49 protein-coding genes and 1 other RNA gene (2 of these 50 cut by a window edge) are annotated in these 57,111 nt (G+C 65.9%); 36 read left to right on the top strand and 14 right to left on the bottom strand.

Annotated features, from left to right (window positions below; all coding sequences use genetic code 11):
• From GGD65_RS09350 to GGD65_RS09360, 3 genes are all read right to left on the bottom strand, one after another.
• Positions 1-1,510, bottom strand: the 5' portion of a protein-coding gene (locus GGD65_RS09350; RefSeq protein WP_183235093.1) for a DUF4403 family protein. Its footprint begins 56 nt before the window's first position; only the first 1,510 of its 1,566 coding nucleotides appear in the window; it begins with the start codon at positions 1,508-1,510; its stop codon lies off the left edge, out of view.
• A 141-nt stretch (positions 1,511-1,651) separates the two neighbouring features.
• A complete protein-coding gene (locus GGD65_RS09355) occupies positions 1,652-2,290 on the bottom strand; it encodes a PQQ-binding-like beta-propeller repeat protein (RefSeq protein ID WP_018318637.1) in 639 nt (212 codons plus the stop codon).
• Between the two features lie 28 nt (positions 2,291-2,318).
• A complete protein-coding gene (locus GGD65_RS09360; RefSeq protein ID WP_183235094.1) occupies positions 2,319-3,539 on the bottom strand; it encodes a helix-turn-helix domain-containing protein in 1,221 nt (406 codons plus the stop codon).
• Positions 3,540-3,692: 153 nt separating this feature from the next.
• On the opposite strand from GGD65_RS09360, the gene GGD65_RS09365 reads away from it, so the two are divergent.
• Entirely contained in the window at positions 3,693-4,484 is a 792-nt protein-coding gene (locus GGD65_RS09365) for a DUF899 domain-containing protein (protein WP_409362735.1), read from the top strand.
• On the top strand, positions 4,477-4,743 hold the full coding sequence (locus tag GGD65_RS09370) for a hypothetical protein (protein WP_183235096.1): 267 nt from the start codon (positions 4,477-4,479) through the stop codon (positions 4,741-4,743). The genes GGD65_RS09365 and GGD65_RS09370 overlap by 8 nt, the downstream gene beginning before the upstream one ends.
• Here the strand turns inward: GGD65_RS09370 and GGD65_RS09375 are convergent.
• Complete coding sequence (locus GGD65_RS09375; RefSeq protein ID WP_049814899.1) at positions 4,740-5,156, bottom strand: cytochrome c family protein; 417 nt, start codon at positions 5,154-5,156, stop codon at positions 4,740-4,742. The two genes, GGD65_RS09370 and GGD65_RS09375, sit on opposite strands and share 4 nt — an antisense overlap.
• Before the next feature lie 114 nt (positions 5,157-5,270).
• Entirely contained in the window at positions 5,271-5,987 is a 717-nt protein-coding gene (locus tag GGD65_RS09380) for a L,D-transpeptidase (RefSeq protein ID WP_183235097.1), read from the bottom strand.
• A gap of 275 nt (positions 5,988-6,262) precedes the next feature.
• Between GGD65_RS09380 and GGD65_RS09385 the strand changes: the two genes are divergently transcribed.
• The 3 genes from GGD65_RS09385 (at position 6,263) to GGD65_RS09395 (ending at position 8,822) form a co-directional block, all read left to right on the top strand.
• A complete protein-coding gene (locus tag GGD65_RS09385; RefSeq protein WP_183235098.1) occupies positions 6,263-7,315 on the top strand; it encodes a glycosyltransferase family 1 protein in 1,053 nt (350 codons plus the stop codon).
• 32 nt (positions 7,316-7,347) lie between these two features.
• Complete coding sequence (locus GGD65_RS09390) at positions 7,348-8,037, top strand: methyltransferase domain-containing protein (RefSeq protein ID WP_095426049.1); 690 nt, start codon at positions 7,348-7,350, stop codon at positions 8,035-8,037.
• Between the two features lie 125 nt (positions 8,038-8,162).
• Positions 8,163-8,822 (top strand): hypothetical protein, encoded by a 660-nt coding sequence (locus GGD65_RS09395; protein WP_018318645.1) that lies wholly within the window; start codon positions 8,163-8,165, stop codon positions 8,820-8,822.
• A 350-nt stretch (positions 8,823-9,172) separates the two neighbouring features.
• Here GGD65_RS09395 and GGD65_RS09400 read toward each other — a convergent pair whose 3' ends face one another.
• Complete coding sequence (locus GGD65_RS09400; protein WP_183235099.1) at positions 9,173-10,837, bottom strand: aminotransferase class III-fold pyridoxal phosphate-dependent enzyme; 1,665 nt, start codon at positions 10,835-10,837, stop codon at positions 9,173-9,175.
• Between the two features lie 35 nt (positions 10,838-10,872).
• Between GGD65_RS09400 and asd the strand changes: the two genes are divergently transcribed.
• Entirely contained in the window at positions 10,873-11,736 is an 864-nt protein-coding gene (asd, locus tag GGD65_RS09405) for an archaetidylserine decarboxylase (protein ID WP_183235100.1), read from the top strand.
• Positions 11,737-11,805: 69 nt separating this feature from the next.
• Positions 11,806-12,369 carry an NUDIX hydrolase gene (locus GGD65_RS09410; RefSeq protein WP_183235101.1) on the top strand — a complete coding sequence of 188 codons (564 nt, stop codon included), beginning with the start codon at positions 11,806-11,808 and terminating at the stop codon, positions 12,367-12,369.
• Positions 12,370-12,548: 179 nt separating this feature from the next.
• On the opposite strand, the gene GGD65_RS09415 is transcribed toward GGD65_RS09410, so the two are convergent.
• Both GGD65_RS09415 and GGD65_RS09420 read right to left on the bottom strand, forming a co-directional pair.
• Positions 12,549-13,991, bottom strand: a complete 1,443-nt coding sequence (locus tag GGD65_RS09415) for a FecR domain-containing protein (RefSeq protein ID WP_183235488.1) — start codon at positions 13,989-13,991, stop codon at positions 12,549-12,551.
• 332 nt (positions 13,992-14,323) lie between these two features.
• Positions 14,324-15,103, bottom strand: coding sequence for a DUF2147 domain-containing protein (locus tag GGD65_RS09420; RefSeq protein WP_183235102.1), 780 nt, complete (start codon positions 15,101-15,103; stop codon positions 14,324-14,326).
• Between the two features lie 192 nt (positions 15,104-15,295).
• On the opposite strand from GGD65_RS09420, the gene GGD65_RS09425 reads away from it, so the two are divergent.
• Positions 15,296-16,135, top strand: coding sequence for a DUF2147 domain-containing protein (locus GGD65_RS09425; RefSeq protein ID WP_183235103.1), 840 nt, complete (start codon positions 15,296-15,298; stop codon positions 16,133-16,135).
• A 470-nt stretch (positions 16,136-16,605) separates the two neighbouring features.
• Positions 16,606-17,811 (top strand): extensin family protein, encoded by a 1,206-nt coding sequence (locus GGD65_RS09430; protein ID WP_183235104.1) that lies wholly within the window; start codon positions 16,606-16,608, stop codon positions 17,809-17,811.
• A gap of 43 nt (positions 17,812-17,854) precedes the next feature.
• Here GGD65_RS09430 and GGD65_RS09435 read toward each other — a convergent pair whose 3' ends face one another.
• Positions 17,855-18,190, bottom strand: a complete 336-nt coding sequence (locus GGD65_RS09435) for a DUF6665 family protein (RefSeq protein ID WP_018318654.1) — start codon at positions 18,188-18,190, stop codon at positions 17,855-17,857.
• A gap of 44 nt (positions 18,191-18,234) precedes the next feature.
• Positions 18,235-18,870 carry a TetR/AcrR family transcriptional regulator gene (locus GGD65_RS09440; RefSeq protein ID WP_018318655.1) on the bottom strand — a complete coding sequence of 212 codons (636 nt, stop codon included), beginning with the start codon at positions 18,868-18,870 and terminating at the stop codon, positions 18,235-18,237.
• A gap of 196 nt (positions 18,871-19,066) precedes the next feature.
• Here GGD65_RS09440 and GGD65_RS09445 point away from each other — a divergent pair, with 196 nt between their 5' ends.
• From GGD65_RS09445 to GGD65_RS09465, 5 genes are all read left to right on the top strand, one after another.
• Entirely contained in the window at positions 19,067-20,380 is a 1,314-nt protein-coding gene (locus tag GGD65_RS09445) for an HlyD family secretion protein (RefSeq protein ID WP_183235105.1), read from the top strand.
• A gap of 29 nt (positions 20,381-20,409) precedes the next feature.
• Positions 20,410-21,993 (top strand): DHA2 family efflux MFS transporter permease subunit, encoded by a 1,584-nt coding sequence (locus GGD65_RS09450; protein ID WP_183235106.1) that lies wholly within the window; start codon positions 20,410-20,412, stop codon positions 21,991-21,993.
• A gap of 517 nt (positions 21,994-22,510) precedes the next feature.
• Positions 22,511-24,310, top strand: coding sequence for an ABC transporter ATP-binding protein (locus tag GGD65_RS09455; protein WP_183235107.1), 1,800 nt, complete (start codon positions 22,511-22,513; stop codon positions 24,308-24,310).
• 78 nt (positions 24,311-24,388) lie between these two features.
• Positions 24,389-25,795 (top strand): MATE family efflux transporter, encoded by a 1,407-nt coding sequence (locus tag GGD65_RS09460; RefSeq protein ID WP_183235108.1) that lies wholly within the window; start codon positions 24,389-24,391, stop codon positions 25,793-25,795.
• 74 nt (positions 25,796-25,869) lie between these two features.
• Complete coding sequence (locus tag GGD65_RS09465) at positions 25,870-27,141, top strand: O-antigen ligase (protein WP_183235109.1); 1,272 nt, start codon at positions 25,870-25,872, stop codon at positions 27,139-27,141.
• Here the strand turns inward: GGD65_RS09465 and GGD65_RS09470 are convergent.
• Positions 27,138-27,881 carry a sulfite exporter TauE/SafE family protein gene (locus GGD65_RS09470; RefSeq protein ID WP_092253974.1) on the bottom strand — a complete coding sequence of 248 codons (744 nt, stop codon included), beginning with the start codon at positions 27,879-27,881 and terminating at the stop codon, positions 27,138-27,140. The genes GGD65_RS09465 and GGD65_RS09470 overlap by 4 nt on opposite strands.
• A 225-nt stretch (positions 27,882-28,106) precedes the next feature.
• On the opposite strand from GGD65_RS09470, the gene GGD65_RS09475 reads away from it, so the two are divergent.
• A complete protein-coding gene (locus tag GGD65_RS09475; protein ID WP_183235110.1) occupies positions 28,107-28,370 on the top strand; it encodes a hypothetical protein in 264 nt (87 codons plus the stop codon).
• Position 28,371: 1 nt separating this feature from the next.
• Here GGD65_RS09475 and GGD65_RS09480 read toward each other — a convergent pair whose 3' ends face one another.
• The gene (locus GGD65_RS09480) at positions 28,372-29,742 is read right to left on the bottom strand and encodes a PLP-dependent aminotransferase family protein (protein ID WP_183235111.1); all 1,371 of its coding nucleotides are present in this window, start codon (positions 29,740-29,742) and stop codon (positions 28,372-28,374) included.
• 49 nt (positions 29,743-29,791) lie between these two features.
• Here GGD65_RS09480 and GGD65_RS09485 point away from each other — a divergent pair, with 49 nt between their 5' ends.
• Positions 29,792-30,271: a DUF983 domain-containing protein gene (locus GGD65_RS09485; protein ID WP_183235112.1), complete on the top strand. Its 480-nt coding sequence runs from the start codon at positions 29,792-29,794 to the stop codon at positions 30,269-30,271.
• A gap of 109 nt (positions 30,272-30,380) precedes the next feature.
• Here the strand turns inward: GGD65_RS09485 and rnpB are convergent.
• Positions 30,381-30,860, bottom strand: an RNA gene (rnpB, locus tag GGD65_RS09490) — RNase P RNA component class A.
• A 149-nt stretch (positions 30,861-31,009) separates the two neighbouring features.
• Between rnpB and GGD65_RS09495 the strand changes: the two genes are divergently transcribed.
• Both GGD65_RS09495 and GGD65_RS09500 read left to right on the top strand, forming a co-directional pair.
• Entirely contained in the window at positions 31,010-31,363 is a 354-nt protein-coding gene (locus tag GGD65_RS09495; protein ID WP_026202052.1) for a YciI family protein, read from the top strand.
• Between the two features lie 22 nt (positions 31,364-31,385).
• Positions 31,386-32,621, top strand: coding sequence for an RNA polymerase sigma factor (locus GGD65_RS09500; protein ID WP_183235113.1), 1,236 nt, complete (start codon positions 31,386-31,388; stop codon positions 32,619-32,621).
• Between the two features lie 5 nt (positions 32,622-32,626).
• On the opposite strand, the gene GGD65_RS09505 is transcribed toward GGD65_RS09500, so the two are convergent.
• Positions 32,627-33,409 (bottom strand): N-acetylmuramoyl-L-alanine amidase, encoded by a 783-nt coding sequence (locus GGD65_RS09505; protein ID WP_183235114.1) that lies wholly within the window; start codon positions 33,407-33,409, stop codon positions 32,627-32,629.
• A 524-nt stretch (positions 33,410-33,933) separates the two neighbouring features.
• On the opposite strand from GGD65_RS09505, the gene rsmH reads away from it, so the two are divergent.
• The 18 genes from rsmH to recN all read left to right on the top strand — a co-directional run.
• Entirely contained in the window at positions 33,934-34,923 is a 990-nt protein-coding gene (rsmH, locus tag GGD65_RS09510) for a 16S rRNA (cytosine(1402)-N(4))-methyltransferase RsmH (RefSeq protein WP_183235115.1), read from the top strand.
• 3 nt (positions 34,924-34,926) lie between these two features.
• Complete coding sequence (locus tag GGD65_RS09515; protein ID WP_092253473.1) at positions 34,927-35,319, top strand: hypothetical protein; 393 nt, start codon at positions 34,927-34,929, stop codon at positions 35,317-35,319.
• Positions 35,316-37,058, top strand: a complete 1,743-nt coding sequence (locus GGD65_RS09520; protein WP_183235116.1) for a penicillin-binding protein 2 — start codon at positions 35,316-35,318, stop codon at positions 37,056-37,058. Before GGD65_RS09515 ends, GGD65_RS09520 begins: the two co-directional genes overlap by 4 nt.
• A 79-nt stretch (positions 37,059-37,137) precedes the next feature.
• Positions 37,138-38,595 carry a UDP-N-acetylmuramoyl-L-alanyl-D-glutamate--2,6-diaminopimelate ligase gene (locus GGD65_RS09525; protein WP_183235117.1) on the top strand — a complete coding sequence of 486 codons (1,458 nt, stop codon included), beginning with the start codon at positions 37,138-37,140 and terminating at the stop codon, positions 38,593-38,595.
• On the top strand, positions 38,592-39,971 hold the full coding sequence (gene murF, locus GGD65_RS09530; protein ID WP_179736189.1) for a UDP-N-acetylmuramoyl-tripeptide--D-alanyl-D-alanine ligase: 1,380 nt from the start codon (positions 38,592-38,594) through the stop codon (positions 39,969-39,971). Before GGD65_RS09525 ends, murF begins: the two co-directional genes overlap by 4 nt.
• Before the next feature lie 176 nt (positions 39,972-40,147).
• Positions 40,148-41,251, top strand: a complete 1,104-nt coding sequence (mraY, locus tag GGD65_RS09535) for a phospho-N-acetylmuramoyl-pentapeptide-transferase (protein WP_018318673.1) — start codon at positions 40,148-40,150, stop codon at positions 41,249-41,251.
• A gap of 7 nt (positions 41,252-41,258) precedes the next feature.
• On the top strand, positions 41,259-42,656 hold the full coding sequence (gene murD, locus GGD65_RS09540) for a UDP-N-acetylmuramoyl-L-alanine--D-glutamate ligase (RefSeq protein ID WP_183235118.1): 1,398 nt from the start codon (positions 41,259-41,261) through the stop codon (positions 42,654-42,656).
• A 238-nt stretch (positions 42,657-42,894) separates the two neighbouring features.
• Positions 42,895-44,046, top strand: coding sequence for a putative lipid II flippase FtsW (gene ftsW / locus GGD65_RS09545; protein ID WP_018318676.1), 1,152 nt, complete (start codon positions 42,895-42,897; stop codon positions 44,044-44,046).
• Between the two features lie 187 nt (positions 44,047-44,233).
• Complete coding sequence (gene murG, locus GGD65_RS09550; protein WP_183235119.1) at positions 44,234-45,334, top strand: undecaprenyldiphospho-muramoylpentapeptide beta-N-acetylglucosaminyltransferase; 1,101 nt, start codon at positions 44,234-44,236, stop codon at positions 45,332-45,334.
• A 124-nt stretch (positions 45,335-45,458) separates the two neighbouring features.
• Positions 45,459-46,862 carry a UDP-N-acetylmuramate--L-alanine ligase gene (gene murC / locus GGD65_RS09555; RefSeq protein WP_183235120.1) on the top strand — a complete coding sequence of 468 codons (1,404 nt, stop codon included), beginning with the start codon at positions 45,459-45,461 and terminating at the stop codon, positions 46,860-46,862.
• A 193-nt stretch (positions 46,863-47,055) separates the two neighbouring features.
• Positions 47,056-47,976, top strand: coding sequence for a UDP-N-acetylmuramate dehydrogenase (gene murB / locus GGD65_RS09560; RefSeq protein ID WP_183235121.1), 921 nt, complete (start codon positions 47,056-47,058; stop codon positions 47,974-47,976).
• A 96-nt stretch (positions 47,977-48,072) separates the two neighbouring features.
• Positions 48,073-49,059 carry a D-alanine--D-alanine ligase gene (locus GGD65_RS09565; protein WP_183235122.1) on the top strand — a complete coding sequence of 329 codons (987 nt, stop codon included), beginning with the start codon at positions 48,073-48,075 and terminating at the stop codon, positions 49,057-49,059.
• A gap of 349 nt (positions 49,060-49,408) precedes the next feature.
• The gene (locus GGD65_RS09570; protein WP_018318681.1) at positions 49,409-50,431 is read left to right on the top strand and encodes a cell division protein FtsQ/DivIB; all 1,023 of its coding nucleotides are present in this window, start codon (positions 49,409-49,411) and stop codon (positions 50,429-50,431) included.
• A complete protein-coding gene (ftsA, locus tag GGD65_RS09575; protein WP_018318682.1) occupies positions 50,428-51,750 on the top strand; it encodes a cell division protein FtsA in 1,323 nt (440 codons plus the stop codon). The genes GGD65_RS09570 and ftsA overlap by 4 nt, the downstream gene beginning before the upstream one ends.
• A gap of 87 nt (positions 51,751-51,837) precedes the next feature.
• Positions 51,838-53,637 carry a cell division protein FtsZ gene (gene ftsZ, locus GGD65_RS09580; RefSeq protein ID WP_183235123.1) on the top strand — a complete coding sequence of 600 codons (1,800 nt, stop codon included), beginning with the start codon at positions 51,838-51,840 and terminating at the stop codon, positions 53,635-53,637.
• Between the two features lie 363 nt (positions 53,638-54,000).
• On the top strand, positions 54,001-54,963 hold the full coding sequence (gene lpxC, locus GGD65_RS09585; protein ID WP_018318684.1) for a UDP-3-O-acyl-N-acetylglucosamine deacetylase: 963 nt from the start codon (positions 54,001-54,003) through the stop codon (positions 54,961-54,963).
• A gap of 246 nt (positions 54,964-55,209) precedes the next feature.
• On the top strand, positions 55,210-56,100 hold the full coding sequence (locus tag GGD65_RS09590; RefSeq protein ID WP_026202056.1) for an outer membrane protein assembly factor BamD: 891 nt from the start codon (positions 55,210-55,212) through the stop codon (positions 56,098-56,100).
• Between the two features lie 13 nt (positions 56,101-56,113).
• Positions 56,114-57,111, top strand: the 5' portion of a protein-coding gene (gene recN / locus GGD65_RS09595; protein ID WP_018318686.1) for a DNA repair protein RecN. It continues 676 nt past the right edge of the window; only the first 998 of its 1,674 coding nucleotides appear in the window; its start codon is at positions 56,114-56,116; the stop codon falls past the right edge of the window.

Raw genomic sequence — 57,111 nt, forward strand, 5'->3', positions numbered from 1 at the left:
CCACGCGCAGCGTCTTGGAATCGAAGGCGATGTCGGCCAGCGTCAGGCTGTCGATCTTGGCGTCGACCTTGACACCATCCTCGCTTTTCTGGAAGTCGGCGATGACGCCAGCGATCTTCTCACGCGCGTTCGCCGCAATCGGCTTCAGGTCGAGCGTCGCCCTCTGCAGCAACGCCTGCTGCATCTGCGGCACCACCGCGCGCGCCGCGGCACCCAAGAGGCCAAAAGCGGCTTCCGACTCCACTGCGAGCTGGATGTCGGTGAGCCGCAGCGTCTGCTGGGCCTGATCGAGCACCGGCCGGCCCCAGATGTGCACGGTCGCCTCGGCGCCGAGACCGAGCCAGCTCTTCTTTTCCTTGGCGCGGACCAAAAGCGAGATCAGCAGGCGCTCGCCCGACGGGACCACGTTGACGCTCTTGACGGTGACGTCGACCGGGCCGGAGCCGTCCTCGGGATAGGTGTGGCCGACCATCTGCGCGGCGATCAGCTTGTTGATCTCGGTGAAGGGCACGTCGATGGGCACGCCGATGTTCACGCCGGTCCCGGTCGGCGGCACGATCGAGATCTTGTCGGGGAACGGGCAGTCCGGCTTGGTCTGCGTCGACGTCACGCGCGTCTCCGCTTCCAGGCCCATTAGCAAGGTCACGGCCTGCGCGTCCACGCGCGGCTGCGCGGCAATGGCGCGGATCGGCTTCATCTCCAGCCAGAGCGGCGGAAGCGCGGTCGAGCCCGAGCCCTGCAGCGGGATCGAGCGGCAGGCCTTGGCCCATTGCAGCTTCGCGTTCTCGCGCAGCGAGGGATCGTTGCGGATGCGTTCGGAGACGATGTTGATCTGCTCGCCGACATTCTTGTCGATCAGCGGCTTGACCTGCGCCGGCACGTTGACCTTGGCGCCGGCGACGTTGAGATTGGTATCGCCGAGATTGACCTGGGCGCCGAGATTGGGCTCGAGATGCCAGTTGGCCGCAAGCTTCGGGCGCGAGGTGACGACCACGTTGCCCTTGATCTCCGCGCTGGCGTTTAAATTCTTGATGTTGACTGCGCCGATCCGTTTCGCTGCGTCACCACCAAGCACGCTGCCGAGCGCGTCGCCGAGCGCGCCTGTGGCCTTCGAGGACAGCGAGCCCGTCACGTTCAGCTTGCCGCTCAGCGGTGTCGAGATCGTCAGCACGTCCTTGTCGCCGGCAGTCGCCATCGGCCCGCGCACGGCAGTCCAGCCGATGTCGGCGTTCTCCAGGATCTGCGAGATCGGGTTGTCGGCCTTTCCTGCGAAATTGCGCGGGGCGGCCTTCTCGGCCTGGTCGCGGATCGCCGACAGCGCGATGGCGACCGGTGCTACCACGATCGAGCTCTTCGCGACCGGCGGCAACGGCGGCAGCTGCGCCACCGGCGGCGCGGAATTCGTCGCGCGCGGCGACAGCCAGTCCATGGCCTTCAAGCTGATGAAGTACGACGCCGCGAGCACTACGGCGGCGATCGTGATGGTCTTCAAGTTTAACGTCAGTCGCATCAATCCCCCAGGCCGCCCCGGGGCAGAAGTCTACAGGGCAGGCGAGAAGGGCGCTAGAGCGCACCGATGGGGTGGAATTGGGGCGAATGGGTTAACGGCAGCGACCGCATCGCTGCCGTGCATTCAGGTCATCGTCGGGGGCTAGCCGCGCCGGGGACGGCGGACCGCTCTCACATTGCCGTTAGGGCCACCGCCGCAGAAGAAGCGGTCGCCGCCGTCGGACTCCAACCCTGACACCATCGTCCCGGCAGGCAGGTCGAGCTGCTCGAGCACCTTGCCTGTGGCGGGATCGATCCGCCTGATATCGCTATCCTCGCCCTCCCAGGTGCCGTGCCAGAGCTCGCCGTCGACCCAGGTCACCCCGGTGACGAAGCGCTTGCTTTCGATGGTGCGAAGGACCTTGCCCGTGTCCGGATCGACCTGATGGATCTTGCGCTCGCGATATTGTCCGACCCACAGCGAGCCCTCGGCCCAGGCCAGGCCGGAATCGCCACCGCCGCCGGGCGCCGGAATGCTGGTGAGCACCTTGCCCGAGGCCGCATCGATTTTCTGGATGCGATCCTCGGCGATCTGGAACAGGTGCCTTCCGTCGAACGCCGTTCCCGCATGCGCGGCGACATCGAGGGAGCGCGCGACCTTGCCGCTATCAGGATCGACTGCATTCAGCTTGTCGCCGGATGCGAACCAGACATGGCTGCCATCATAGGTGACGCCGTGCACGGCCTCAACGCCCTCAAACGGCCCGTACTCCCTGACGATTTCGGCGGCTGAACGCTTCATGTCTCGCTCCCTGTGATGTGCTCCTACCTTACGTCTTCAGCAGCGGCGTGGGGAGTAACAAGCCTGTCGGGAAACCCGGGACGGGCGGCGTCATCCAGCGCCGCGCCCGCCCATGTCCGAACGACTGCACCTTGTTCGACCGCGCCAGCTCGTCGAGCGCGCGCTGCACCGTGCGCGCACTGGTTCCCAGCGCCAGCGCGAGCGCCGAGCTCGACCACGGCTCGCCATCGGAGAGGAAGGCGAGGACAGCGGCGTGCTTCTCCTCGACGGGCCGCGCCAGCACCATGACCTGCCGCGTCTTGCGAGGCGTCAGTGCAAAACCCTGCTTCGTCGCAGTCACGTCGGCCACAGGCTTGAGCTTGGCGCGGAGGCGGCCGATCTCCACGCGCAAGCGCGCGCGATGCGATTCATCGACATGCCTGGCGCCGAACGCCCCGGTGATGAGCTTTTCTCGCGAGACGTCCACAGGCCACGCCTGCGCCAGGAGGCGGGCGAGCGCGAACAGCACCGGGCGAGTCCCGAGCGATAGGATCGTGCCTCGCCTGCGCACCGAATGATGGAACGTGTCCACGACCAGCGCGTCCGAGGTCGCGAGCTCCTCGACCTGCTCCAGCAGCAACGGACGTTCGTTGCCATCCGTGATCAGGCGTGCTGCGGGCGTATCGAGCACGCGGTTCGTGCTCTCGACCTCGGCTGTCAGCCCAGGGATGCCCGCCAGGCTCGCTGCGTGGGCCGCCCGGGCAAGCGCCGCGCGCGCGTCTTTGGTTCTGAGCCGCCGTATTGCGATGCCGGCGACCACGAGCTCGCGGACGACCTGCGGGGCAGGCGGAAGCGGAGAGGTACCGAGCTCGGCGAGAATACGCTCGGCGTCGTCGAGCCGTCCGACGAGAAGAAGACGGCGTGCCTCGATGTGGCCCGCATGCGTGGCATTGGCGACATCGCCGTGCTTTTCGAGCGTCGTCCGTGCCGCCGCGAGCGTCTTCGCCGGCCAGCTCAGATCGCGCGAGACCAGCGCGATCTCGGCTTCGGCCACCACGCATCTGGCGCGCGCCACCGCCTCGCGCGGACCGAACGCGCGCGCCGCGCTTCGCAGCAGCGTCTTCGCCTTCGCGAGATCGCCGAGCTGCGCCATCGCGATGCCGCGCAGCGCCAGCGACGGCGCATCGTTGCGCAGCGCGACGCGGTTCAGAGCGCCGAGCGGATCGCCGGCCTCGAGCGCGCGCGCGGCGGCGGTGATCAGCGACTCCATGTCAATCCCGCCACACTTGTTACTCCCACCGCGCAACCGCGAGGTGCCAGAATTCGTTGACGGCCGACAAGGTGCGGTGACGGGCGAGCGGTTCCGCGAGACGCGGAGTGATCACCCAGGCAAGACGTCAAGCAAGAGATTCGGAGAGTCATGATGACATTAGCTCAAAACGAACGGAACAACGGACAGGCAGGCATGCAAACACCGCCGGTGGTGTCGCCGCAGGACTGGGAGGCCGCCCGTCAGCAACTGCTCGTGAAGGAAAAGGCGCATACCCGTGCCCGCGACGCCCTGGCCGCCGAGCGCCGGCGCATGCCGTGGATGGAAGTGAGCAAAACCTATGCGTTCGAGGGGCCCGGCGGCAAGGTCAGCCTGCTCGACCTGTTCCAGGGCCGACGGCAGCTGATCGTCTACCGCGCCTTCTTCGAGCCCGGCGTGTTCGGCTGGCCCGATCACGCCTGCCGCGGCTGCTCCATGGTGGCCGACCAGGTCGCCCATGTCGCGCATCTCAACGCCCGCGATACCACGCTGGTGTTCGCCTCGCGGGCGCCGCAAGCCGACATCGTCAGGCTGAAGCAGCATATGGGCTGGACCATGCCGTGGGTCACCGTTACCGACAGCTTTGACGCCGATTTCGGCGTCGACGAGTGGCATGGCACGAACGTGTTCTACCGCGACGGCAACCGCATCTTCCGCACCTATTTCGTCAAGAGCCGCGGCGACGAGCAGATGGGCGGCACCTGGAATTATCTCGACATCACGCCGCTCGGCCGCCAGGAGGTCTGGGAGGATTCGCCGAAGGGCTATCCGCAGACGCCGACCTACAAATGGTGGAACTGGCACGACAGCTACACCGAAGGCGCGGCGCCCGACAAAAAATGGGTCGAGATCTCCGACGCCGGCGAGAAGGCCTTTCGCGACGAGGCCGCGGAAGGACGTGACTAGTCCGCTCAACGCAACGGCCGGCGCCGGTCGCGATGGCGTGGTGGCTGCGCGCCATCTCGCCAAGTGGCTGGCCTTGGCGGCGACGCCAGCCTTCGCGATCATGGCCGTGCTGACGGCCATGATCGGGGGTGGGCCAGACATGCTGTGCGGCGCCGGGCAGGGATCTGTGCTCGGCGGCATGGTGCCGATGTATTTCTTGATGAGCGCGTTTCACTCGGCGGCGTGGCTGAGGTTGATTGCGGAGCGGCGGATTCGTTAGGGCGTCCCGCCTGCCTGCAAATAAGCAACGATCTTCCCCGCTTCCTCCGCCGAGATGCCGCCATAGGGCTGCATCTTGTTGCCGGAAACGACCTCGTCCGGCTTGACCATGAAGCGCGCGAGCTTGTCCTGGTCCCAGACGAAACCGGCATCCTTCATCGCAGAGGAATAATTATAGTCCGGGAGCGCGCCGGCCTTGCGTCCCAGAATCTTGTTGAGGTTGGGGCCGAGACGGTTGTCGCCTTCCTTCACGGAATGGCAGGTGCGGCAGGAATTGTTGAAGGCTTGGTGGGCTGCCTCGTTGCCCGCAGGCTGCTGCGCGAGCGAGGGGGTCGAGAGAAGCAGTGTCACTGCTCCGGCGGCCGCAATCGTGCGCAGCGATGAACTTCGTGACGTCTGCAGGCGTGATTGCATTTGCGCCTCCATCGGGGACCCGCGCCGCAGCAAGCGCGCGCCGGAATGTCGAGGGCAAACGAAAGCGGCCCCGGGGATGTTCCGGGGCCGTTTGCGTCACAATGTCCTGTCAGTTCAGCGCGTCGCGGTTCCGAGCTCCGCTCTCCGTTCCGTCATCGGCAGCACAATCACCTTGGTGCCGACGTTGACGCGGGAATAGAGGTCGGAAACGTCATCATTGGTCAGGCGAATGCAGCCGGAGGAGACGCGCTTGCCGATGGTGTCGGGGGCGTTGGTGCCGTGGATGCGGTAGATGGTGCCGCCGAGATACATGGCGCGGGCGCCAAGCGGGTTGCCGGGGCCACCGGCCATGTGGCGCGGCAGATAGGGCTGGCGGGCGATCATTTCCGGCGGCGGAGTCCAGGCCGGCCACTCTGCCTTTCTGGTGACGGACTGCGTGCCCGACCAGGTGAAGCCGTCGCGGCCGACGCCGATGCCGTAGCGCAGCGCCTGGCCGTTGCCGAGCACGTAATAGAGATAGGTGTTGGGCGTATCGATGATGATGGTGCCCGGGGCCTCACGCGTCGCGTAGGACACGGTCTGGCGACGGAAGCGTGCCGGCATCTCCACGGCATCCTGATCTTCGGACGGCTCGGTCTGATAGGTCGGCGCCTGGTAGGGCTGATAGGGCTGGATCGGCTGCGGCGCGGCGAACGGCGGCAGCGGCTGGAAGAAGGGGAAGAGCTGCACCGGCGCGGCCTTGGCTGCGCCTGCGAATGCGATCGCGGAGACCGCGACTGCGCTAAAAGCAACGGCGCGCGAAAACGTCTTGAACGTGTCCAGATTGAACATGTGATCGCCCCTGTTTGCTCGGTGGTCTCGGCCACCGCGGCACCGTTGCGGTGCTCCGTTGCGCAAGATCACTAACGGCAAAACGTTTCGGGACATTTGCGCGGAAAACCGAAAACGGTTTCACGGCGGCAAGGATTGTTTCATGACAGTTTCGTGGCCGCAGGCGCCCGTTAACGAACAAAACGGTGGGCCGACACTTCTGTGACGTCACACGCCTGAAATATCCTTCGTTGATGGTCGGAAACCGAGAATCATCAAACTCTCGGGATTTCCCCATGCGGGTATTAATCGCGACTGACGCCTGGCATCCCCAGGTTAACGGTGTGGTCCGCACCCTGACCTCGCTGGCGAATGCCGCCAAGGCCCTCGATGTCGAGATCGACTTCCTGACGCCGGACGGCTTTCCGTCCTGGCCACTGCCGACCTATCCGGGCCTGCGCATCGCGCTGCCGAGCGGAAAGGAGATCGCGCGGCGGATCGAGAAGGCAGCACCGGACGCGCTCCATATCGCGACCGAAGGTCCGATCGGCTGGGCGGCGCGGGCCTATTGCCGCCGCAACCGGCTTGCCTTCACCACGTCCTACACGACGCGCTTTCCCGAATACGTCTCGGTGCGGACCGGCATTCCCGCCGCCGTCGGTTATGCCGTGCTGCGCCACTTTCATGATGCCGCCGCGATGACGATGGTGGCGACACCCTCGCTGCGGCAGGAGCTCTCCGAGCGCGGCTTCAAGCGGCTCGGCTTCTGGACCCGCGGCGTCAACACCGAGCTGTTTCATCCCGATCATCCGGCACGGCTCGATCTGCCGGGGCCGATCTTCATGACCATGGGCCGGGTCGCGGTGGAGAAGAATCTCGAAGCGTTTCTTTCGCTCGATCTGCCCGGCACCAAGGTCGTCGTCGGCGACGGCCCGCAGAAGGCGGCGCTCGAGAAGAAATATCCGGACGTGGTGTTCCTCGGCGAGAAGAAGGGCGCGGATCTCACCGCGCATCTCGCCGCCGCCGACGTGTTCGTATTCCCGAGCCTGACCGATACGTTTGGCGTGGTGCAGCTGGAGGCGCTGGCCTGCGGCACGCCGGTTGCGGCGTTTCCGGTGACGGGCCCCAAGGACGTCATCGCCGATCACCCGATCGGCGCGATCGACCACGATCTGCGTACCGCGTGCCTGCGCGCGCTCACCATGTCGCGCGAGACCTGCCGCAACTTCGCGCTGGAGCGTTCCTGGGAAAACAGCGCGCGCCAGTTCGTCGGCAATCTCACCTCACTTCAGCCCAGCCGCGTCCTGCGCGCCTCGCCTCGCATGGCGCGGCGGCCGGTGCGCGGTTGATCTTTCATTTGACCACAGCGAGAACCTCATCGATGGCTAAGATCATGAACCTTGACGGAACCCAGCAGCTCGACCTCACGCGTGGCACGGTCGAGCAGGCCTATGACCGCTGGGCGCCCGTCTACGATCTCGTGTTCGGCGGTGTGTTCGCCAAGGGCCGGCAGGCTGCGATCGCGGCCACCAACAAGATCGGCGGCCGCGTGCTCGAGGTTGGCGTCGGCACCGGCATCTCGCTGCCGCTCTATGCACCGAATCTGCGCATCTTCGGCACCGACATCTCGGAAGCAATGCTGGACAAGGCGCGCCAGCGCGTCACCGAGGGCAAGCTGAAGAACGTCGAGGGGCTCGCGGTGATGGATGCGGAGAAGCTCGAATTCCCCGACAATTCCTTCGACGTCGTGATGGCGCAATATGTCGTCACCGCCGTGCCGAACCCGGAGAAGGCGCTCGACGAATTCGCCCGCGTGCTGCGTCCCGGCGGCGAGCTGATCATCCTCACCCGCGTCAGCGCGGACGCCGGCATGCGCCGTTTCATCGAGCAGAAGCTGCAGCCGGTGGTGCGTCCGCTCGGCTTCCGCACCGCCGAGTTCGCCTGGTCGCGCTATGCAAAATGGCTGGCCGGCGCCCACGGCATCGAGCTCGCCGAGCGCCGCCTGATTCCGCCGCTCGGCCATTTCTCGCTGGTGCGCTTCCGCAAGGTCGACGTCGCCAAAGCGGCGTGAGCTGAAGCTCACGCGTTAAGTGCGTCATCGCGCCGCTGCACATCGTCACATGACAAAATGATGATGTCACACGGCCTACATCGAATCCCTGTAATCCCGTACCCGAAAGCATTTTGGGGGAGAGCATGATCAAGAATTATCTCGAGCAGCTGCGGATCCAGCGCTGGGACGACCATCGCTACTATCACCACAGCCGCATCAACCAGAGCCTGCACTTCGTCAGCGCGCTGAGCTTTCTCTTCGCCTATGTCTGGCTGTTCATCGATCCCGTCGTCTCCGCGCTGGTCGGCTGGCTGGTCTCGATGACCTCGCGCCAGGCCGGTCACTTCTTCTTCGAGCCGCACGGCTACGACCACATCAACCAGGCCACCCACGAGCACAAGGAAGAGATCAAGGTCGGCTACAACCTTCAGCGCAAGGTGGTGCTGATGGCGATCTGGGCGGCTTCGCCGCTGGTGCTGTTCGCCGATCCGACGCTGTTCGGTCTGTTCACACCCTGGGCGAGCGCGACCGACTTCATGCGGCAGGTTGCCAAGATCTGGCTCGTGGTCGGCGGCGGCGGTCTGTTGTTCCGCACCGTGCACCTGTTCTTCATCCGTGACGTTGAAACCGGCCTCGTCTGGATGACCAAAATCCTGACCGATCCCTTCCACGATCTGATGCTCTATCGCAGCGCGCCGCTCGCCCTGATGCGCGGCGAGCTGATGGACCCCGGCCTGCACCTCAACCCCGAGCACACGCTGGGCCTCATCGGCGAGCCCACGCTCGAAGAGCAGCACGCCTGAGCGCGCTGCGTACACGACACACTCCGATGTCTAATGGTTGCGTCATGCCCGGGCTTGTCCCGGGCATCCACGTCTTGGGGGCTTCTTCTTCGCCTCTCCCCGCTTGCGGTCGGACAATCGCATATGGTGCACACAGTGCAGCGGCAAAGGCAGCGGGCTCCCTCTCCCGCTTGCGGGGGAGGGCTGGGGTGGGGGTGTCTCCGCGTCGGGATTGTTGGGGATTACCGAGGATGCCCCAGTGCGGTGAGAACCCTCACCCGCCGCGCGCGGGACGATGCTTTCGCATCGCCCGGGGCGCGTCGGCCTCTCCCGCAAGCGGGAGAGGCGGAGCAAGCCCGCGCAGTGTGGCCTCAGCGCCCGAAGCGCTTGGCCAGCATCTCCTTCAGGATCTGCCGCTTGATCTGCTTGTTGGTGAGCACGCCGTCGTGCCACCAGAAGCCGTCCGCCTTCATCTTCTCGGCGGCGCGGACGAAGCGTTCGGCAACTTCCGTGAAGTCGGCGTCGGTGTAGTTCAGGCTGAAGATCAGCCGTCCGGTGCCGACCCAGCTCAAGGACAGGCCTTCGGCGCGCAGGTAATATTGCAGCATCCAGTTGTATCGGGACGGCGTGGTGTATTTCACCGTCCAGATCGACGAGAAGTTGGCGAACCGCACCGGCAGGCCGGCGTCGGTCATCATCTGGTTGAGCTTCTGCGCGCGGCTATTCCAGGTCGCGTCCAGCCCGCCATAAATGGCGCGGAAGTTCGGGCTGGCGAGCCGGCTCAGGAACTCGTCCATGGCCGTCATGACGTAGGGATGCGAGTTGAAGGTGCCGCGGGCAAAGCAGATGTCGGCGGGCCGGTCGTCGCGGAAGCGGCGCATCAGCTCGCGCTTGCCGCAGACCACGCCGACCGGCAGGCCGCCGGCGAGGCTCTTGCCGTAGGTCACCATGTCGGCGCGCACGCCGAAATATTCCTGGGCGCCGCCAGCGGCGAGGCGGAAGCCGACGAAGACCTCGTCGAAGATCAGCACGATGCCGCGCTCGGTGCAGACTTCACGCAGCCTCGTGAGCCACTCGGTGTAGGCCGCGCGATCGAAATTGCCGCCGCGAGAGGAATCCACCAGCGAGGAATCGCCGGGCGCGTTGGCGTTGGGATGCAGGCCCTGCAGCGGATTGACCAGCACGCACGCGATGTCCTTGCGGGTGCGCAGGACGTGCAGCGTCTTCTCGGACATTTCGGCGAGGGTGTAGGTCTCGTGCGCGGGAATCGGGTTGCCGACGCCGGGCTGCACGTCGCCCCACCAGCCGTGATAGGCGCCGGCGAAACGAACCAGATGCGTGCGTTTGGTGTGATAGCGCGCAAGCCGCACCGCCTGCATCACGGCTTCGGTGCCGGACATGTGGAACGAGACTTCGTCGAGGCCGGAGATCTGGCACAGACGCTGCACGTTCTCGAGGATGACGGGATGATAGGGGCCGAGCACGGGACCGAGCGCATGCGCGCGCTTCTCGGCGCCCTCGATGCACTCCTTGTAGAAGTCGTTGCCGAAGATATTGACGCCGTAGGATCCCGTGAGGTCGTAGGACGTGTTGCCGTCGACATCCGTGACGGTGACGCCGCTGGACGATTCCATGAAGGTCGAGGTGCCCAGGTGCTCGCGGACGAGACGCGAGAACTGGAATGGCACGCGGTAGGTCTCGGTGAAGTGCAGGTCGGAGATCTTTTCCGCCGCTTCCTTCGTCATCGCGCGTCCCTTGGGATAGCGCTCGGCGTAGAGTTTGGCGAGGCGGAAGAAGGCGTCCTTGCGCTGCGTCACGACGTGATCAGGCGCGCCATCGCAGCCGAAATACTGATCCCCGCTGAACTCGTAGAACGGGAGCAGCTTTGCCACCCGGCGCGACATCTTGGAGTGCCCTGCGAGCGAGCGGTGCTTGGCGCGGGACAGTTCGACCCGCGCCTTGATCTTCGGGAAGACGGCGGCAGCAGACGCTGCGGCGGCCACGGACATCGAGAGAATCGGGAGTGTCGTTTCCATGACAACAAGCGCTAATACTGTGAGCTGACAGATTCATGACAGTCAAAGCCCTCATCGCCTCTTTCACCCAGCAGGAAGACCTCAACTTCCTGTTGACCAACCGCATTCCGCGCGCGGCCCTGACCCGCTTCATGGGCTGGTTCTCCAAGATCGAGAATCCGCTCGTGCGAGACTTCTCGATTGCGCTGTGGAAGCTGTTCTCCGACCTCGATCTGTCCGAGGCACGCAAGACGCATTTTAGGAGTCTGCACGATTGCTTCACCCGGGAGCTCAAGCCGGGCCTGCGGCCGTTCAATCAGGACCCGGCGGTCGTTGCCAGCCCGTCCGACGGCATCGTCGGTGCCCACGGGAAGATCGCCGACACCGAGCTGTTTCAGGTCAAGGGCGCGCCCTATTCGCTGCTCGACCTGCTCGGCGATTCCGCGCTGGTCGACCAGCACCGCAACGGCTCCTTCGTCACGCTGCGGCTGACCTCGAGCATGTATCACCGCTTCCATGCGCCGTTTGACGCGCATATCGAGCGCGTCACGCTGATCCATGGCGATGTCTGGAACGTCAACCCGATCGCCTTGAAGCGGGTCGAGCGTCTCTTCTGCAAGAACGAGCGCGCGGTGATCCGGACGCATCTTTCGACCGGCGAGGCGGTGACGCTGGTGCCGGTCGCCGCGATCCTGGTCGCGAGCATCCGCCTGCACTTCCTCGACATGGTGCTGAACGCGCAGACCCGCGGGCCGGTCAATTTCCCCTGCGACGTCAACGTGGCCAAGGGCGAGGAGCTCGGCTGGTTCGAGCACGGCTCGACCATCATCATCCTCGCGCCCGGCGATTTTACCTTTTGCGAGGGCATCGCCGAGGGCACGCGCATTCGTGCAGGAGAGGCGCTGTTGAGGAGAGGATAGCCTTCAATCCGCCGCGTCCGCCGCCTATATCGTCCTTCGGGGATGCATAGATCGACACGGATGTGAGTGATGGCGCGAGCGCCGGTGATGGCGGCGGGTGGTATTGTGCTGCGGCGGGGAGCGGTGCCGCTGGTTGCAGTCGTGCGTCAGCGCAAGCGCAATGAATGGGTCTTGCCCAAGGGCAAGCTCGACGACGGCGAAACGCCGAAGGAAGCGGCGCACCGCGAGGTGCTCGAGGAGACCGGCCACGACGTCGCGATCCACGAATTTTTGGGCACGCTCGTCTACCAGTCCGGCGGCCGCTCAAAAGTCGTGCATTTCTGGCGAATGGAAGCCGACGGCGGTCCGGTTCGCAAGCTGATGAACGACATCAAGGCGGTCGACTGGCTGCCGCTGGACGACGCGCTTGCGCGCCTGTCGCGGGAATGTGAGCGCGCCTTCCTGACCCAGATCGGCCCGATCGCGCTTGCGGCCGCGGGGTTGGCGTCCGCGCCGGCGGCCGAGCCGGTACCGTCGAGCGACGACATCGATGCCGCCTTGCAGACATTGACACCCGCCGAAGCCGCATCCGTCGAGGAGCTGCGGCATGGTCTGCTGCAGAAGGTGAAGGCCTGGCTGCGCGGCGAGGCGTGAGTTCAAGCGCGCTGCTTTCGCGAGTTAATGCGGTTGGGCGAGCGCCAACTCCCTCCACATCGTGATTGCGAGCGCAGCGAAGCAATCCAGGATCCTTCCGCGGAAAGATCCTGGGTTGCTTCGTCGCAAGGGCTTCTCGCAATGACGAAGGAGAAAGCGGCGCGGCGAGGGCGGCGCTATCACCGCCGCTCCTTCTCCTTCGGAGCCGGCGCCGGTCTGCGCGGCGCGGCTGGGCGTTGCGGGGCAGGGAGGCGCTGCTGGAAGCCGCCGGGGCGCTGCATGCCCGGCTGTTGAGCTGCGGGCGGCTGGCCCGGCTGCATCCCGGTGCGCGGCAGTTGCGGCTGCGGATGAGTCCCGCCCGGCTGTGACGGCATGACTCCACCGGGCTGAATTTGCCCACCACGCTGCGGCTGTGTTTGCGGCGTGCCGTTTGGCTTTGCGCCCTGTCCTTCGCGCGGTGCACGTGGACGTCCGGCGCCTTCGCCGCGCTGCGGCTGGCCTTGCTGCTGGCCTCGCGGCTGCTGCCCCTGGCCCGCACGCTGGCCACCCGGCTGCACCGCGCCACCTTGTCCCTGCCGTTGCGGCGGCTGGGTGCCTTGCCGGCTTGGTGTGCCCGGCTGCTGCTGACCCGGACGGTTGTTCTGGCCGGGCTGGCCGTTCGGTCGCTGCGGCTGCTGTCCCGGCGCGGTCGTCGGCCGCAATTGTTGTTGCTGCGGCGGCTGGACCGGCCGCGGAATGCGGCTGAGCGCGGTCGGATTGGCGCGGCGGAAGTCGCGTTGCTCGGTAACGATCTGGCGGCCCGTGGTTTGCGCCAGGTGCACCTGGCCGACGAAGCCGCGGTCGCGCGCGATCTGCTGCGCGGGAATCGTGATCGGCACCGCGGCGAAGCGCATCGCGCCGGCAATGCCCGCGCCGGGGCGGATCGCAAACCCGCTCGCGCCTTGCGTCAGTGCGCCGAGCCGAGCGCCGCTGCTGCGGTCGTCGACGTCGATGTGGCCGACGCGGCCGTCGGCGTCGGGATAGAGCTTGATGTTGACGTTGCGCGCGTTGCTCGCTACCGCGCCCTCGGGCACGTCGACGACGCCGGTGGTGCCGCGGATGCCGAGCGTCGCGGTCGGCGTCGTGATCTTCATGTTGCCGGTCTTAGCCACCGCAGCCGCGACGAAGGCGACCGTGCCCCTGCCGACGTCGAAGATCGCGGAGTTCTGCTTGCCGCCGTCCTCATAGACGTAATTGTCGATGGTGATCTTCGAGCTGGCTGAAAGATTGAACGTGGTGGCGTCGTCGAAAGTGATGCCAACCGTGGAGTTCGACGAGGTCTGCACGACGTCGTTGAGATAGATGTCGTCGCGCACGCGCAGCGGATAGGAATTCTTGTCACGGATCACGGTCGCGATGCCTGTCACCGTCACGACGTTGCCGATCGGTTCGACGGCGGCGGGTTGTGCGTCCGCGGCCGGTGTCGGTGAAGCTGACGGCGCCGGGGAGGGCGCTGGCGCCGGCTGCGCTTGTGGCTGGGCCTGGGCGACTTCGATCGCATCGGATGCGATCGCAACGCTCGCGCCGGCCAGCGGCAGGGCCAGCAGGGCGAGCGCGAACACGAAGCGGCGCCAAGCCAGCATTGATGTCACGAGGAAGTCCCGGTGAGAACGCGAGGCGAGATCGGTTGATATCAGCCGGGAGGACCTGAATGGCGGATGAACGTGTGTGGCAGGAGGAGGGCCGAACATTCAAACGGCGCTCTCTCTCCTTATGGTGGAGGAGCGCGCCCCTTTGCGCGCGTGGCGGACGACGCTGCGCGTCGCCGCGAGAACCATGCAGGCCCGCTGTCGATCCGGGCCTCGCCCTTCGAGACGCCTGCTATGCAGGCTCCTCAGGGTGAGGGGATAGAGTGAGGCTGTCGCGCGAGATCCCGGGTCGATGCTTCGCATCGCCCGGGATGACGAGGATAATGTCAGCTCACGCGCTTCCAGGTCTGGCCGCCGCAGAACATGCCGCCGAAGGCGCAGCCCTGCACGCGCATCGCATTCGGGCCCTTCATCGCGATGGTCGAGTCGTAATTGCGGCCGGAGTCGGGATCGTGGATGCGGCCGCTCCACTTCGAGCCCTCTGGCTTCATGTTGATCAGGATGCGCGCATTGGTCTTCACGGCATAGCCGCAGAGATTGGCGCCGCACTGCTCGACGCGGACATTGCCCTTGTTCTCTTCGGTCGCCCAAACGCCGATCGGCGTGTTGGCGGCTTGCACGGGCGCGGCGGCCGCCGGAGCCGGAGCAGGCACATAAGCAGGAGCCGGCGCAGCGGCGACCGGAGCAGGAGCCGCAACGGGCGCGGGCTGCGTCGTCGCATCGATGGACGGCGCGGCGGCGACGGTCGTCGCAGGGGCCGCGGGAGCAACAACGGGGGCGGCCGGCGCGATCGCTTGCACGGGCGCCTGTTGCACGGGCTGCGGCGCCGGGGCGGGCTGCGCGGTGGTGGCGGGAGCCGGCGTGGTGTCGACGTCATCGTCCTTGGAGCCGCCGAGGCCCTTCAGGTTGATGTTGTTCAGCTTGATCGGCTTGTCCGACAGGCCCGGCGCAACGATGGTCACGCAGTTGAGCGAGGCGCAGTTGCGCGGCGTCTCGATGCGGATGTGCTGGCCCTCGATCTGGAACGAGATCGTGTTGCCGCCGGCTTGGGCGGCGGCGGTCGACGCCAGAAAGAGCGCGGCGGCGGCGACGGTGAGCTTGTTCATGACAACCTCCGAAAATGGCGTGATCCCGATGGACTGAAGTCGCTGGTGGATGAAGCGTGGTTCGACCCTACGCCGGACCGGCCGGGCGTTCTGTGATGGGGGTCACAACGATGCGCGCCGTCTGGGTGAGGCAGCGCACATTCAGCGGCAACGCCTCTGCGTAAGCTCGTGGCGACACTCAAGGAGGTGTGGATGAAACGGCTTGCGACTTCGCTTGGCACCTTGATCGCACTGATGGCGATCACGCCCGCGGCCGTGGCCGGCTCCTATTCTTTCTCGATCGGCGGTCACCGCTTCCGCGTTGAGTCGCCGCGCAATTGCCGGTCTGCTTCTTGTGTTTCGGTGTCCAGCCGCAGCCTTCGACCGACAGAGGACGTCAACACGACGTCAGCCGCGCCGCCTGCGGTCGCGGCGCTGCAGCCGGCCTATCCCCCGGCGCCGGTCAAACCGGCGCAAGCGAGCGTCGTCGCGGCATCGCCAGCGCCGACCGGCCCTGTTGTCGCCGCCATGACGTCGCAGCCCGTTGTCGTGCCGCCGACCGGGGTCGAGACGCCGACACTCGCGGCGTCGAACCTCAATCCACCGCGGGTCGACCTGCCGCCGCGCATGGAGCCGCCGCCCTTCCCGAGCCCCGAGATCAAGCAGACCGCAACGATCGCACAGCCCAGCGACGACGAGCCGGCCTATATGCCGCTCGGCGAATGGGAGAGCCCCGGCGCCAAGGGCACGGTCCGCATCGAGCGCTGTGGTCCTGCATTGTGCGGTTACGCGCTGACGGAGGCGTCGAGCCGCGGCGAGAGCGTGCTCGTCAACATGAAGCCGAAGTCGCACGACGTCTGGACCGGCAACATCTACAGCCGCTCCAGCGGCAACACCTATTACGCGACCATGACACTGAAGAGCTCCGGCAGGCTCCACGTCGAAGCCTGTGCGCTCGGCCGTTTCTGGTGCTCCGGCAATGACTGGACGCGGATCGAGGCGCCGCGAGAGCAACTGATCACGACATCGCGGCAATGGAGTGCGCGGTCGTAGCGTTTCTCTTACCCTCCCCTGGAGGGGGAGGGTCGATCGCGCAAAGCGCGAGCGGGGTGGGGTGATCTCTCCACTCGGGCACTGTTCGATGAGGAGAGACTGTCACCCCACCCCGTCTCACATTCCGCTGCGCTTCATGTGAGCCGACCCTCCCCCTCCAGGGGAGGGTAAGCGGCCGCGATGTGGTTGATCGATGCTAGATCATGCCGAGCACGATGGCGCCAACGAACGCCATGGCGAGGTACGCGGTGACTATGCTCAGTCTCCCGGCGAACGTCATGAGGTCGCTCCCTCCGTGCGCGCCGCTTTGCGCGCGGGCATTATGGTTAACAGAGAGTCTCCTCGCGAAAAAGTCAGGCTTGCTGTCGCTCGATCCTGCCGGCTCCGGGCGCGCACCGGCCCGTATGGTTAAAGAACTCTGAAATCAACGTGTTGAAGAGTCTTTAAGTAAATTCACCGAACGTGCGTGCATGACGCGCGGAGTTCGTTTGTATCTCGTCGGCTCCATCGTCCTTGTTTCGCTAGCGGGTTGCGGACGCGGCTTCTTCCAGGCCGAACGCGAACCGTGGCGGGCCGAGGCCGAAGCCGCATGCCTGAAATCGGGCGCGGTGAAAGAGGGGCCGGATCTCGTCCGCATCGACCCGATCTCCGGGCCCGGCATGTGCGGCGCCGAGTTTCCGCTCAAGGTCGCCGCCATCGGCGAAGCCTCGAGCAGTTACGGCTTTGCCGACGAGGAGCTGCGCCCGCCGGGCAGCATCGGCGGCCAGCCGCGCTGGCCGGTGACGCAGCCGCGGTCGAATTACCCGCAGAGCCAGAATTATCCGGCATCGTCCTATCCGCAACGGCAGAACTATCCCGAAAGCGCGGTGCGCCAACCCTCCGGCTATGGCAGCTCAAGCGGGCCGGTGTCACTGAACGCGCCCGGCGTGGCGGCGCAGGAGGACGAGATCGACCTGCCGCCCGATGGCACCGACGCCGCGGGAGCGGCACGCTACATGAATGCGCCGAGCTATCCGGCGCGGCCTGCACCTTACTCCCAGGCGCCTGCGCAGCAGCCGCCGCCGCGCCTTGGCCCGGCGCAGGGCAATCCCGTCACGGCCGTCGGTCCGGTCGCGATCAAGCCGACCGCGACGCTCGCCTGTCCGATCGTGTCCGAGCTCGACCGCTGGCTCGCCGACACCGTGCAGCCCTCCGCGATGCGCTGGTTCGGCGTCCGCGTCGCCGAGATCAAGCAGATCTCCGCCTATTCCTGCCGCGGCATGAACGGCAATCCGCATTCTCACATCTCCGAACACGCCTTCGGCAACGCGCTCGACATCTCCGCCTTCGTGCTAGCCGACGGCCGCCGCGTTACCGTGAAGGATGGCTGGCGCGGCATGCCGGAGGAGCAGGGATTTTTGCGCGACGTGCAGTCGGGTGCCTGCGCGCATTTCACCACGGTGCTCGCGCCGGGGTCGAACGTCTATCACTACGATCACATCCACGTCGATCTGATGCGCCGTGCCAGCCGCCGTCTGATCTGTCAGCCCGCCGCCGTCTCCGGTGAAGAGGTCGCCTCGCGTGCGCAGTCGCGCAGGCCGTACGCGAATGCGCGCGAGCCTTCCGTGACCGGCTCGCTCGGTGCGCGCAAGAGCACGGGGCACAAGCGCGAGGAAGACGACTACGCCGACGATTAGACGGAGCAGTTGCTCTTGTAGCTGCGCTCACGGAGGCTACGATCTACTTCGGCTTCGCCGGTGCGGGGACCAGCCCCATGCAGAGCTGCACCTCGCCCGGCACGTTGTAGGTTCGCATGATATGGCGGCTGTCGCGCAGACCGGACGCCTCACGCTGCACCACGAACATCCAGAGCGCCTGGCCGGCTTCCGCCACCAGCTTGCGCCTGGCCGGCTGCAGCGAGGCCGGCGCCTCCGAGGAGGGGTGCGCGGCGTCGAACTCGCGCAAGCGCGTCAGCGCCTGTTCGAGTGAGCGGCCCATTCGTCCAAGCGCGGAGGCCTGTTCCTGGACGATCTCGTAATGGAGGATATCGACGGGCGGGCGAAGATCACGGGACATGGCCGCAAATATAGGGCCGCCTGACTGGTCCGCGCAACGCGCCGCTACTTCGCCTTATACGCGGCCAGGAACATCCGCGTCGCGCTGTCGACCACCTCGGTCATGCGCTCTTCCGACGGCGCGGGCGCGGCCTGGAACACGAAGGGCAGGAACAGCGAGGCCTTGCACAGCTCCATGAACTGCGACGCTGCGAGGTCGCAATCGTCGATCCTGAGATCGCCGGAGGCGACATGGATCTTGAGATAATCGGAGAGGCGGTTGATGGTCTTGTCCAGCACTCGCGCATAATAGCGGCGGCCGACATCGGGCATGCGCTCGGCGATCGCCATCACGGTGCGGATCGCCGATCCGCCGCCGGGCCGGCAGAGCAAGTGGATGTAGGCCCGGCCGAACTCCTTCAGTGTGGTCTCGGCATCGCGCGTGGGATCGAAATTGAACACGACCTGGCCGAACTGGAGCGCCTCCTGCTCGAGGATGGCTTCGAACAGCGCGCTTTTGTCGGCGAAGTAGACGTAGAGCGTGCCCTTGGAGACCTGCGCGGCGCGCGCGATCTCGCCCATGCTGGCGCCGTCGAAGCCGAGATCCATGAACACTTTGCGGGCGCCATCCAGGATCTGGCGACGTTTGGAGCCGTCCTCCTCCTGGATGACGTGCAGATGATCGCGGCCGGCTACAACCATTGGTTCAGGGTCTCGACAGGTTTTTGAGTCGGGTCGGCGGCCATGAAACCCGAATAAAGGATTCTCGTCAGTAGGGTGCGGCCGGGATTATTATGTATATTGACCGAACCGTTCGGTCAATGATATTTGGATTAGCGAGAGGGAACAGGCCGCGCGCCGGGTGCCCCTTTGATCGCGCTTTTTTGGGGAGGCCTTTATGGCCGTATCGAGAGACCAGGCCGCGCGCGTCCTTCGCCAGGATCCGGTAGAGGAGCACGCGGACGGTGATGCCGCGATCGAGAACGCTGCCCCCCTTGCCGAGCAATTGCGCGCTCACGTGGCCGAGGAAGCCAAGCGCCGCACCGCCGAGGCGCCGGAGAAGCCCGCGACCGACAAGCCGGCCGCATCTGCGCCGGAGGCACCCGCTGCCGGCGCTCCCAAATCCGGCAAGCGCAAGTTCGTCCTGATGGGCGTCGGCCTCCTGCTGGCGCTCGCGGCCGCGAGCTATGCCGGCTACTACACGCTGGTTGGCCGCTTCTACATTTCCACCGATGACGCCTATGTCCGCGCCAACAACACCATGCTGGGCGCGCGCGTCTCCGGCCACATCGCCTCGATCCTTGCCGGCGACAACACGACCGTGAAAGCGGGCGACATTGTCTTCCGCATCGACGAGGGTGACTACAAGATCGCGGTCGATGCCGCCGCGACCAGGATCGCGACTCAGCAGGCCACCATCGATCGCATCGGCCGCCAGGTCGCCGCGCTCGACAGCCAGGTGGCGCAGGCCAAGGCACAGCTCGTCTCGGCCGAGGCCGGCCTCAAGCGCGCCGATCTCGACTATGAGCGCCAGCAGGCCCTGAGCAACAAGGGGTTTGCCTCGCGCGCCACCTTCGAGAGCTCGGAAGCCGGACGCGACCAGGGCGCCGCTGCGGTCAAGGCCGCGCAGGCCGCCTACGACGTTGCAATCAGCAATGTCGATGTCGCCAAGGCGCAGCAGGCCGAAGCGCAGGCCCAGCTCGCCGAGCTCAAGACCACGCTCGCCAAGGCCGAGCGCGACCTCGCCTTCACCGCGGTGCGCGCGCCGGTCGACGGCACGTTCTCCAATCGCCTCGTCAACACTGGCGACTTCGTCGCGGTCGGCCAGCGCCTCGGCAACATCGTGCCGCTGGACGCCGTCTATATCGACGCCAATTTCAAGGAAACGCAGCTCAAGCGCATCCGTCCCGGCCAGTCGGTGACGATCAAGGTCGATGCCTACGGCATGCGCAAGTTCTCCGGTGTCGTCGACAGCATTGCGGCGGGTGCGGGCTCGGTGTTCACTCTGCTGCCGCCCGACAACGCTACCGGCAATTTCACCAAGATCGTGCAGCGCGTGCCGGTCCGCATCCGCGTGCCGAAGTCGGTGGCGAAGCAGAACCTGCTTCGTGCCGGCATGTCGGTCTATGCAACCGTCGACACCAACAAGGGCGCGGCCGACGCCGACAGCGAGGTCGACCTCGACGATCCCACCGCGATCCACCCGCAGTAGCCACAGCCTGAGCGCTGCGAGGTCAGACCATGGCCAACGCCACCACCGCTTCGCCCGCCATGATGGCCGATCCCGCTTCGGAGCGCATCGCGCCGAAGCGGCTGTTCGCGTTCATCATCATGGTGTTCGGGATGTTCATGTCGATCCTGGACATCCAGATCGTCTCGGCCTCCCTGAGCGAAATCCAGGCCGGATTGTCAGCGAGCTCCAGCGAAGTCTCCTGGGTTCAGACCGCCTATCTGATCGCCGAGGTCATTGCGATCCCGCTGTCCGGATTCCTGTCGCGCGCCTTCGGCACGCGGTTGTTGTTCGCAATCTCGGCGGCCGGATTCACCGCCTCGAGCCTGCTCTGCGGCTTCGCCACCACCATCGAGGAGATGATCCTCTGGCGCGCGCTGCAGGGTTTCCTCGGCGCCGGAATGATCCCGACGGTGTTCGCCTCGGCCTACACCGTGTTCCCGCGCACGAAATTTCACATCGTCGGTCCCATCATCGGGTTGGTCGCGACGCTGGCCCCAACCATCGGGCCGACGGTCGGCGGTTACATCACCGACCTGATGTCGTGGAACTGGCTGTTCTTCATCAACGTCGTACCCGGCATCGGCATCACCCTGGGCGTGCTGGCGCTGGTCGATTTCGACGAGCCGCATTTCGAGCTGCTCGACCGCTTCGACTGGTGGGGTCTCTTGTTCATGGCCGGCTTCCTCGGCACGCTGGAATATGTGCTGGAGGAGGGGCCGCAATATGAATGGATGCAGGATACCTCGGTCGCAATCTGCGCCTGGATCTGCGCCATCTCGGCGATCGCCTTCTTCTGGCGCGTCTTCACGGCGGCCGAGCCGATCGTCAACCTGCGCACCTTCTCCAACCGCAATTTCGCGATCGGCTGCGTGCTGCAGTTCTGCATCGGCATCGGCCTCTACGGCCTGACCTACATCTATCCGCGCTATCTCGCCGAAGTGCGCGGCTACAGCGCGCTGATGATCGGCGAGACCATGTTCGTCTCCGGGATCACCATGTTCCTGGTCGCGCCGCTGGTTGGCCGCCTCATGGTGAAGCTCGACATGCGCTACATGATCGCATTCGGCCTCGTCGTGTTCGCGATCGGCTCCTACCAGATGACCTGGATCACGCGCGACTACGATTTCTACGAGCTGCTGGTGCCGCAGATCCTGCGCGGCATTGGCATGATGTTCGCGATGGTGCCCACCAACAACATCGCGCTCGGCACGCTGGCGCCTGATAGGGTGAAGAACGCCTCCGGCCTGTTCAACCTGATGCGCAATCTCGGCGGCGCGGTCGGACTCGCGGTCATCAACACCGTGCTCAACGACCGCACCGATTTGCACATCACCCGCCTGCAGGAGCGCGTGACCTGGGGCAATGCGTCGGCGACTGAAACCCTGACCATGTTCATGCAGAAGTTCCAGGGCCTCGGCGATTCCACGTTGATGGCGATGAAGCAGCTCTCCCAGCTCGTGCACCGCCAGGCCGTCGTGATGAGCTTCGGCGATGCCTTCTTCGTGCTGACGCTGTTCTATCTCGGCCTCAGCCTGCTGGTGACACTGCTGAGCAAGCCGGCCCCACTGACCGGCGGCGGCGACGCGCATTGAGCCTGCCACACACGCGGTGTCGTCGTCCGGCTTGACCGGACGATCCAGTTTTCCAGAGGCGCGTTGGTGAACTCGCTCTCACCACATCCGCCGCGGCGTACTGGATGCCCCGCTTTCGCGGAGCATCACGGCGGAGGGCGGGGCGGCTGTGGAGCGCACCAAGGCCGCGCGCACCAAATTGCAACACTCATCCGTGATCTCGCGCGAGCCCCGTTGCAAGTCGCAAACGACACATCTATAAAGCGTACCTCATTCACTCGAACCGGGGAGAGATTTGCATGATTTCGTCGCTTTCGCAGATCGTACGCCCGCGCTCGATGATGTTCTGGTTCGGTATGTACGCGGCCTGTTAGAGGCCTCCTCCGCCAGTTTCGATTGGGCCAAGTTTTCGACCAAGCGTCCCGATCGCTTTCTTTCCCAAGCCAAAGCCAACCTTAAGTGACGCCGTCTCGGCCCTCGCGGCCGGCCTGCGTCCATCGATGGAGCCGGCCCGCGCCAAAGGCGGCCGGATGATGTCATGACCGCTCTGTCAAAAAAGCCCGCGGCGATCCGCCTGGTGCTGCCCTTCGTATTCCGGCACTGGCTGAAGCAGCCGGGACGGGGGCTCATCGTGGCCGGCGGCCTGCTGGGTGCGACCATTGCCGACCTGTTCATGCCGGTCTTCTCGGGCCGGCTGGTCGATGCGCTGACGCGTGGCCCGTCCGATCCCGATGCGCGGCATGCCGCCCTGGTTGCCTTCGGCGCCATCGTGGCGCTGGGCGCTGCCTCCGTGGCGCTGCGGCTGGCCGGCCTGCAGGCGATCGTGCCGTTCACGCTCAAGACCATGTCGGACGTCGCACAGGAGGCCTTCATCCGTGTGCAGCGTTTCTCCACCGACTGGCACGCAAACTCCTTCGCGGGCTCCACCGTGCGCAAGATCACGCGCGGCATGTGGGCGCTCGACCTGCTCAACGACACCATCCTGATGGCGTTGGCGCCCTCGCTGCTGGTGTTGATCGGCTCGATGGTCCTGATCGGGTTGCATTGGGCCTCGCTCGGCGTGGTGATCGCGGTCGGCGCGTTCTTCTATGTCACCATCACCGTCGTGTTCTCGACGCGCTACATCGCGCCGGCCGCCCGAGTCTCCAATGCCTGGGACACCAAGGTCGGCGGCACGCTTGCGGATGCCCTGACCTGCAACGCGGTGGTGAAGTCGTTCGGCGCGGAAGCGCGCGAGGATACGCGGCTCGCCCGCGTCATTAACCGATGGCGCGTGCGGGTGCGGCGGACCTGGCTGCGCTACAACTACACGTCCATGGCGCAGCTGTCGCTGCTGCTCTGCCTCCGCACGTCCGTGATCGGCGGCGCGGTGCTGTTGTGGATGTCGGGACGCGCCTCGCCTGGCGACGTGACCTATGTGCTAACCAGCTACTACATCATCCACGCCTATTTGCGTGACGTCGGCATGCACATCAACAACCTCCAGCGCTCGGTCAACGACATGGACGAGCTGGTGGCGATCCATGCCGAGCCCATCGGCATCGCCGATGCAACCGATGCGCGGCCGATCGCGATCGAGGGCGGCGAGATCGTGTTCGACGACGTGACGTTCCACTATGGCGGCCATCGCGCGCCGCTCTATGACGGGCTGTCGGTGACGATCCGGGCCGGTGAACGTGTCGGCCTCGTCGGACGCTCCGGCTCCGGCAAGACGACCTTCGTCAAGCTGGTGCAGCGGCTCTACGACGTCACCGGCGGCCATGTGCTGATCGACGGGCAGGACATCGCTATGGCGACGCAGCAATCGCTGCGCAGCCAGATCGCGATCGTGCAGCAGGATCCGATCCTGTTTCACCGCTCGCTCGCCGAGAACATCGCCTATGGCCGGCCCGGCGCCAGCCTCGAGGCGATCGAGCAGGCGGCGCGGCTTGCGAACGCGCACGACTTCATCCTGCGCCTGCCCAAGGGCTACGGCACGCTGGTCGGCGAGCGCGGCGTGAAGCTGTCGGGCGGCGAGCGGCAGCGCGTGGCGCTGGCGCGCGCGTTCCTGGCGGATGCGCCGGTGCTGATCCTGGACGAGGCGACCTCGAGCCTCGATTCGGAATCGGAGGCGCTGATCCAGGAGGCGATGGAGCGGCTGATGAAGGGCCGCACCTCGATCGTGATCGCGCACCGGCTGTCGACGGTGCGCAGCCTCGATCGCATCCTGGTGTTCGACCGCGGCGAGGTCGTCGAGCAGGGCACCCACGCCGTGCTCGCGAGCAAGCCTGCAGGCATCTATCGCGGCCTGTTCGAGCGCCAGGTGGTGGAGCTCGGGCGCGTCGCAGCGGCGGAGTGAGGGGGCGGCAGCGGGGCGAACGTCCCGCTGTCACGCCGCCAAGGAATTCGTCAAGGAATGCGTCAAGGATGGAATGAGATGAAAGACCTGACGAACGGCTCCATCGTAAGACACATCCTGGCCATGGCACCTCCGATCATGGCCGGCATGATCTCGATCATGATCTGCCAACTGGTCGATCTGTACTTCGTGTCGGGCCTGGGCGATGCCGCCGTGGCGGGCGTCGCCGCGGCCGGCAATGCTGGCTTTCTCGTCAACGGGCTGATGCAGGTGCTCGGTGTCGGCGCGGGGGCACTGATCGCGCATGCCGTGGGACGCAAGGACCGGCCGGATGCGAACCTGATCTTCAACCAGGCGATCGTGCTGTCGGTGCTGTTCGGACTGTCGACCCTGCTCGCAGGTGCCGCGCTGTCGCGCGCCTACATGCGTTCGATCGCAGCGGACCAGGCCACGATTGAGGCCGGGACCACTTATCTGCTGTGGTTCATGCCGGCGCTCGCGCTGCAGTTCGCGACCCAAGTCATGGGGGCTGCGTTGCGCGCGACCGGTATCGTGCGTCCCACCATGCTGGTGCAGGCGTTTGCTGTGGCCATCAATATCGCGCTGGCGCCGGTCCTGATCACGGGCTGGGGCATTGGTCATGCGCTCGGGGTCGCCGGTGCGGGGCTGGCGAGCTCGATCGCGGTCGCCATCGGCGTGCTGGTGCTGCTGGCGTATTTCCGCAAGGTCGAGCGCTATGTCGCTTTCAATCCGGCGCAATGGCGCCCGCAGCCGCACCATTTGAAGCGCATCCTCAATGTCGGCCTGCCGGCCGGCGGCGAGTTCGCGATGATGTTCATCTTCATGGCGGTGGTCTATTACGTGCTGCGCGATTTCGGCGCGGCGGCGCAGGCCGGCTTCGGCATCGGGCAGCGCGTGCTCGGCCTGATCAACATGCCGGCGCTCGCGGTCGGGCTGGCGGCCGGGCCGATCGCCGGCCAGAATGTCGGCGCAGCCAACGCTGCGCGCGTGCGGGAAACTTTCGTCAAGGCCGCCTTGATCGTCACGATCGTGATGACCGGCTTCATGATCCTTGCGCAGGTGAAGCCGGAGCTGCTGCTCGCCGGATTCTCGAACGACCGCGAGACCATGGACATCGCCTACCTGTTCCTGCGGATCATCTCGCTCAACATGGTCGCACAGGGGCTGATCTTCACCTGCTCGAGCATGTTCCAGGCCCTTGGCAACACCAGGCCGGTGCTCTTGAGCTCGGCGACGCGCGTCTTCACCTACTCGCTTCCGGCGATCTGGCTGTCGACGCGGCCGGGCTTTCGCATGGAGTACGTCTGGTATTTGTCGGTCGCGGCGACAATGTTGCAGGCGGGCTTGAGCCTGTGGTTGCTGCGCCGCGAGTTCAGGAAGCGCCTGACTCCGGCGCCGAAGGAGAAGGCCCCAGAGCAGGAGAGCGCCGAACCCATTGTGCCTCTCGCCCGCGGGCCTGCGTAACGGTGGCTTGTTCCATCCCGGCTGCTCCGGCTAACTTGCCGGGCGGTTGAGGATGGTGGGCTGCAGAAGGGCCAATGACCGGAGTGACGAACGAGCCGCGGGCGGCGTCATGGCTCTCCGCGATCTGGGCGGCGCGCTATCGCACGCCAGCCCGCTTCGTTGCGCTGATCGCGCTGCTGCTGCCGTGGACCACGACCGGGCTGATCTTCGCGCTCATACCCTGGCTGATCGCGTTCGCATTCGTCGATCTTCGCGCGTTTCCACGTTCGCTGCTTCGCCCGATCTGCCTGCTGCCGATCGCGCTGGTCGCGCTCGCCGCCGTCGGAACGCTCTGGTCGGATGCGCCATGGCCGGAGCGAATCCATGCGATCGGGCCGGCGGCGAAGCTGCTGGTCATTCCGCTCCTGATCTACCAGTTCGAGCGCTGGCCCTACGGCCATTGGGTGTTTTCCGCCTTCCTGGCGTCCTGCGCGGCCTTGATGCTCTATTCCTTCGCCGTCGCCTTCGACCCCGCACTCTCGCTGAAGCTCTATCTGTCGCGTGGGCCTTTCAGGGTCGAAAGCGGGATCGCAGTGCGCAACTATATCGACCAGAGCCAGGAATTCGCGCTCTGTGCGCTCGCGCTGGTCTATCCGATCGTGTCGCTGCTGCGACAACGCCGCGCCGCCGCCGCGGCGCTGTTCGCGGTGCTCGCGGTCGGATTCCTCGCCAACATGATCTTCGTCGTGGTCTCGCGCACGGCGCTGGTGACGCTGCCGATCCTGGTGGTGCTGTTCGCGCTGCTGTATCTGCGCCTGCGTGCGGCGCTGCTTGCCGCGGGCGCGATGGGACTGCTGGCCGTGCTGCTCTTTGGCGTGTCGCCGCATCTGCGCATGACGGTTGCGAAGTTTCAGGCCGATTATGAGACGAGCGTGCAGGATCGTCAGGTCAGCGGCATGGGTTCACGTCTGGAATACTGGAGGAAGTCCCTTCGCTTCATCGCCGATGCGCCGCTGGTCGGCCATGGCACCGGCTCGATCCGCGGCCTGTTCGCAAGCGTGGCCGCCGATGCGAAGATCGATCCGCTGCGCGGCGAGGTCGTCAGCAACCCGCACAATCAGACCCTCAGCGTAGCCGTGCAGTGGGGCTTCGTCGGTGTCCTGATCCTCTACGCGCTCTGGTTTGCGCATCTCTCGCTGTTTCGCGGCGCGGGGCTGGCCTGCTGGATCGGCCTACTGGTCGTGGTGCAGAACATGCTGACCTCGCTGCTCAACACGCATTTGTTCGACTTCACGCCGGGCTGGATCTACGTCCTCGGCGTCGGTATCGCCGGCGGCATGGCGCTTGGCAGGAAGACGCAGAATTAGAGTGCGCCGAGACTGTTCCAAACGAGGGTCAGGCCCGACAGGAACAGCAGGCCGAGCACGACGTCGCCAAAATGCTTGTCGTTGAGGGCGTGATAGACGCGCGCGCCGGCCCAGGCGCCGATCAAAGTCCCGGGAAACGCGACCATTGCCAGCCAGACCACCTTGAGCTCGACGAGGCCCGATGCGGTCTGCAGCACCAGTGCTGTCGCGAGAACCGTGAAATTGAAGAGCTGAAAGATGCCGCGCCGCTCATGCTTGTTCCAGCCGCGGATGTTGGCCCAGAGGATCGGCAGTGGCCCGGACAACCCGGCGAGGCCGCCAAGAATACCGCCGGCAAAGCCGATCGCGCCGTCGGCGAGGCGGCCGCCGAACTTGATCGCGAGCGGCCTCTTGTTCAGATAGAGCGCGCTCGAAAAGACCAGAATCAAAATGCCGACGCTCAGCTTGAACACTTTTGGATCGGCGGAGGCGATCAGCATGGTGCCGAGCGGCACGCCGATCAGACCGCCGATCAGGAACGGCCAGACCAGCGAGAGATCGAAGCTCTTCCACATCGAGGGCAGCGTCGAGGTTTGCGCGATCACCGAGCAGATCAGCACCAGGGGCACCGCGAGCGAGGGCGGCAGCACGTAGAGCCAGATGCCGAGCGCCATCAGTGCCGTGCCGAACCCGGCCAGGCCCGAGACGAAGCCGCCGGCCAATGCGCCGAGCAACAGCAGCGCGTAGGTGAGCGTTTCCAACAGGATGTCCTCGTCGCCGGGGCGATCCCGAACTGTTGATCGCCGTCGTCCGCATAGCATGCTTGCTGCTGTGCAAGTCAATCCGCCCTGCACGCAAGCGTGATCTGCGGCGTCGGGCGTTCGCGAAAGACACGCCTACATGACGGTCGTACTTCAAATCGGGTCCCGCCGCCGCTATCTGCGCTCGGATCGGACGGCCCCCGAAAGCGACGATGGAGAATGACCATGACCCGCGCTGAAATCGCCGCTGCAGCCGCGCTGTTGGCGGCCGCCTTGATGCCGACAATGGCCCAGGCGCAGCTTTCAGAGCCTGCGGCCTATCAGGCCGCCCATCCCGACCGCGACGTGCTGAATGGCGGCCAGCTCACGCCTGCGGCGCGTGCGGCTCTCGGTCAGCGGGGCGCGCCCAGCGATGCATATGCTTTGCAGGCCTATCCGTCGCCTGGGGCACCGGTCGTGCGCTCGACCCATCGCCGTCATCGTCGATGATCTAGACGATCTGTCTGGTGTCGGCGGGCTTCTGCAGCGCGCCGACCAGGATGCGCAGCGCTTCCGTCAATTCAGACCTGTTCCGTGCCGCGCCCAGCGAGACGCGCGCCGCATGCGGCGGTGTCCAATCGATCGTGAAGGCATCGCCGGCGACGACCGCAAGTCCGTTCCGCAACAGATGCGCCGCGACATCGGGCCGGTCCTCAGGCAGCCGCAGCCACAGATGATGCGCCGCCGGCTTGGCCAGGAACTGGAAGCCTTTCAATGCGCGCTGCGCGAGCTGTTGACGGCCGACCGCCTCGCTGCGGATGGCGGTGATGATGCGATCGGCAATGCCGCTTTCGATCCAATGCGTCACCAGCGCGACCATCAGCGGCGCCGGCATCTGCACGGTCGCCTGCAAATATGTCCGCATGTCCCGTTGCGCGCCGCTGTCGGGCGTCACCAGATAGGCAACGCGGAGCGCCGGCGCGATGCATTTTGACAGCGTGGTCGCAAGATAAGTCCGCTCCGGAATGAGATTGGCGATCGGCGATGCCGAGCGGTCGAGCAGGCCGTAGGCGTCGTCCTCGATCAGGATCGTGCCGGTATCGCCGATGATCTTTGCGATCGCGCCGCGCCGCTCGGGGACAAGCGTCGCGGTGGTCGGATTGTGCAGCGTCGGGATGAGATAGACGGCCTTCGGCTTGTGCACGCGGCAGGCCTTTGCCAGCGCATCGGGCAGGATGCCGCCGTCATCCATGGCGATGCCGACGAGCTTGATGCCGAGCCGCGCTGCTGCGGCCTTGATGCCGGGGAATGTCAGCGCCTCCGTCAGCACGATGTCGCCGGGCCGCGCCAGATGGGCGAGCAGGTTGAACAGGATCGTCTGCGTGCCCGGAAAGACTACGAGCCTGTCGGCATGCGCGTGCGGCACCCGTGCGCGCATCCAGCGCGCGGCGACCTCGCGCTCATGCGCGCTGCCGCCAGGCGGCTGATAGTTGAGATACGCCGTCAGGCCCGATTGCGCGCGGATCGCTTCCATCCCGGCGATGATGCGCTCGTCGAGCTGCGCCTCCAGCGGATGCGGCGGCACGTTCATCGAAAGATCGATCGCGACGGGATGCGGCAGGTCGACCGCGCGCCGCGCGCTGGTCTCCGACACGAACGAGCCCTGTCCGACCCGCGCCTCCATGATTCCGCGACGCCGCGCCTCGGTGTAGGCGCGCGTCACCGTGGTGAGGTCGACGTCGAGCGCCTTTGCAAGCGCGCGCTGCGTCGGCAGTTGCTGGCCACGCACGAGCCGGCCGGCGGCGATGTCGGCTTCCATGGCCTCGACGATGCGCTGGTAGCGCGGCCCTGATAGCTCCGAGATTGTCGGGGTCCAATCCATGCAATTTAGGCCCATATCCTTTGAATGTATGGATGCAAGATATTATTGTATGGATCGTCGAAAAGGAAGAGGTGTGGTCATGGCGGCCGATTCAGTCTCTCTGGCAAAGGCGATGTGGCGCGGCTTTCGCGGCAAGTGCCCGAACTGCGGCGAAGGACATCTGTTCGGCCGTTTCCTAAAGGTCGCAAACAGCTGTGATCATTGCGGCGAGGAGCTGTTCCACCAGCGCGCCGATGACTTTCCCGCCTATCTCGTGATCGTCCTGGTCGGCCATCTCGTGGTGCCGGCGATCCTGGCGGTCGAGACCGCGTATGCGCCGGCGGTCTGGCTGCAACTCGCGGTGTGGTTGCCGGTGACGCTGTTCGCCTCGCTCGCGTTGCTGCAGCCGACCAAGGGCGCCATCGTCGGGCTGCAATGGCAGATCGGCATGCACGGATTTGAAGTGAGCAAGCAGCGGCGTGAAGCCGATGCGCTCGTGCCGGTGCTGGTAAAAGCGGACACAGGCGCGGCGACGTTAAGGCGTTCCTGAAAATGGTGAGGGGTTCGATGCGGTCAGCATCGAACCCCTCGTTGCTTCCTTAGCAAGACGCGTTTTCTTCACGCGAACCGGAAACCCACTTCGCTCGAAAACGCTTTAGAATATCAGCCGGCCTGTAAGCCGGGTTCTGTAAGGCATCGTCCGCTTGCGCGAACGATACGTGACGGCCATTCCTCTGGGGCCATGTTTGCACATGGCCTCGAGCAACCTACCCGGACGGCGGGCCTGACATCGCCCCGCGGCGTTATCGCTTGCGCGAACAGCCCGCTACGCCGTCCCTATTCGGTTTTGCTCCCGGTGGGGTTTGCCATGCCGGCTCCGTTGCCGGACCCGCGGTGCGCTCTTACCGCACCTTTTCACCCTTACCCGTCTACGCAGCGCTCGCTGCTACGACGCGGCAGGCCCGAGGGCTTGCCGCGCCAAAGCCCCGTAGGGGCGAAGGCGGGCGGTTCGTTCTCTGTGGCACTTTCCCTGGGGTCGCCCCCGCCGGACGTTATCCGGCACCGTATGTCAAGGGAGCCCGGACTTTCCTCCCCGGCGGCCTTTCGGCACCTGCCGGAGCGGCCGTCCGGCCGACTGACTGACAACGCATGGGCATTTGTGACGGTTTCGTCAAGCCGATATCGCGGCCCGCGATCGGCCCGAAATAATTTATCCTGAAGATGTCGTTTGCTGCGTGCCCCGTTCGACTGGATGTCGGCGACACAGCCGAACAACAGGAGTGAAGCGATGCAATATCTGCTGATGATCTACCAGAACGAGGCCGAGTACGCGAAGATTGACACCGGAACCAGCCAGAAGATGTCGGCGGAGTATGAAGCCTTCACGCAATCCATCATCCGGAACGGCAATTTCAAGGCCGGCGATCGGCTGCGACCGACCACGACCGCGACGACGGTGCGTGTGCGCGACGGCAAGATGCTGACGACCGATGGACCGTTTGCGGAGACCCGCGAGCAGCTCGGCGGCTACTATCTGATCGAGGCCAAGGATCTCGACGCCGCGATCGAGATCGCGGCGCGGATTCCGAGCGCGCGCGTCGGTTCGATCGAGGTGCGGCCGATCTGGGTCTACGACAAGTGACGGCCGGGCCGCGCGTCGCCGCATGACCCCAGGCGAGATCGACAAAATCTTCCGCGACGAGGCGGGGCGGGCGCTGGCCACGCTGATCCGCCTCGTCGGCGATTTCGATCTCGCCGAGGACGCGCTTCAGGATGCTTTTGCCGTCGCGCTGGAACGCTGGGCGGCGTGCGAGGTCCCCGACAATCCGCGCGCCTGGCTGGTCAACGTCGCCAGGCACAAGGCGATCGATCGTGTCAGGCGCCAGGCTGTCTTCCGCGGCAAGCAGCAGGCGCTCCTGCACGAGATCGAGCTCAACGCGCAAACGGTCGACGAGCCGGCGACAACGCTCGACGACGACATGCTGCGGCTGATCTTCACCTGTTGCCATCCGGCCTTCGCGCCAGAGGTCCAAGTCGCGTTGACGCTGCGCACCGTCTGCGGGCTGTCGACCACGCAGGTCGCGCGCGCCTTTCTCGTGGGCGAGGAGGCGATGGCGCAGCGGCTGGTCCGCGCCAAGCAGAAGATCAGGCTCGCCGGTATCCCCTACGAGGTACCTGAGCGCGAGGCGCTGGCGCCGCGGCTCGATGGCGTGCTCGCTGTGATCTATCTGGTCTTCACCGAGGGCTATGTCGCGACCGCTGGCGCGGATCTGATGCGGCCTGATCTTGCGGCCGAAGCCATCCGGCTCGGCCGCTTGCTTGATCGGCTGATGCCGGATCGCGGCGGCATCAAGGGCCTGCTGGGCCTGATGCTGCTGCACGATGCGCGCCGCGCCGGACGCGAGACCGCGGCCGGTGATATCGTGCTGCTCGAGGAGCAGGACCGCATGCTGTGGGATCGCGGGCAGATCGAGGAGGGCTTGGGCCTGGTCGAGGATGCGCTGCGCGTGCCCGGACGGCCGCAGCCTTATGCTGTGCAGGCCGCGATCGCCGCGCTGCATGCCCGCGCGCCGAGCTTCGAGCAGACCGACTGGCGGCAGATCGCCGGGCTCTACGAGGTGTTGCTGCGCATCTCTCCCTCTCCGGTGATCGAGCTCAACCACGCTGCCGCCGTGTCGATGGTCGACGGGCCGGCACGTGCGCTCGATCTCGTCGATGCGATCAGCGCCCGAGGCGGGCTCCGCGGCTATGAGCTGTTGCCCGCAGTGCGCGCGGATCTGTTGCGGCGAATGGGGCGCAAGGATGAAGCATGCGAGGCGTATCGGGCAGCGACGGAGGCGACGCAGCTCGAGCCGTTGCGGCGGCTCTATGCGCGGCGGGTGAGGGAGATGAATAACTAGCGCCGTTACTTTGACGCGACGGTCGTTTCCTCTGCCGGCAGGCTCGCCAGCAGCGCCTGCAATGTCGACAGCGTCGAATGATCCGCGACACCGTCCAGCCGCGCCGGGCGGAAGTGGCGCTGGAAGGCGGTGACGACTTCCATGGTCGCGGCGTCGTATTTGCCTGTCAGCGGCACACCGTAGCCGTATCTGGCGAGCGCTTGCTGCAGGCTCAGCACCTCGTCGCTGATGGTGCCGAGCATCAGGGTCTCGCCGCGCACGACCGGGGCCGGCGTCACCCAATGACCGACGCCGGAATTGGCCAGCGAGTGCCACGGAAATTTTTCGCCGGGGTCCTTCTTGCGCGCGGGTGCGACGTCGGAATGGCCGAGCACCCGGTGGGCCGGCACCTTGCGGCGGAGCATGATGCCGCGGCACAGCGCGATCACGGCGGCGATCTGGCGCAGCGGATATTCCGGATAGCCCCAGTCGTGGCCGCGATTGATGATCTCGATGCCGATCGAGCACGAGTTGATGTCGTCCTCGCCGGCCCAGGACGAGACGCCGGCGTGCCACGCGCGCCTGGTTTCGGGCACGCATTGCACGATGCGGCCGTCCTCCAGCACGACGTAATGCGCCGAGACGTCGGTCCCGGCCGTGCACAGCCGCGCCAGCGCGCCCTCGACATCGGGCATGCCGGTATAGTGCAGCACGATCATATCGGGCTGCCGTGCCTTGCTGCGCTCGCCATAGTTCGGCGAGGGGATGATGTCGGACACGATCGAGGAATCCGGCTCGAACGCCCTCATGCTCGCCGCGGCCTTGGGAACGGGGAGAACGCGTTGACGCTTCGAATCAGATCCAGACGGTGTGGACGAACCGGACGGCGGCATAGGCAAACCAAGGTGGGACGGAGAGTGGGCCAAGCCCTTCTCTTTACTATTCCTTTACCCTCCACCCCGCGCAATCGCGCAGCGCGGTTAACGGATGCATTTTGGCGCAAGTGTGTGGATGAAGCATCACCGCCGCATCAGCTTTTCGACTTGTCACCAGCCGAGCAACGCTTTCTTAACGCTAAGGGCCGTTACTGAGGGATGAAGAGCCGACCCGCGTCCGGAGGCGGCCAAAGCGTATTTTGGCTCGAAATCCCATGGCTGCCCGACAAATTCCGCTGGGAACATTGGGTTTGCCGCCCGGGACGACCGGGCTCGGTAACCATGCTGGACGGTGCGGTCGTGGAACCGCCGCGATACGGAGTCATTCGAGGCGTCATGGGCTTGTTCGTCCCCAATCTCGCTTGGACGTCAGGCTGGGCCTCCAGCAGGTCTGGCGCATGAGCCCGGCTCCGCACATTCCCGTTCTTGGCCCTGAGGCCATCGCCCATCTCGCCCCGCGCGATGGCGGTATTTATGTCGATGCCACCTTCGGCGCCGGCGGCTATAGCCGCGCGATCCTCGACGTTCCGGGAACCCGGCTCATTGCCATTGACCGCGACAGCACCGCCATCGCCGGCGGCGCCGAACTGGTCGAACGCTCCGCGGGCCGGTTGATGCTGGTCGAGGACCGATTCTCCAATCTTGCCGAGGTCTGCGCCGCGCAAGGCGTGGACGCCGTGGACGGCGTCGTGATGGACGTCGGGGTGTCCTCGATGCAGCTCGACCAGGCCGGTCGCGGTTTCTCGTTCCGGCTCGACGGTCCGCTCGACATGCGGATGGGGCAGGCGGGGCCGACCGCGGCGGACGTCGTCGCCCGCGCCTCGGAAGCCGATCTCGCCGACATCATCTATCTCCTCGGCGAGGAGCGGCATTCGCGCCGCGTCGCCCGCGCCATCGTCGCGGACCGGCAGGAGACGCCGTTCACGACCACGCGTGCGCTCGCCGACCTCATCGGCAGGGTGGTGCGCTCCAAGCCCGGCGATATTCATCCGGCGACGCGGACGTTCCAGGCCCTGCGCATCTTCGTCAACGAAGAGCTCGAGGAACTTCAGACCGCGCTCGCTGCGGCCGAGCGCGTGCTCAAGCCGGGCGGACGCCTCGTCGTGGTCTCCTTCCATTCGCTGGAAGATCGCATCGTCAAGAATTTCCTCTCCGAGCGTTCCAAGACCGGCGGCGGCTCGCGGCATTTACCGGAGGTGGCGCAGGTTCCGCCGAGCTTCCAGCTCCTGACGCGGCGGCCCGTAATCGCCGGTGAGGACGAAGTCGCGCATAACCCGCGCGCGCGCTCCGCAAAGCTCCGCGCCGCCGAGCGCACCTCGGCGCCCGCGCATCAGGATGGCGAACCATCGTCCTGGCCAAAACTCTCCGACGTGATGAGGGGCGGCTAGCGCATGCGCATCATCCACCTCTTCGTCATCGGCGCGCTGATCTTCGCGGCGGCCTATGTCTACCGGATCAAGATGGACTCCACGGCGCGCGTCGAGAAGGTGCTGCGGCTGCATGCGGAGATCCGCGAACAGCGCGACGCGATCGCTTCGCTGCGATCCGAATGGGCCAAGCTCGATGCGCCCCATCGGCTGCAGGGCCTGTCCGACCGGCATCTGCAGCTCAAGCCGGTCAACGGCACGCAATATGACCAGCTCAAGAACCTGCCGGAGCGTCCGCCGCGGATGTTCAGGCCGGGCGAGCCCGATCCGATCGGAGCCATGCTCAACACCATCGAAGCCGCGAGCGATCCTGACAATGTGACGGGCTCCGTGCCTCAGCCCGAGGACAAGCAATGAGCGGTGCGATTCCGGCCAAAACGACGGAACCCTGGCGCCAGCGGCTGATCCGCAGCCTGCTCTACGGGCGCAATGTCGACCGCGCCGCGAAGGCACGCGCGCGCGTTGGTCTTGCCATGCTCGCCTTCGCCTCGGTCTACGCCCTGATCGGCGGGCGGCTCGTGATGTTCGCGATCGGCGCCGATGCCCATGGCGCACGCCGCGCCGCGGCGCAAGAGGTGGTGGCGACCGCACGCCCCGACATCGTCGACCGCAACGGTGCCATTCTTGCGACCGACGTCAAGGCGGCGAGCCTGTTCGGCGAGCCGCGCCGCATCATCGACAAGGACGAGGCGATCGAGCTTCTTACCGCGACCGTGCCCGACCTCGACGAGGCCGAGGTGCGCGAGCGCCTGAGGACGCGCAAGGGCTTCGTCTGGCTCAAGCGCGAGGTCACGGCGAAGCAGCAGCAGGCCATCCACAAGCTCGGCATTCCCGGCATCGGCTTCCTGCGCGAAAACAAGCGCGTCTACCCGACCGGCAACGAGGTCGCCCACCTCATCGGTCTCGTCAACATCGACAACCAGGGCATCGCCGGCATGGAGAAGTGGCTCGACAACCAGGGCCTCGCCGATCTCCATCGCGCGGGCTTTGCCACCGACCGGCTGCAAAAGCCGATCGAGCTCTCGATCGATCTGCGCGTCGAGCACGCGCTGCGGGACGAGCTCTTGAAGGCCAAGGAGAAGTTCCACACCAAGGCCGCCTCCGGCATCGTCTCGAACGTCAAGACCGGCGAGATCGTGGCGATGGTCTCGCTTCCGGACTTCGATCCGAACAATCCGAAGGAAGCGCACGACCCGGACCGCATCAACCGCCTGACCACCGGCGTCTACGAGATGGGCTCGACCTTCAAGGCGTTCACGCTGGCGATGGCGCTCGATTCCGGAAAGATCAATTTGAACACATCGTGGGATGCCCGCGGAAACCTGCACTACGGCAAGTTCACCATCCACGACAGTCACCCGCTCGGACGCTTCATCAACACCAAGGAAGTGTTCACCTACTCGTCCAACATCGGCGCTGCACGGATCGCGCTCGGCCAGGGTGTGGAAGCGCACAAGGCGTTCCTTGCCAAGATGGGCCAGCTGACGCGGCTGCGCACGGAACTTCCGGAGAGCGCGGCTCCGCTGATCCCGCGCCGCTGGGGTGAGCTGAACACGGTCACCATCGCGTTCGGCCAGGGCATGTCGGTGGCGCCGCTGCAGGCGGTGATGGGCATCAACGCGCTGGTGAACGGCGGCTATCTGATTCCGCCGACCTTCATGAAGCGCAGCGAATCCGAAGCGGCGGCGATGGCCAAGCGCGTGATCAAGACGGAGACCAGCGACAAGATGCGGTTCCTGATGCGGCTCAATGCCGAAATCGGCACCGCCAAGACCGCTGACGTCAAGGGCTACTATGTCGGCGGCAAGACCGGCACGTCCGAGAAGGTCATCAACGGCCGCTATGCCAAGAAGCGCGTGCTCAACTCGTTCACCGCCATCATGCCCTGCGACGATCCGAAATATCAGATCCTGATCATGCTGGACGAGCCGCAGGCGATTCCCGAAACCAAGGGCTTCATCACCTCCGGCTGGAACGCGGTGCCGACCGGCGGCAAGGTGATCGAGCGGATCGCGCCGCTTCTGGGCGTCGAGCCGCGGTTCGACCTGCCGCCGTCCGAGCGCCTTATTCTTGCAGCATCCAGGACAACCCAGTAATCAATCGGGTGGGCCGTAGCCGTTGCTGAGTCGGGGATTTCCCTCAAGATTCGGCTTTCGGTACGGCGACTGGAAGACCATGAAGCTGCGCGACCTCTTAGGCAATGATGCCGCGATCGAGCCCGCAATCGCGGCGCTCGAGGCGACGGGCCTTGCGCTCGACAGCCGCGTGGTCAAGGCCGGCGACCTCTTCTTCGCACTCGCGGGCAGCAAGACGGACGGTGCGCGCTTCATCGATGCCGCGGCGGCCGCAGGCGCCGTGGCCGTCGTCGGCGACCACGCGCCGGCTGCCTGCAAGGTGCCGTTCATCACTGTCGCCAATCCGCGTCACGCGCTGGCGCTGGCTGCGGCAAAATTCTTCCCGTCGCAGCCCGCGACCATCGCCGCGGTGACCGGCACCAGCGGCAAGACCTCGGTCGCAGCGTTTACGCGCCAGATCTGGGAGCGGCTGGGGCACGCCTCCGCCAGCATCGGTACCATCGGCCTCGTCTCGCCCAAGCGCACCGTCTATGGCTCGCTGACCACGCCGGATCCGATTGCGCTGCACCGGCAGCTCGACGAGATCGCGCGCGAGGGCGTGACGCACCTCGCCTTCGAAGCGTCCTCGCACGGGCTCGATCAGTACCGGCTCGACGGCGTGCGCGTCTCGGCCGGCGGCTTCACCAATCTGTCGCGCGACCACATGGATTATCATCCGACCGTCGCGCATTATCTTGCAGCGAAACTCCGCCTGTTCCGGGAACTCGTTTCTCCGGGCGGCGCGGCGGTGATCTCGGCCGATCACGATTGCTCGGCGGAAGCGATCGATGCTGCGAAGGCACGCGGCCTGCGCGTGATGGCAGTCGGCCGCAAAGGCGACGGGGCAGGCGATGGTATCCGTCTTGCCGACGCCAAGGTCGAAGGATTTTCTCAGAAGCTGACGGTCGAGCATCGCGGCAAGCGCCATGCCGTCCGGCTGCCGCTGGTCGGCGAATTCCAGATCGAGAACGCGCTGGTATCGGCCGGACTTGCGATCGGTACCGGCAGCGATGCCGCCAATGTGTTCGCAAGCCTCGAGCATCTCGAAGGCGCCAAGGGCCGGCTCGAGCGCGTCGGCGAGCGCAATGGCGCGCCGATCTTCGTCGACTACGCGCACAAGCCCGATGCGCTCGCCAAGGCGCTGCAGGCGCTGCGGCCCTATGCGAAACGAAAGCTGGTCGTCGTGTTCGGCGCCGGCGGTGACCGCGATGCCGGCAAGCGTCCGATCATGGGCGAGATCGCGGCCGAGAATGCCGACGGCGTCATCATCACCGACGACAATCCGCGCAGCGAGAAACCGGAAGCCATCCGCGCCGCGATCCTCGCCGCGGCGAAGGGCGCCCGCGAGATCGGCGACCGTGCCGCGGCAATCCGAACCGCGATCGAGGAACTACAGGAAGGCGATGCACTGCTCGTCGCCGGCAAGGGACACGAGACCGGGCAGATCGTCGGCGGCGAGGTGCTGCCCTTCAGTGATCACGAGGCGGTCGCCGCCGCATTAGCGTCGAGGGTTGCATGAGCGCGCCGATATGGACGGTTGCCGAAGTCGCGCGCGCGCTGGGCGCTGCCGGATCATTTCCGGATACGCCGATTGATTTCGTCACCCAGGACAGCCGGCTGGTGAAGCCGGGCAGCCTGTTCGTTGCGCTGAGCGGCACGCCGAGCGGCGGCTTCGTCTCGGCCTTCGCCAGCGCGCGCGACGGCTGGGAGTTCGCGGACAAGGCCGAGGCTTCCGGCGCGGTCGCGATGATCGTGCCGCACGAGATCGCGGGCATTCGCATCCCCCAGATCGTCGTCAAGGACACGCTGATCGACGGCCTCTGGGGCCTCGCGCGCGCCGCCCGCGCCCGCTTCCGCGGGCCTGTGATCGGGCTCACCGGCAGCGCGGGCAAGACCAGCACCAAGGAATTTCTGGCGGCCTATCCGAACGCCTATGCCAGCCCCTCGAGCTTCAACAATTTCTGGGGCGTGCCGCTGACGCTGTGCAATGCCAGGCTAGATGCCAGCCTCTGGGTCGTCGAGATGGGCATGAACCAGCAAGGCGAGATCGCGCGGCTCAGCGAACTGACGCGGCCCACCGTCGCACTCGTCGTCAACGTCCAGCCCGTGCATCTGGAAAAGCTCGGCTCGCTCGAAGCCATCCGCCGCGAGAAGGTGTCGATCGCGCTCGGTCTGCCCGAGGACGGGGTGCTGGTGCTGCCGGCCGGGCTGAAGGCATCCGAATGGAAGGGCAAGGTGGTGCGCTTCGGCGAGCATGCCGAGGTGCACGAGGTCACGCACGCGCCGCATGGCGAGAGCTGGCAGGTCGTGGCCATGATCGGCAAGAAGCAGATCGCCTTCAGCCTGACGCCGGGCGCGCCGCACCGCGTGCAGAATGCGCTGGCCGCGCTCGCCGCCATCCGCGCCGCGAGCCTCGATGCGGCGACGCTGGCGATCAAGCTCGATCGGGTCGGCATCATGACCGGCCGCGGCGTCGAGCAGGCGGTCGGCGGTATCACCGTGATCGACGACAGTTTCAACGGCAATCCGGCCAGCGTCGCCGCTGCGCTGCAAAGCCTCCAGGCGCGCAATGTGACCGGCGGCCGTCGCGTTGCCGTGCTCGGTGACATGCTGGAGCTGGGCGATGATGCACCAGGCTATCACACCGGCCTTGCCAAGCATCTCGACGGGATCGACGGGATCTACTGCGTCGGCCCTCTGATGCGCCATCTCTATGATGTGCTCCCGGCCGGCAAGGGCCTTGGCTGGCACGACGATCCCGCCACCTTGAAGCCGAGTGAGGTCGCGAACCTGCTGAAGGCAGGCGACGTCGTGGTTGTCAAGGGCAGCAAGAAGATGTTCTGGGTCAACAAGTTTGTGCCGGGCCTGGTGGCCGCCTTGCAGGCAAAGGCGTAAACTGCTTGGAAGGCGCTGTTCCCGAACCCCACCCTTTGCGGCGCGAAGCCGTCCGATTTCCCGGAGGTCGCGCGACCATGATGAAGACCAGCGAATGCGCGTAAGGCACGTTGAGGCCAAGCTCAAGAAGATCAAGGCCAAGACCGCGTGCGCAAAGGCGCCATAGGACCGTCTGAATGTTTTACTGGCTGATCGAGCTCTCCAACACATTTCCGGGCTTCGGTGCCGTTCGCACCTTCCTGAACGTCTTCCGCTACATCACCTTCCGCACTGGCGGCGCCGTCGTCACCGGCGCGCTGTTCGTGTTCCTGTTCGGGCCCTGGATCATCGATCATTTGCGCATCCGCCAGGGCAAGGGCCAGCCGATCCGGACCGACGGTCCGCAATCGCATCTCGCCAAGAAGGGCACGCCTACGATGGGCGGGCTGATGATCCTGTCCGGCCTCACGGTCGGCACGGTGCTGTGGGCCAATCCGCTCAACCCCTATGTCTGGATCGTGCTGGCGGTGACGCTCGGCTTCGGCTTCGTCGGCTTCTATGACGACTACCTCAAGGTGACCAAGCAGACCACGACCGGGTTCGGCAGCAAGCTTCGCCTGCTGATCGAGGCGGCGATTGCGCTGGTGGCCTGCTACGCGCTGGTGCGGCTGAACCGCGATCCCGCATCGACCGCGCTGACGATTCCGTTCCTCAAGGACACCGTGCTGCATTTCGGCTGGTTCTTCGTCATCTTCGGCGCCTTCGTCATCGTCGGCTCCGGCAACGCGGTGAACCTCACCGACGGGCTCGACGGCCTCGCCATCGTTCCCGTGATGATCGCGACCGCGAGCTTTGCGATGATCGCCTATCTCGCCGGCAACGCGGTGTTCGCCGAATATCTGCAGATCAAATATGTCGCCGGCACCGGCGAGCTCGCGGTGCTCTGTGGTGCGTTATTGGGCGCCGGCCTCGGCTTCCTCTGGTTCAACGCGCCGCCGGCCTCGATCTTCATGGGCGACACCGGCTCGCTCGCGCTCGGCGGCATGCTCGGCGCCATCGCGGTCGCGGTGAAGCACGAGATCGTGCTGGCGGTGATCGGCGGCCTGTTCGTGCTGGAGGCGGTCTCCGTCATCGTGCAGGTGGTGTCGTTCAAGCTCACCGGCAAGCGCATCTTCCGGATGGCGCCGATCCATCACCATTTCGAGCAGCTTGGCTGGACCGAGCCGCAGATCGTGATCCGCTTCTGGATCATCTCGGTGATGCTGGCGCTGGCCGGTCTCTCCACGCTGAAGCTGCGGTGATCGGTCGATGATCCCCGTCACGTCCTTCGCCGGCAAGACGGTCGCGGTGTTCGGCCTCGGCGGCTCGGGGCTCGCCTCCTGCCACGCGCTGAAGGCCGGCGGTGCCGAGGTAATCGCCGCCGACGACAATGCCGAGAATGTCGCCAAGGCCGCGCAGGCCGGCTTCATCACTGCCGATCTGCGCAACGTGTCCTGGGCGAATTTTACCGCGCTGGTGCTCGCGCCCGGCGTGCCGCTGACCCATCCAGTGCCGCACTGGAGCGTGCTGAAGGCGCGCGAGGCGGGCTGTGAGGTGATCGGCGACATCGAGCTGTTCTGCCGCGAGCGGCGCCGCCACGCGCCGGATGCGCCGTTCGTCGCCATCACCGGCACCAACGGCAAGTCGACCACGACGGCGCTGATCGCGCATCTGACCAAAGTCGCCGGTTACGACACCCAGATGGGCGGCAATATCGGCACAGCGATCCTGTCGCTGGAGCCGCCGCGCATGGGCCGCGTCCACGTCATCGAGATGTCGTCCTACCAGATCGACCTCACGCCCTCGCTCGATCCTTCCGTCGGCATCCTGCTCAATGTCAGCGAGGACCATATCGATCGCCACGGCACCATCGCGCACTACGCTGCGGTGAAGGAGCGCCTCGTTGCCGGCGTGCAAGCTGGCGGCACGGCGATCGTCGGCGTCGATGACGGCTTTTGCCGCGACATCGCCGACCGGCTCGACCGCGCCGGCAAGACCGTGGTGCGGATCTCCGTCAAGAATCCGCTGGCCTCAGGCATCCATGTCGAGCACGGCAATATCGTGCGCACCGCGGGCGGCGCCCGCAGCGAAATCGCCGCGCTCGGCGGCATCGGCTCGCTGCGCGGCCAGCACAATGCGCAGAACGCAGCCTGCGCCGCCGCTGCTGCGCTGGCGATGGGCGTCAGCCAGGACGTGCTGCAGAACGGCCTACGCAGCTTTCCAGGCCTTGCGCACCGCATGGAGCAGGTCGGCCGCCGCGGCAACGTGCTGTTCGTCAACGATTCCAAGGGCACCAATGCGGATGCCACGGCGCACGCGCTGTCATCTTTCGCTGACATCTTCTGGATCGCCGGCGGCAAGCCCAAGGCCGGTGGCATCACTGGCCTGACCGGCTATTTCCCGCGCATCCGCAAGGCCTATCTGATCGGCGAGGCCGCGCAGGAGTTTTCCGGCACGCTCGGCACAGTCGCGCACGAGGTCAGCCAGACCCTCGACGTCGCGGTCGAGCATGCCGCGCGCGATGCGGAAGCGTCGGGCCTCGCGGATGCCGTCGTGCTGCTGTCGCCGGCCTGCGCCTCGTTCGACCAGTACCGCAACTTCGAAATCCGCGGCGCCAAGTTCCGCGAGCTGGTGCAGGCGCTGCCGGGCGTGAAGCCGGTGGTGTGAGGCGCGCCGGCACGTCGTTCTCCGCTGTCGTCACCCGCGAAAGCGGGTGACCCAGTATTCCAGAGGCCCATCGAGAAGACGTCGACCGCCGCGGCGTACTGGATGCCCCGCCTTCGCGGGGCATGACGAGCATGTGTGGTGGTGCTGCGCACTATCTCCAATGTTATCGACTTCCTTAACCCTGCGGTAACCAACCTCGGCGACCAATGGACGGACCTCTGTCCGAAAGCGGCCGCCCATGCTCTCCCGTGAAGAACGCACCCCCTTTTCCGAGTGGTGGTGGACCGTCGACAAGCCGCTGATGGGCGCCATTTTGGCGCTGATGCTGACCGGGGTGATCCTGTCGCTGGCGGCAAGTCCGCCGGTTGCGACCCGCATCGGGCTCGATCCGTTCCATTTCTTCAGCCGCCACGTCCTGTTCCTGCTCCCGTCCTGCCTGGTGCTGCTTGGGGTGTCCTTCCTGTCGCCACGCGCAATCCGCCGCTCGGCCCTGATCATCTTCGCGGCGAGCATCATCCTGATCGTGCTCACGCTCGCGATCGGCCCGGAGGTGAAGGGCTCGCGGCGCTGGATCACGCTGCTCGGAGTCAACATCCAGGCCTCCGAAATCGCGAAGCCGTCGTTTGTCGTGATCGCCGCCTGGCTGTTCGCGGAATCGACCAAGCGGCCGGAGATGCCGGCGACCTCGATGGCGCTGGTGCTGCTTATGATGCTGGTCGCGCTGCTGGTGATGGAGCCGGACTTCGGTCAGACCATGCTGATCCTGATGGTGTGGGGTTCGCTGTTCTTCATCGCGGGCATGCGCATGATCTGGGTGTTTGGCCTGGCGGGCCTCGGGGCGGCCGGCCTGTTCAGCGCATATCTGTTCGTCCCGCACGTCGCAGGCCGCATCAAGCGCTTCATGAACCCGGCCTCGGGCGACACCTTCCAGGTCGATACCGCCATGGAGGCCTTCTACAACGGCGGCTGGTTCGGGCTCGGGCCGGGCGAGGGCATCGCCAAGCGCAGCCTGCCGGACAGCCACACCGACTTCGTGTTCGCGGTCGCGGCCGAAGAGTTCGGCATCATCCTGTGCCTGGCGATGCTGACGCTGTTCGCCTTCGTCGTCATCCGCACGCTGTCGCGCGCCTATGCCAATGAGGACATGTTCTCGCGCTTCGCCGCCTCGGGTCTTGCGATCCTGTTCGGCGTGCAGGCCGCGATCAACATGTCGGTGAACCTCCAGCTCATCCCCGCCAAGGGCATGACGCTGCCGTTCATCTCCTATGGCGGCTCCTCGATCGTGTCGCTCGCCTATGGCGTCGGCATGATGCTGGCCCTGACGCGGCTTCGCCCACGCACAGAGGTCGAGGCCAGCGGCCATGCCGACGCGATGCGGAGTTACGCGTAGCTGCTCTCGTGTCCCGGACAAGCGCAGCGCAGAGCCGGGACCCAGAATGCCGCACCCATATCGCAGATTGGGCCCCGGTCAGCAGCGCACCACGCTGTGAAGGGCGGCGTGCTGCGCTGCGCCCGGGGCACGAGCATCGTGTGGCCGGCTCGCAATGACTGAAAACTCCCTGTAAAACTCCCCGACCATGGACAATTCCCCCCTGATTCTTCTCGCCGCGGGCGGCACTGGCGGCCATCTGTTTCCGGCCGAGGCACTCGGCGTCGAACTGATCCGGCGCGGCTTTCGCGTCCGCCTCGTCACGGATGAGCGCGCGCTACGTTACAGCGGGCTGTTCAGCAAGGACATGATCGACGTCGTTTCGAGCGAGACCGCACGCGGCCGCAATCCGCTCCAGCTCGCCTATGCCGGGCTCACGCTCGCGGCCGGCACGCTGTCAGCCTACGCCCTGATCAAGCGCTTGAAGCCGGTCGCCGTCGTCGGCTTCGGCGGCTATCCGACGCTGCCGCCGCTGGTCGCTGCCAAATTCGCCGGCGTACCCGGCATTATTCACGACGCCAACGCGGTGCTCGGCCGCGCCAACCGGTTCCTCTCGGGCCGCGTACGCGCGATCGCGACGTCGCTGCCCGGCGTGCTCGACCGCGATCCGGCGCTATCAGGCAAGACCACGACGGTCGGCACGCCGATGCGCCCGGCGGTGCTCGCCGCGGCTGCCGTGCCTTACGCTGCGCCCGAGGTGAACGGCCCGCTGCGGCTGCTCGTCGTCGGCGGCAGTCAAGGCGCGCGCATCATGGCCGATATCGTGCCCGGTGCGATCGAGCGGCTCGAGCCTGCGCTGTGGAGCCGGCTCATGCTGACCCAGCAGGTGCGGGACGAGGACATGGCGCGTGTGCGCGCAGTCTATGACAAGCTCAAGATCAAGGTGGAGCTGGCGCCGTTCTTCACCGATTTGCCGGCACGGCTCGCTTCAAACCATCTCGTGGTATCGCGCTCCGGCGCCGGCACGGTGGCCGAGCTCGCAGCGATTGGCCGGCCCTCGATCCTGGTGCCGCTGCCGGGTTCGATCGACCAGGACCAGTTCGCCAATGCCGGCGTGCTGGTCAAGGTCGACGGCGCGATCCGCATCCCGCAGACCGAGTTCACCTCCGACCGGTTGGCGTCCGAAATCTCCGCCTTCGCCGCCGAGCCTGCGCGCCTTGCCGCCATGGCGCAGGCCGCCCGCGGCGCCGGTCGGCTCGACGCCGCCGAGCGACTGGCTGATCTGGTGGTCAAGGTCGCGGGAATCTGACGCGAAAAAGCCCTTGTCTTCGCCTTCTAAAGCGGGGCATCCAGTAGGAAAGGCGCGCGGCTGATTTGGCCGTGACCTTCGCCAGATGCCGCCTGCGCAAGGCGGCGAGGTCAGGGAACACAGCATGAGACTGCCGCGCGAGATCGGACCCATCCACTTCGTCGGGATCGGCGGGATCGGCATGAGTGGGATCGCCGAGGTGCTGGTCAATCTCGGCTATGCCGTGCAGGGCTCGGACGCTTCCGACAATTACAATCTCGACCGCCTCCGCAAGAAGGGCGCGAAAGTCTCGGTCGGCCACAAGGCCGAGAATGTCGACGGCGCCGAGGTCGTGGTCGTGTCCACCGCGATCAAGCGCGACAATCCGGAACTGATGGCCGCGCGCGAACGGCGCATTCCCGTGGTGCGCCGCGCCGAGATGCTGGCCGAGCTGATGCGGCTGAAGAGCTGCGTCGCCATCGCCGGCACTCATGGCAAGACCACCACGACGACGATGGTCGCAACGCTGCTCGATGCCGGCGGGCTCGATCCCACCGTGATCAACGGCGGCATCATCAACGCCTATGGCTCCAACGCGCGCCTTGGCGCGGGCGACTGGATGGTGGTGGAAGCCGACGAGAGCGACGGCACCTTCCTGAAGCTGCCGACCGATGTCGCCATCGTCACCAATGTCGACCCCGAGCATCTCGATCACTTCAAGACCTTCGAGGCCGTGCAGGACGCCTTCCGTCATTTCGTCGAGAACCTGCCGTTCTACGGCTTTGCGGTGATGTGCATCGATCATCCCATTGTGCAGAGCCTCGTCGGCAAGATCGAGGACCGCCGCATCATCACCTATGGCGAGAATCCGCAGGCCGATGCGCGGCTCGTCGATCTGACCCCGATGGGCGGCGGATCGAAATTCAAGGTCGCGTTCCGCGATCGCAAGACCGGAGCCGTGCACGAGATTCCGGATTTGATGCTGCCGATGCCGGGACGTCACAACGCCTCCAACGCGACGGCGGCGATTGCTGTCGCGCGCGAGCTCGGCGTGTCCGACGAAGCAATCCGCAAGGCGATCGCCGGCTTCGGCGGTGTCAAGCGCCGCTTCACCAAGACCGGCGAATGGAACGGCGTCACCGTGATCGATGATTACGGCCACCATCCGGTCGAGATCGCGGCGGTGCTGAAGGCGGCGCGGGAATCCACCAGCGGCAAGATCATCGCCGTGGTGCAGCCGCATCGCTACACCCGCCTGCAATCGCTGTTCGAGGAATTCTGCACCTGCTTCAACGATGCCGATGCGGTCGTTGTCGCCGACGTCTATGCCGCCGGCGAAGCGCCGATCGATGGCATCGACCGCGATCATTTCGTCACGGGCCTGCGCGCCCACGGCCATCGCGAGGTGGTCCCGCTGCCGAATGCCGGCGAGCTGGCCAATATCGTCCACGGCATCGCCAAGAGCGGCGATCTCGTCGTGTGCCTGGGAGCGGGCAACATCACGCAATGGGCATATGCCTTGCCGGATCAGTTGAAGGCGCTGGGGTGAGAATGCCGATGGGAGGCTTGCAGGCAGCCGCACGGCAAACTGCGCTCCCTCCCCCCTTGTGGGGGAGGGCGGGGGAGAGGGGTAGCCACAAACTCCGATCTCGCTTGGGGCTACCCCCCTCCCTGCCCCTCCCCCACAAGGGAGGAGGGAATGGAGAAAGCTTGCGTCCCTCACACGAGGTGAGTGTTCACGCATGACCTTCCCCGACATCACTCCCGCTCTCAAAGCCGCGATGCCGGAGCTGCGCGGGCGGCTGCTGGCCAACCAGTCGCTGGCCGAGCTGACCTGGTTTCGCGTCGGCGGTCCCGCGCAGGTGCTGTTCACGCCGGCGGATGAGGACGATCTCGCTTACTTCCTCGCGCATCTTTCTCCCGACGTTCCGGTCTATGTCGTCGGTGTCGGCTCCAATCTGATCGTGCGCGACGGCGGCATTGCGGGCGTCGTGATCCGCCTGGCGCCGCGCAGCTTTGGCGAGGCCAGCGCCAGCGGCGATATCGTCGCTGCCGGTGCAGCCACGCTCGACAAGCGCGTGGCGGAAGTGGCTGCATCCGCCAATATCGGCGGGCTCGAATTCTATTTCGGTATCCCCGGCACCATCGGCGGCGCGTTGCGCATGAATGCCGGCGCCAACGGCGGCGAGACCAAGGACGTATTGATCGAGGCGCGCGGCGTCGGGCGAGACGGCAGCAAGCACACCTTCTCCAACGCCGACATGAAGTTCGTCTACCGCAACAGCGGCGTCGATCCCTCCATCATCTTCACCTCCGCGCGCTTTCGCGGCGAGATCAGGGATAGTGAGGCGATCCGCGCGCGCATGGCGGAAGTGCAGTCCCATCGCGAGACCGCGCAGCCGATCCGCGAAAAGACCGGCGGCTCGACCTTCAAGAATCCGCCCGGCCATTCCGCCTGGAAGCTGGTGGATGCCGCCGGCTGCCGCGGCTTGCGCGTCGGCGGCGCGCAGGTCTCCGAGATGCACTGCAATTTCCTGATCAACACGGGCGATGCCACCGCACACGACATCGAGACGCTGGGCGAGACCGTGCGCGAACGCGTGAAGGCAAATTCCGGAATTGAGCTACACTGGGAAATCAAGCGGATTGGGGTTTCCCCCTAACAGTCATTCCGGGGGCGCGCGGCGCAACCCGGAATCTCGAGATTCCGGGTCTGGTGCTTGCGCACCATCCCGGAATGACAAAGCACGAGGCAGCGAATGCGCATCACCATCCTCTTCGGCGGCTCCAACCGCGAGCGCCTGGTTTCGGTCGCCTCGGCCCAGGCCCTGCATCAGGCATTGCCCGAGGCTGATCTGTGGTGGTGGGACGTCGAGGACAAGGTGCATGTGGTGCAGTCCAAGCAGCTGCTCGAACATGCCCGCCCCTTCGAGGACGAGTTCTTGCCCGGAACGCGCGGCATCCCGCTTGCGCAGGCGCTCGACCAGGCCAAGGCCGAGGATCGGGTGCTGGTGCTCGGCCTGCATGGCGGGCGCGCCGAGAACGGTGAATTGCAGGTGATGTGCGAAGCGCGCGGCGTGCCCTTCACCGGCTCCGGCTCGGCCTCCTCGCATCTGGCCTTCGACAAGATCGCGGCCAAGCATTTCGCCGCGCTCGGTGGCGTGACGCCGCCGGCAAACATTGCGCTCGACAACATCGACGAGGCTTTTGCCCAATACGGAAGGTTGATCGCAAAGCCGGCGCGCGATGGATCGAGCTATGGCCTGATCTTCGTCAACGCCAAGCAGGATCTCGTCGCCGTCCGCAACGCGGCCAAGCACGAAGAGTACGTCATCGAGCCCTACATCGCCGGCGTCGAGGCGACCTGCGGCGTGCTGGAGCGCACCGATGGTTCGATCATGTCGCTGCCGCCGATCGAGATCATTCCGGGCGACGGCAATTTCGATTACGCTGCAAAATATCTCCTGAAGTCGACCCAGGAGATCTGCCCCGGTCGTTTCGCACCCGAGATCACCGCGGCGCTGCAGGCGCAGGCGATGCTGGCGCACCGCGCGATGTCCTGCGCCGGCTATTCCCGGTCGGACTTCATCGTCTCGGACAAGGGCCTCGTCTATCTCGAGACCAACACGCTGCCCGGGCTGACCAAGTCCTCGCTCTACCCCAAGGCGCTGAAAGCCGAGGGCATCGAATTCGTCGACTTCCTGCGCGGCCTGGTGGAGCTCGCCGGGCAGCGCGTGCGGAAATAATTAGGACTGGTTAACGGCCGAATCGGCCAAACGGGCCAGTTTGGGGTCCAAAACCGGTAAAATGCCGGACATCGCGGCATAAATGCCTCACGTCGCGGGGCAAAATGCGCCGGACGTTAACGAACTTTACCTTTTGTTTACCAGGACGTCCGAAGGTTAACGCTGGCGGCGCATATGGCGCTTTGGCTGCCGGCGCGTGAGCTGTCGGGGGTGATGTCACCTCCAGCGAACGCTTTGAAGGGGAGAGGCTTCTTCTGCTGAAGACCAGCACCCGGCCCGGCACGTCGAAGACGTCATGTTCGCCAGGATCCGCGCGATGTCGCGGGCAAACTGTTGACGAGCTCGTGCAATGGATGGAGCAGGAAGCCTCACCCGGTCGTTTTTCAGATCGCTGAGGCCCCAAGCTGACCTGAAGGCGGCCGCTGTCGGAGCGGTCGTGCTTCTGCGCGAGTGGCTGCAGGACAAGCGCCAGCAAAGACTTCACGCCGCGCGTGCTGCCGCCAAGATCAAGGCCAAGGCCATCATCGAGCGTGAGCCGCCGCCGCGCGTGGTCGCATTGGTGGAGCGCTATCTGCCCCGCCGGGTCGGGATCAGCATGACCGTGCTGCTTTTGATCGGCAGCACCGGCTTCGGCATCGTCAAGGGCGGCCATCTCCAGGATTTCATCACCGCGGTCAGCGATGCCCGCAACGCGCTGGCCAATTCCGCCGGGTTCCGCATCACTTCCGTCGTGATCAACGGCCGCAAGCATCTGACCCAGGACGAGATCCTGGCCATCGGCGGCGTCAGCGGCCGTTCCTCGCTGCTGTTCCTCGATGCTGACGCGGTGCGCGACAAGCTCAAGGCCAATCCGTGGATCGCGGATGCGACCGTGCTGAAGCTCTATCCGGGCCAGCTGATGATCGAGCTCACCGAGCGCAAGGCATTCGCGCTGTGGCAGGAGGCCGGCCGGCTCTCGGTCATCGCCGATGACGGCGCCGTGCTCGAACCCTATGTCTCGCGCCGCTTCCTGTCGCTGCCGCTCGTGGTCGGCAAGGGCGCCGAGACCCAGGCCCGCGATTTCCTCGCGCTGCTGGCGCGCTATCCGCAGGTCAACTCGATCACCAAGGCCGCGATCTTCGTCGGTGAGCGGCGCTGGAACCTGAGGCTCAAGGACGGTCTCGACATCCGTCTGCCCGAGCAGGACGTCGGCAACGCGCTGGCGATGCTGTCCAAGCTCGACAAGGAGGACAGGCTGTTCTCGCGCGACATCGTCGCCGTCGACATGCGCCTGCCTGATCGCCTGGTGGTGCAGCTGTCCGAGGACGCCGCCAAGGCGCGCGAAGAGCTGTTCAAGGACAAGAAGAAAAAGAAGGCCGGGGATTCCGCATGACCGGTCTTGATCGCACCCAGACCCCGAAGACGCGCCCGATGCCGCACAAGCGCGGCGGCCTCGTCGCCTGCCTCGACATCGGCACCAGCAAGATCGCCTGCATGATCGCGCGGCTGAAGCCGTCGCCGCCGAGCGAGGCGCTGCGCGGCCGCACCCATGCGGTGGAACTGATCGGTTACAGCCAGATCCAGTCGCGCGGGATGAAGGCCGGCGCGGTGATCGACCTTACCGAATGCGAGCAGGCCGTGCGCCAGGCCGTCGCGCTCGCGGAGAAAATGGCCAAGGTGCGGGTCGAGTCCGTGCTGCTCTCGGTCTCCGGCGGCCGGCTTTCCGGCCAACTGGTCGAAGCCGCCGCAGATATCCGTGGTGGCGCCGTGACGCAGGCCGATGTCAGCCGCGTCACCTCGACCGGCATGCGTCACGCCACCGGCGAAGGCCGCACCGTGCTGCACGCGCTGCCGGTCGGCTACACGCTCGACGGCGTCAAGGGCATCCGCGATCCCCGCGGCATGGTTGCGCATCAGTTCGGCGTCGACATGAACGTCGTTACTTGCGACGCCACCGTGGCGCGGAACCTGATGCTGGCGGTGGAGCGCTGCCACATCAATGTCGAAGCCATGGCGGCCAGCCCTTACGTCGCCGGATTGTCGGTGCTGACCGACGACGAGGCCGATCTCGGCGCCGCCGTTGTCGAGATGGGCGCCGGCACCACTACGATTGCCGTTTATTCAGGCGGCCGTTTCGTGCATGCGGCGGGTTTTGCGGTCGGCGGGCAACACATCACGATGGATCTTGCGCGCGGACTCTCCGCGACCATTGCCGATGCCGAGCGAATCAAGACGTTATACGGGACCGTCATCACCGGCGGATCGGACTCGCGTGAGCTGATGTCAGTGCCGACAGCCGGTGACGAGCAGGATCTGCCGCAGATCGTCTCCCGCGCCACCATCGCCAACATCGTCAAGCACCGTGCCGAGGAAGTCTTCGAAATGGTTCGGGACAAGCTGAAGGATTCGCCCTTCGCCTCAGAGCCCAACGGCCGGGTCGTGCTCTCGGGCGGCGCCTCGCAGCTGACCGGCCTCGTCGAACTCGGCACCCAGATTCTCGGCCGGCCCGTGCGGGTCGGACGTCCGCTCGGCTTCGGCCGGCTGCCCAACGAGGCGAAGAACGCCGCGTTCGCGGTGCCGGCCGGACTCCTCGTCTACCCGCAATATGTTCACCACGAACATGTCGAACCGCGGCATACGCGGCAGCAGGTCAAGACAGGGACCGGCGGTTATTTCGGAAAGGTCGGACGATGGCTACGCGAGGGCTTCTGATGATTCATTTCCGCAATTCCCGACTTTCACCAACTCCCGCGGCCGCCGGCCGGGGCGAACCCACGCGCGCGTGATCGAGAGGCAAACATGACCATCAGCATCAATGTTCCTGATATTCACGAACTGAAGCCCCGGATCACCGTGTTCGGCGTCGGTGGCGCCGGTGGCAACGCCGTCAACAACATGATCACGGCGGGCCTTCAGGGCGTCGATTTCGTGGTCGCCAACACCGACGCGCAGGCGCTGACGATGTCGAAGGCGCAGCGCATCGTGCAGATGGGCACGGCGGTCACGCAAGGCCTCGGCGCCGGCTCGCAGCCGAACGTCGGCGCGGCGGCGGCGGAAGAGGTGATTGACGAGCTGCGCGACCATCTCTCGGGCGCCAACATGGTGTTCGTCACCGCGGGCATGGGCGGCGGCACCGGTACCGGTGCAGCTCCTGTGATCGCCAAGACCGCGCGCGACATGGGAATCCTCACCGTCGGCGTCGTCACCAAGCCCTTCCACTTCGAGGGCGGCCGCCGCATGCGCACGGCCGAAGCCGGCATCAACGAGCTTCACAAGGTCGTGGATACGCTGCTGATCATCCCGAACCAGAACCTGTTCCGGGTCGCCAACGAGAAGACCACCTTCGCCGACGCCTTCGCGATGGCCGACCAGGTGCTGTACTCGGGCGTTGCCTGCATCACCGATCTGATGGTCAAGGAAGGCCTGATCAACCTCGACTTCGCCGACGTCCGCGCCGTCATGCGCGAGATGGGCAAGGCGATGATGGGCACCGGCGAAGCCTCCGGCGACAAGCGCGCGCTGACCGCCGCGGAAGCCGCGATCGCCAACCCGCTGATCGACGACAGCTCGATGAAGGGCGCCAAGGGCCTCCTCATCTCCATCACCGGCGGCAAGGACCTCACGCTGTTCGAGGTCGACGAAGCCGCGACCCGTATCCGCGAGGAAGTCGACCAGGACGCCAACATCATCGTCGGCGCGACCTTCGACGAAGCGCTTGACGGCCTGATCCGCGTCTCGGTCGTTGCCACCGGCATCGAGCAGGCCGCGATCGCCCGCAACAGCCAGGCGACCTCCGCCCCGGTTGCGAACGCGGCGCCGCAGGCGCAGCAGGCCCCCGCAGCTCCCGCCGTCGCCGCCGAGAGCCGTCTGGCCGACCTGACCGCGCGGCTCCGCGCCGACAATCAGCGTATGGCTGAGCGCGCCCAGAAGCTGGAAGGCCAGATTCCGGCCGCAGGCCCGGTCGCTGCCGCGCCGATGGCGCCCCGTCCGAATGTCGAGCGTGCCGCGCTCGCCGCCATCGCCGCCGCTGTTGCGGAGGTCCCGCAGGCGCCCGCGCCGATGCAGACCTATGGTGACGTCACCGTGCGCCCGATCGCGCAGAAGCCGACGCTGTTCCCGGAACCCGACATGGCCCCGATCGCGATGCAGGAGCCGATGACGCCGGAGAACTTCATTCCGCCGCAGGCCGAGCGTGCGCCGGTTCGTGCGCCGCGGATGCCGCGCCTCGATGAGCTGCCGATGCCGGCCCAGGCCGAGATTCGCCAGGCCCGCGGCGAGGTCGAGGAGGAGACCCCGCAGAAGACCCGCCTGTCGCTGCTGCAGCGCCTCGCCAATGTCGGCCTCGGCCGTCGCGACGAGGAAAGCGAGCCGCCGGTCGCTGCCCGCACCGCCGGTCCCGCGATGCCGCCGCTGCCCGAGCGCCGCCAGCAGAAGACCGTGGCGCAGCAGATCGCATCGAGCGAGCCGGTATCTGAGTATGCCCGCCGCCCCGCGCCGCAGGGTCTGGACATGCACGGCCGTCCGGCGCCTGTTGCGCCGGCGCCACAGGGCGACGACCATCTTGATATCCCGGCCTTCCTGCGGCGGCAGGCGACCTGAGGATTGTTACAATAAGGCAGACGAAAAAAGGTCCCGGCAACAAGCTTGCCGGGACCTTTCCTTTTGTCCCGTGCATGTCCGGATTGCGCAGACAAGCAACTGATTTTAAATCATTAATTACGTGTTTGGGTGTTCAGTCAAACTGCCGGAAGCGATCCAAAACCTCGGCGCAATTTGGTTAAGCCTTGGCGCGAATACGGCAGGTTTGGGGTAACAATCGGTAAAAAAGCGTGAGTTGGCGCTGTTTGAGGCAGTGACTATGGTTTGGCGTGACTTGGGGATACGGATTCGCAGGGGCCCGGCACTGGCCGGTCAAGTGAGTCCAGTATAAGTCGCAGTGGGTCGTAGTGGGGCGGGTTCCTGATGAAATTTAGCCGGCAAACAACGCTTCGTGCGCAAGCCTCCGTGGCAGGCGTAGGCGTTCACTCCGGTCTTCCCGTCACGCTCACCCTTGGGCCTGCGCCTGTCGACGCGGGTTTTATTTTTGTCCGCACCGGCCTCGAGGGAAGTGACCGCGAAGTTCAGGCGACCGCCGAGCAGGTGATCGCGACCGACTTCGCCACCGTCCTCGGCGATCGCAACGGTCCGCTGGTGTCCACCGCCGAGCACGTGCTTGCTGCACTGCGGGGTATGGGTGTCGACAACGCCACCATCGAGATCGACGGTCCCGAAGTGCCGATCATGGACGGCAGCGCGGCGGCCTTCATTGCGGCGATCGACCAGGCCGGCATCGTTACCCAGCCGGCGCAGCGCCGCTTCATCCAGGTTTTGAAGCCGATCTCGGTCAAGATCGGCGACTCCTTCGGCGAGATCAGGCCCTACGCCAATGGGTTCTGCGTCGAGGTCGAGATCGATTTCACCAATCCCGTCATCGGCCAGCAGAGCTACGCCTTCGAGCTCAACCCGGAGCGTTTCCGCCGCGAAGTCGGCCGAGCCCGGACCTTCGGTCTGATGAGTGACGTCGCGCGGCTCTGGAGCGCGGGCTATGCCCTCGGCGCCTCCTTCGACAACACCGTCGTGTTCGACGACGAGCGGCTGCTCAACACCGAGGGCCTGCGCTACGCCGATGAATGCGCCCGCCACAAGGTGCTGGACGTGATCGGCGACCTGTCGCTGGCCGGCCTGCCGCTGCTTGGCGCCTACCGTTCGGTGCGTGGCGGCCACAAGCTCAACCACGCTGTGCTGACCGCGCTGCTCGCCGACCGTACCGCCTGGCGGGTGGTCGAGGGCGAGGCAGCCCGCCGCACCACGCGCCCCGTGGGTGAGGTCGGTCGCGGTATCGTCGGCGGCCGGATCGCTGCGGCCTATGGGCCGGACGTGTCCTGAACAGAGCTGTTGCCGCCTGCCTCAGGCAGCGGCTTACCCCGGGAAACTCCTGGTAACCACGATCGGCTAGGATTGCGGCACGTTCGCCTTAATCCGGGCGAAATGCCTGCCTATCCGGTTGGTTAAAGATCGCTTTTCGGATACATCGGCGTGGTCGCATGGCAAGGCACCACGGTTACATTTCGCGCCCATGACGGGGTTCATGGGCTGGCGGCACCGCATCACAGGGCGTCAGGGCTTAAACTCATGTCGGCACAGCGTACGACGCGCGGATATTTCTCGGTCTCGTCGCGAGCCCGCGGGCTGCTTCAGGCCGTCACCTTCATGATGCTCGCGGTGCCGCTGGCCGGCTGCGGCACCGGCTCGCTCTGGGACAAGTTCACCGCCAAGGACGACACCTTCGTCGAGGAGCCCGCCGACAAGATCTACAATGAGGGCCTGTACCTCATGAACGAGAAGAAGGACATGAAGGCGGCGAACAAGAAGTTCGAAGAGGTCGACCGCCAGCATCCTTATTCCGACTGGGCCCGTAAATCGCTGCTGATGTCGGCCTATGCGTCCTACCAGGGCGGCGACTTCGACGGCTGCATCGGCGCTGCCACCCGCTACGTCACGCTGCATCCCGGCAGCCCGGATGCGGCCTATGCGCAATATCTGATCGCGGCCTCCCATTACGACCAGATCCCGGACACCAGCCGCGATCAGGCCCGCACCGAGAAGGCGATCGCCGCCCTTGAAGAGGTGGTGCGCAAATATCCGAACTCGGAATACGCGACATCCGCCAAGGCCAAGATCGAGGGTGCGCGCGACCAGCTTGCCGGCAAGGAAATGAATGTCGGCCGCTATTACGCGCAGAAGCGCGACTACACGGCTGCGATCAACCGCTACAAGACCGTCGTCACGCAGTACCAGACCACCCGCCATGTCGAGGAAGCGCTGTTCCGGCTGACCGAGGCCTATATGGCGATCGGCATTGTCGGCGAGGCGCAGACCGCGGCGGCCGTGCTTGGGCACAATTTTCCTGACAGCCGCTGGTACAAGGACGCCTATAATCTTGTAAAATCCGGCGGTCTCGAACCGAGCGAGAATCAGGGGTCCTGGATCAGCCGGACTTTCAAGAAGATGGGTCTCGGCTAGGAAATTTGGTTCCATGCTGGCGCGTCTGTCGATCCGTGACATCGTCCTGATCGAACGGCTCGATATCGAATTCGCCACCGGCCTTGCGGTTTTGACCGGCGAGACTGGTGCGGGCAAATCCATCCTGCTCGATGCCTTTGCGCTGGCACTCGGCGGCCGCGGCGACGCGGGCCTCGTGCGCCACGGCGTGGAGCAGGGGCAGGTGACCGCCGTGTTCGATGTCCCCAAGAATCACCCCGCGACGAAAATCCTCGCCGAGAACGGCCTCGAGGACACCGGCGAGATGATTCTCCGCCGCGTGCAGCTCGCCGACGGCCGCACCCGGGCCTTCATCAACGACCAGTCGATCAGCGTGCAGACGCTGAAGGCGGTCGGCGCCGCCCTGGTGGAGATCCACGGCCAGCATGACGAGCGTGCGCTGGTCGATGCCGCGACCCACCGCCGCCTGCTCGACGCGTTCGCCGGCCTGGAGAAGGACGTCGCCGCGGTCGAAACGCTCTGGGACGCACGCCGCACCGCCAACACCGCGCTGGAGGAGCATCGCTCCGCCATGGAGCGCGCCGCGCGGGAGGCCGACTATCTGCGCCACGCCTCCGCCGAGCTGAAGCAGCTCGCGCCCAAGGACGGCGAGGAAACCTCGCTCGCCAACCGCCGCACCACCATGATGCAGGGCGAGAAGATCGCCTCCGATTTGCGCGAGGCGCAGGAGGCTGTCGGTGGCCACCATTCGCCGGTTTCGACGCTGTCGGCGGCGGTACGCCGGCTGGAACGCCGCGGCGTCAATTCGCCCGCACTGGTCGAGCCGGCCGTGAAGGCGATCGACATGGCGATCAACGCGCTGGAGGAAGCCGACCAGCATCTGCAGGCGGCACTCGCCGCGACCGATTTCGATCCGGCCGAGCTCGAACGCATCGAGGAGCGCCTGTTCGCGCTGAGGGCCGCCTCGCGCAAATATTCGACGCCGGTCGACGGGCTAGCCGCGCTGGCCGCCAAATACGCCGCCGACGTCGT

Origin of the sequence: Bradyrhizobium sp. CIR18 (genome assembly GCF_014198295.1) — a bacterium.
Lineage (GTDB): Bacteria > Pseudomonadota > Alphaproteobacteria > Rhizobiales > Xanthobacteraceae > Bradyrhizobium.

Excerpts from the sequence above, each read along its gene's own strand:
- GGD65_RS09570 (WP_018318681.1), top strand. The coding sequence starts at position 49,409 with ATGGATGGAGCAGGAAGCCTCACCCGGTCGTTTTTCAGATCGCTGAGG.
- murC (WP_183235120.1), top strand. The coding sequence starts at position 45,459 with ATGAGACTGCCGCGCGAGATCGGACCCATCCACTTCGTCGGGATCGGC.
- GGD65_RS09440 (WP_018318655.1), bottom strand. The coding sequence starts at position 18,870 with ATGGTTGTAGCCGGCCGCGATCATCTGCACGTCATCCAGGAGGAGGAC.
- ftsW (WP_018318676.1), top strand. The coding sequence starts at position 42,895 with ATGCTCTCCCGTGAAGAACGCACCCCCTTTTCCGAGTGGTGGTGGACC.
- GGD65_RS09435 (WP_018318654.1), bottom strand. The coding sequence starts at position 18,190 with ATGTCCCGTGATCTTCGCCCGCCCGTCGATATCCTCCATTACGAGATC.
- GGD65_RS09500 (WP_183235113.1), top strand. The coding sequence starts at position 31,386 with ATGACCCCAGGCGAGATCGACAAAATCTTCCGCGACGAGGCGGGGCGG.
- GGD65_RS09460 (WP_183235108.1), top strand. The coding sequence starts at position 24,389 with ATGAAAGACCTGACGAACGGCTCCATCGTAAGACACATCCTGGCCATG.
- GGD65_RS09355 (WP_018318637.1), bottom strand. The coding sequence starts at position 2,290 with ATGAAGCGTTCAGCCGCCGAAATCGTCAGGGAGTACGGGCCGTTTGAG.
- GGD65_RS09360 (WP_183235094.1), bottom strand. The coding sequence starts at position 3,539 with ATGGAGTCGCTGATCACCGCCGCCGCGCGCGCGCTCGAGGCCGGCGAT.
- GGD65_RS09395 (WP_018318645.1), top strand. The coding sequence starts at position 8,163 with ATGATCAAGAATTATCTCGAGCAGCTGCGGATCCAGCGCTGGGACGAC.
- GGD65_RS09420 (WP_183235102.1), bottom strand. The coding sequence starts at position 15,103 with ATGAACAAGCTCACCGTCGCCGCCGCCGCGCTCTTTCTGGCGTCGACC.
- GGD65_RS09385 (WP_183235098.1), top strand. The coding sequence starts at position 6,263 with ATGCGGGTATTAATCGCGACTGACGCCTGGCATCCCCAGGTTAACGGT.
- murF (WP_179736189.1), top strand. The coding sequence starts at position 38,592 with ATGAGCGCGCCGATATGGACGGTTGCCGAAGTCGCGCGCGCGCTGGGC.
- GGD65_RS09400 (WP_183235099.1), bottom strand. The coding sequence starts at position 10,837 with ATGGAAACGACACTCCCGATTCTCTCGATGTCCGTGGCCGCCGCAGCG.
- ftsZ (WP_183235123.1), top strand. The coding sequence starts at position 51,838 with ATGACCATCAGCATCAATGTTCCTGATATTCACGAACTGAAGCCCCGG.
- GGD65_RS09415 (WP_183235488.1), bottom strand. The coding sequence starts at position 13,991 with ATGCTGGCTTGGCGCCGCTTCGTGTTCGCGCTCGCCCTGCTGGCCCTG.
- GGD65_RS09505 (WP_183235114.1), bottom strand. The coding sequence starts at position 33,409 with ATGAGGGCGTTCGAGCCGGATTCCTCGATCGTGTCCGACATCATCCCC.
- GGD65_RS09590 (WP_026202056.1), top strand. The coding sequence starts at position 55,210 with ATGTCGGCACAGCGTACGACGCGCGGATATTTCTCGGTCTCGTCGCGA.
- GGD65_RS09485 (WP_183235112.1), top strand. The coding sequence starts at position 29,792 with ATGGATCGTCGAAAAGGAAGAGGTGTGGTCATGGCGGCCGATTCAGTC.
- rsmH (WP_183235115.1), top strand. The coding sequence starts at position 33,934 with ATGAGCCCGGCTCCGCACATTCCCGTTCTTGGCCCTGAGGCCATCGCC.
- GGD65_RS09515 (WP_092253473.1), top strand. The coding sequence starts at position 34,927 with ATGCGCATCATCCACCTCTTCGTCATCGGCGCGCTGATCTTCGCGGCG.
- GGD65_RS09475 (WP_183235110.1), top strand. The coding sequence starts at position 28,107 with ATGACCCGCGCTGAAATCGCCGCTGCAGCCGCGCTGTTGGCGGCCGCC.
- mraY (WP_018318673.1), top strand. The coding sequence starts at position 40,148 with ATGTTTTACTGGCTGATCGAGCTCTCCAACACATTTCCGGGCTTCGGT.
- GGD65_RS09410 (WP_183235101.1), top strand. The coding sequence starts at position 11,806 with ATGGCGCGAGCGCCGGTGATGGCGGCGGGTGGTATTGTGCTGCGGCGG.
- GGD65_RS09455 (WP_183235107.1), top strand. The coding sequence starts at position 22,511 with ATGACCGCTCTGTCAAAAAAGCCCGCGGCGATCCGCCTGGTGCTGCCC.
- GGD65_RS09430 (WP_183235104.1), top strand. The coding sequence starts at position 16,606 with ATGACGCGCGGAGTTCGTTTGTATCTCGTCGGCTCCATCGTCCTTGTT.
- GGD65_RS09520 (WP_183235116.1), top strand. The coding sequence starts at position 35,316 with ATGAGCGGTGCGATTCCGGCCAAAACGACGGAACCCTGGCGCCAGCGG.
- GGD65_RS09495 (WP_026202052.1), top strand. The coding sequence starts at position 31,010 with ATGCAATATCTGCTGATGATCTACCAGAACGAGGCCGAGTACGCGAAG.
- GGD65_RS09465 (WP_183235109.1), top strand. The coding sequence starts at position 25,870 with ATGACCGGAGTGACGAACGAGCCGCGGGCGGCGTCATGGCTCTCCGCG.
- murD (WP_183235118.1), top strand. The coding sequence starts at position 41,259 with ATGATCCCCGTCACGTCCTTCGCCGGCAAGACGGTCGCGGTGTTCGGC.
- GGD65_RS09450 (WP_183235106.1), top strand. The coding sequence starts at position 20,410 with ATGGCCAACGCCACCACCGCTTCGCCCGCCATGATGGCCGATCCCGCT.
- GGD65_RS09390 (WP_095426049.1), top strand. The coding sequence starts at position 7,348 with ATGGCTAAGATCATGAACCTTGACGGAACCCAGCAGCTCGACCTCACG.
- murB (WP_183235121.1), top strand. The coding sequence starts at position 47,056 with ATGACCTTCCCCGACATCACTCCCGCTCTCAAAGCCGCGATGCCGGAG.
- ftsA (WP_018318682.1), top strand. The coding sequence starts at position 50,428 with ATGACCGGTCTTGATCGCACCCAGACCCCGAAGACGCGCCCGATGCCG.
- GGD65_RS09565 (WP_183235122.1), top strand. The coding sequence starts at position 48,073 with ATGCGCATCACCATCCTCTTCGGCGGCTCCAACCGCGAGCGCCTGGTT.
- GGD65_RS09480 (WP_183235111.1), bottom strand. The coding sequence starts at position 29,742 with ATGGATTGGACCCCGACAATCTCGGAGCTATCAGGGCCGCGCTACCAG.
- GGD65_RS09425 (WP_183235103.1), top strand. The coding sequence starts at position 15,296 with ATGAAACGGCTTGCGACTTCGCTTGGCACCTTGATCGCACTGATGGCG.
- asd (WP_183235100.1), top strand. The coding sequence starts at position 10,873 with ATGACAGTCAAAGCCCTCATCGCCTCTTTCACCCAGCAGGAAGACCTC.
- murG (WP_183235119.1), top strand. The coding sequence starts at position 44,234 with ATGGACAATTCCCCCCTGATTCTTCTCGCCGCGGGCGGCACTGGCGGC.
- GGD65_RS09365 (WP_409362735.1), top strand. The coding sequence starts at position 3,693 with ATGACATTAGCTCAAAACGAACGGAACAACGGACAGGCAGGCATGCAA.
- lpxC (WP_018318684.1), top strand. The coding sequence starts at position 54,001 with ATGAAATTTAGCCGGCAAACAACGCTTCGTGCGCAAGCCTCCGTGGCA.
- GGD65_RS09525 (WP_183235117.1), top strand. The coding sequence starts at position 37,138 with ATGAAGCTGCGCGACCTCTTAGGCAATGATGCCGCGATCGAGCCCGCA.
- GGD65_RS09375 (WP_049814899.1), bottom strand. The coding sequence starts at position 5,156 with ATGCAATCACGCCTGCAGACGTCACGAAGTTCATCGCTGCGCACGATT.
- GGD65_RS09445 (WP_183235105.1), top strand. The coding sequence starts at position 19,067 with ATGGCCGTATCGAGAGACCAGGCCGCGCGCGTCCTTCGCCAGGATCCG.
- GGD65_RS09380 (WP_183235097.1), bottom strand. The coding sequence starts at position 5,987 with ATGTTCAATCTGGACACGTTCAAGACGTTTTCGCGCGCCGTTGCTTTT.